Annotated in this window: 62 protein-coding genes and 1 pseudogene (1 of these 63 only partly in view); all 63 read right to left on the minus strand. The window is 39.6% G+C overall.

Translation table 11 applies throughout. From position 1 onward, the window contains the following. On the minus strand, positions 1-1,557 hold the 5' portion of the coding sequence (locus KHA95_RS05895; RefSeq protein WP_213136557.1) for a proline--tRNA ligase. 144 nt of this gene lie to the left of the window's left edge; only the first 1,557 of its 1,701 coding nucleotides appear in the window; it begins with the start codon at positions 1,555-1,557; its stop codon lies off the left edge, out of view. A 35-nt stretch (positions 1,558-1,592) separates the two neighbouring features. Further along, entirely contained in the window at positions 1,593-2,852 is a 1,260-nt protein-coding gene (rseP, locus tag KHA95_RS05900) for an RIP metalloprotease RseP (protein WP_213136558.1), read from the minus strand. A gap of 18 nt (positions 2,853-2,870) precedes the next feature. Continuing rightward, a complete protein-coding gene (locus tag KHA95_RS05905; protein ID WP_213136559.1) occupies positions 2,871-4,016 on the minus strand; it encodes a 1-deoxy-D-xylulose-5-phosphate reductoisomerase in 1,146 nt (381 codons plus the stop codon). A gap of 92 nt (positions 4,017-4,108) precedes the next feature. Then, the gene (locus KHA95_RS05910) at positions 4,109-4,900 is read right to left on the minus strand and encodes a phosphatidate cytidylyltransferase (RefSeq protein ID WP_213136560.1); all 792 of its coding nucleotides are present in this window, start codon (positions 4,898-4,900) and stop codon (positions 4,109-4,111) included. After that, positions 4,897-5,694 carry an isoprenyl transferase gene (locus KHA95_RS05915; RefSeq protein WP_213136561.1) on the minus strand — a complete coding sequence of 266 codons (798 nt, stop codon included), beginning with the start codon at positions 5,692-5,694 and terminating at the stop codon, positions 4,897-4,899. The genes KHA95_RS05910 and KHA95_RS05915 overlap by 4 nt, the downstream gene beginning before the upstream one ends. 212 nt (positions 5,695-5,906) lie before the next feature. Further along, complete coding sequence (gene frr / locus KHA95_RS05920) at positions 5,907-6,464, minus strand: ribosome recycling factor (protein ID WP_213136562.1); 558 nt, start codon at positions 6,462-6,464, stop codon at positions 5,907-5,909. Further along, positions 6,464-7,189: a UMP kinase gene (gene pyrH, locus KHA95_RS05925; protein WP_213136563.1), complete on the minus strand. Its 726-nt coding sequence runs from the start codon at positions 7,187-7,189 to the stop codon at positions 6,464-6,466. Before pyrH ends, frr begins: the two co-directional genes overlap by 1 nt. Positions 7,190-7,354: 165 nt before the next feature. Continuing rightward, positions 7,355-8,236 carry a translation elongation factor Ts gene (tsf, locus tag KHA95_RS05930; RefSeq protein WP_213136564.1) on the minus strand — a complete coding sequence of 294 codons (882 nt, stop codon included), beginning with the start codon at positions 8,234-8,236 and terminating at the stop codon, positions 7,355-7,357. Positions 8,237-8,364: 128 nt separating this feature from the next. Next, positions 8,365-9,093, minus strand: coding sequence for a 30S ribosomal protein S2 (gene rpsB / locus KHA95_RS05935; RefSeq protein WP_213136565.1), 729 nt, complete (start codon positions 9,091-9,093; stop codon positions 8,365-8,367). 920 nt (positions 9,094-10,013) lie between these two features. Continuing rightward, complete coding sequence (locus tag KHA95_RS05940) at positions 10,014-10,541, minus strand: hypothetical protein (RefSeq protein ID WP_213136566.1); 528 nt, start codon at positions 10,539-10,541, stop codon at positions 10,014-10,016. An 8-nt stretch (positions 10,542-10,549) separates the two neighbouring features. Continuing rightward, entirely contained in the window at positions 10,550-10,858 is a 309-nt protein-coding gene (locus KHA95_RS05945) for a hypothetical protein (RefSeq protein WP_213136567.1), read from the minus strand. Continuing rightward, complete coding sequence (locus KHA95_RS05950; protein ID WP_213136568.1) at positions 10,855-11,637, minus strand: FliA/WhiG family RNA polymerase sigma factor; 783 nt, start codon at positions 11,635-11,637, stop codon at positions 10,855-10,857. Before KHA95_RS05950 ends, KHA95_RS05945 begins: the two co-directional genes overlap by 4 nt. Positions 11,638-11,662: 25 nt before the next feature. After that, positions 11,663-12,157, minus strand: a complete 495-nt coding sequence (locus KHA95_RS05955) for a chemotaxis protein CheD (RefSeq protein ID WP_213136569.1) — start codon at positions 12,155-12,157, stop codon at positions 11,663-11,665. Continuing rightward, positions 12,150-12,782 (minus strand): chemotaxis protein CheC, encoded by a 633-nt coding sequence (locus KHA95_RS05960; protein ID WP_213136570.1) that lies wholly within the window; start codon positions 12,780-12,782, stop codon positions 12,150-12,152. The genes KHA95_RS05955 and KHA95_RS05960 overlap by 8 nt, the downstream gene beginning before the upstream one ends. Next, positions 12,772-13,242 carry a chemotaxis protein CheW gene (locus KHA95_RS05965; protein WP_213136571.1) on the minus strand — a complete coding sequence of 157 codons (471 nt, stop codon included), beginning with the start codon at positions 13,240-13,242 and terminating at the stop codon, positions 12,772-12,774. The genes KHA95_RS05960 and KHA95_RS05965 overlap by 11 nt, the downstream gene beginning before the upstream one ends. Before the next feature lie 83 nt (positions 13,243-13,325). After that, positions 13,326-15,335, minus strand: coding sequence for a chemotaxis protein CheA (locus KHA95_RS05970; RefSeq protein ID WP_213136572.1), 2,010 nt, complete (start codon positions 15,333-15,335; stop codon positions 13,326-13,328). A 12-nt stretch (positions 15,336-15,347) separates the two neighbouring features. Further along, positions 15,348-15,917: pseudogene (locus KHA95_RS05975) on the minus strand (chemotaxis protein CheB); the annotation flags it as partial. A gap of 8 nt (positions 15,918-15,925) precedes the next feature. Then, positions 15,926-16,801: a MinD/ParA family protein gene (locus KHA95_RS05980; protein ID WP_213136574.1), complete on the minus strand. Its 876-nt coding sequence runs from the start codon at positions 16,799-16,801 to the stop codon at positions 15,926-15,928. Next, a complete protein-coding gene (gene flhF / locus KHA95_RS05985) occupies positions 16,798-17,931 on the minus strand; it encodes a flagellar biosynthesis GTPase FlhF (RefSeq protein ID WP_213136575.1) in 1,134 nt (377 codons plus the stop codon). The genes KHA95_RS05980 and flhF overlap by 4 nt, the downstream gene beginning before the upstream one ends. After that, positions 17,928-19,958 (minus strand): flagellar biosynthesis protein FlhA, encoded by a 2,031-nt coding sequence (gene flhA, locus KHA95_RS05990; protein WP_213136576.1) that lies wholly within the window; start codon positions 19,956-19,958, stop codon positions 17,928-17,930. The genes flhF and flhA overlap by 4 nt, the downstream gene beginning before the upstream one ends. A gap of 36 nt (positions 19,959-19,994) precedes the next feature. Next, a complete protein-coding gene (gene flhB, locus KHA95_RS05995) occupies positions 19,995-21,077 on the minus strand; it encodes a flagellar biosynthesis protein FlhB (RefSeq protein WP_213136577.1) in 1,083 nt (360 codons plus the stop codon). Continuing rightward, positions 21,074-21,853 (minus strand): flagellar biosynthetic protein FliR, encoded by a 780-nt coding sequence (gene fliR, locus KHA95_RS06000; RefSeq protein ID WP_213136578.1) that lies wholly within the window; start codon positions 21,851-21,853, stop codon positions 21,074-21,076. Before fliR ends, flhB begins: the two co-directional genes overlap by 4 nt. A gap of 4 nt (positions 21,854-21,857) precedes the next feature. Further along, complete coding sequence (gene fliQ / locus KHA95_RS06005; RefSeq protein ID WP_213136579.1) at positions 21,858-22,127, minus strand: flagellar biosynthesis protein FliQ; 270 nt, start codon at positions 22,125-22,127, stop codon at positions 21,858-21,860. Between the two features lie 30 nt (positions 22,128-22,157). Next, positions 22,158-22,826, minus strand: a complete 669-nt coding sequence (fliP, locus tag KHA95_RS06010; protein WP_213136580.1) for a flagellar type III secretion system pore protein FliP — start codon at positions 22,824-22,826, stop codon at positions 22,158-22,160. Further along, positions 22,819-23,496, minus strand: coding sequence for a flagellar biosynthetic protein FliO (locus KHA95_RS06015; RefSeq protein WP_213136581.1), 678 nt, complete (start codon positions 23,494-23,496; stop codon positions 22,819-22,821). The genes fliP and KHA95_RS06015 overlap by 8 nt, the downstream gene beginning before the upstream one ends. 7 nt (positions 23,497-23,503) lie before the next feature. After that, positions 23,504-23,866, minus strand: a complete 363-nt coding sequence (locus tag KHA95_RS06020) for a response regulator (RefSeq protein ID WP_213136582.1) — start codon at positions 23,864-23,866, stop codon at positions 23,504-23,506. A gap of 21 nt (positions 23,867-23,887) precedes the next feature. After that, positions 23,888-25,054, minus strand: a complete 1,167-nt coding sequence (gene fliY, locus KHA95_RS06025; protein ID WP_213136583.1) for a flagellar motor switch phosphatase FliY — start codon at positions 25,052-25,054, stop codon at positions 23,888-23,890. Then, positions 25,044-26,045, minus strand: a complete 1,002-nt coding sequence (gene fliM, locus KHA95_RS06030) for a flagellar motor switch protein FliM (protein WP_213136584.1) — start codon at positions 26,043-26,045, stop codon at positions 25,044-25,046. Before fliM ends, fliY begins: the two co-directional genes overlap by 11 nt. Positions 26,046-26,076: 31 nt before the next feature. Further along, on the minus strand, positions 26,077-26,502 hold the full coding sequence (gene fliL, locus KHA95_RS06035; protein WP_213136585.1) for a flagellar basal body-associated protein FliL: 426 nt from the start codon (positions 26,500-26,502) through the stop codon (positions 26,077-26,079). After that, on the minus strand, positions 26,495-26,713 hold the full coding sequence (locus KHA95_RS06040) for a flagellar FlbD family protein (protein ID WP_213136586.1): 219 nt from the start codon (positions 26,711-26,713) through the stop codon (positions 26,495-26,497). The genes fliL and KHA95_RS06040 overlap by 8 nt, the downstream gene beginning before the upstream one ends. Positions 26,714-26,738: 25 nt before the next feature. Continuing rightward, entirely contained in the window at positions 26,739-27,575 is an 837-nt protein-coding gene (gene flgG, locus KHA95_RS06045; protein WP_213136587.1) for a flagellar basal body rod protein FlgG, read from the minus strand. A gap of 91 nt (positions 27,576-27,666) precedes the next feature. Then, positions 27,667-28,053, minus strand: a complete 387-nt coding sequence (locus tag KHA95_RS06050) for a TIGR02530 family flagellar biosynthesis protein (protein ID WP_213136588.1) — start codon at positions 28,051-28,053, stop codon at positions 27,667-27,669. Positions 28,054-28,067: 14 nt separating this feature from the next. Then, positions 28,068-28,697 carry a flagellar hook assembly protein FlgD gene (flgD, locus tag KHA95_RS06055; RefSeq protein WP_213136589.1) on the minus strand — a complete coding sequence of 210 codons (630 nt, stop codon included), beginning with the start codon at positions 28,695-28,697 and terminating at the stop codon, positions 28,068-28,070. A 7-nt stretch (positions 28,698-28,704) separates the two neighbouring features. Beyond that, positions 28,705-29,853 carry a flagellar hook-length control protein FliK gene (locus KHA95_RS06060; RefSeq protein WP_213136590.1) on the minus strand — a complete coding sequence of 383 codons (1,149 nt, stop codon included), beginning with the start codon at positions 29,851-29,853 and terminating at the stop codon, positions 28,705-28,707. A 233-nt stretch (positions 29,854-30,086) separates the two neighbouring features. Beyond that, a complete protein-coding gene (locus KHA95_RS06065; protein ID WP_249316609.1) occupies positions 30,087-30,665 on the minus strand; it encodes a MotE family protein in 579 nt (192 codons plus the stop codon). A gap of 20 nt (positions 30,666-30,685) precedes the next feature. Beyond that, on the minus strand, positions 30,686-31,132 hold the full coding sequence (gene fliJ, locus KHA95_RS06070; RefSeq protein ID WP_213136591.1) for a flagellar export protein FliJ: 447 nt from the start codon (positions 31,130-31,132) through the stop codon (positions 30,686-30,688). Positions 31,133-31,134: 2 nt separating this feature from the next. Then, a complete protein-coding gene (gene fliI, locus KHA95_RS06075) occupies positions 31,135-32,454 on the minus strand; it encodes a flagellar protein export ATPase FliI (protein WP_213136592.1) in 1,320 nt (439 codons plus the stop codon). Beyond that, positions 32,451-33,224 (minus strand): flagellar assembly protein FliH, encoded by a 774-nt coding sequence (gene fliH, locus KHA95_RS06080; RefSeq protein ID WP_213136593.1) that lies wholly within the window; start codon positions 33,222-33,224, stop codon positions 32,451-32,453. The genes fliI and fliH overlap by 4 nt, the downstream gene beginning before the upstream one ends. After that, positions 33,217-34,230 carry a flagellar motor switch protein FliG gene (gene fliG, locus KHA95_RS06085; RefSeq protein ID WP_213136594.1) on the minus strand — a complete coding sequence of 338 codons (1,014 nt, stop codon included), beginning with the start codon at positions 34,228-34,230 and terminating at the stop codon, positions 33,217-33,219. Before fliG ends, fliH begins: the two co-directional genes overlap by 8 nt. A 13-nt stretch (positions 34,231-34,243) precedes the next feature. Next, the gene (gene fliF, locus KHA95_RS06090) at positions 34,244-35,830 is read right to left on the minus strand and encodes a flagellar basal-body MS-ring/collar protein FliF (RefSeq protein ID WP_213136595.1); all 1,587 of its coding nucleotides are present in this window, start codon (positions 35,828-35,830) and stop codon (positions 34,244-34,246) included. 61 nt (positions 35,831-35,891) lie between these two features. Next, the gene (gene fliE, locus KHA95_RS06095; RefSeq protein ID WP_249316677.1) at positions 35,892-36,137 is read right to left on the minus strand and encodes a flagellar hook-basal body complex protein FliE; all 246 of its coding nucleotides are present in this window, start codon (positions 36,135-36,137) and stop codon (positions 35,892-35,894) included. A gap of 87 nt (positions 36,138-36,224) precedes the next feature. Further along, positions 36,225-36,683, minus strand: a complete 459-nt coding sequence (flgC, locus tag KHA95_RS06100; protein WP_213136597.1) for a flagellar basal body rod protein FlgC — start codon at positions 36,681-36,683, stop codon at positions 36,225-36,227. After that, entirely contained in the window at positions 36,684-37,076 is a 393-nt protein-coding gene (gene flgB / locus KHA95_RS06105; protein ID WP_213136598.1) for a flagellar basal body rod protein FlgB, read from the minus strand. A 1,033-nt stretch (positions 37,077-38,109) separates the two neighbouring features. After that, a complete protein-coding gene (codY, locus tag KHA95_RS06110) occupies positions 38,110-38,889 on the minus strand; it encodes a GTP-sensing pleiotropic transcriptional regulator CodY (protein WP_213136599.1) in 780 nt (259 codons plus the stop codon). A 133-nt stretch (positions 38,890-39,022) separates the two neighbouring features. After that, positions 39,023-40,411 carry an HslU--HslV peptidase ATPase subunit gene (gene hslU, locus KHA95_RS06115; RefSeq protein WP_213136922.1) on the minus strand — a complete coding sequence of 463 codons (1,389 nt, stop codon included), beginning with the start codon at positions 40,409-40,411 and terminating at the stop codon, positions 39,023-39,025. Between the two features lie 102 nt (positions 40,412-40,513). Next, a complete protein-coding gene (gene hslV / locus KHA95_RS06120) occupies positions 40,514-41,056 on the minus strand; it encodes an ATP-dependent protease subunit HslV (RefSeq protein ID WP_213136600.1) in 543 nt (180 codons plus the stop codon). Between the two features lie 25 nt (positions 41,057-41,081). Next, on the minus strand, positions 41,082-41,981 hold the full coding sequence (gene xerC, locus KHA95_RS06125; protein WP_213136601.1) for a tyrosine recombinase XerC: 900 nt from the start codon (positions 41,979-41,981) through the stop codon (positions 41,082-41,084). A gap of 60 nt (positions 41,982-42,041) precedes the next feature. Continuing rightward, positions 42,042-43,346 carry an FADH(2)-oxidizing methylenetetrahydrofolate--tRNA-(uracil(54)-C(5))-methyltransferase TrmFO gene (trmFO, locus tag KHA95_RS06130; RefSeq protein ID WP_213136602.1) on the minus strand — a complete coding sequence of 435 codons (1,305 nt, stop codon included), beginning with the start codon at positions 43,344-43,346 and terminating at the stop codon, positions 42,042-42,044. 673 nt (positions 43,347-44,019) lie between these two features. Continuing rightward, positions 44,020-46,092: a type I DNA topoisomerase gene (topA, locus tag KHA95_RS06135; RefSeq protein WP_213136603.1), complete on the minus strand. Its 2,073-nt coding sequence runs from the start codon at positions 46,090-46,092 to the stop codon at positions 44,020-44,022. Positions 46,093-46,295: 203 nt separating this feature from the next. After that, positions 46,296-47,174 (minus strand): DNA-processing protein DprA, encoded by an 879-nt coding sequence (gene dprA / locus KHA95_RS06140; RefSeq protein ID WP_249316611.1) that lies wholly within the window; start codon positions 47,172-47,174, stop codon positions 46,296-46,298. 62 nt (positions 47,175-47,236) lie between these two features. Next, entirely contained in the window at positions 47,237-48,139 is a 903-nt protein-coding gene (sucD, locus tag KHA95_RS06145) for a succinate--CoA ligase subunit alpha (protein WP_213136604.1), read from the minus strand. A 78-nt stretch (positions 48,140-48,217) separates the two neighbouring features. Next, positions 48,218-49,378 (minus strand): ADP-forming succinate--CoA ligase subunit beta, encoded by a 1,161-nt coding sequence (sucC, locus tag KHA95_RS06150; protein ID WP_213136605.1) that lies wholly within the window; start codon positions 49,376-49,378, stop codon positions 48,218-48,220. A 97-nt stretch (positions 49,379-49,475) separates the two neighbouring features. Beyond that, on the minus strand, positions 49,476-49,760 hold the full coding sequence (locus KHA95_RS06155; protein ID WP_213136606.1) for an EscU/YscU/HrcU family type III secretion system export apparatus switch protein: 285 nt from the start codon (positions 49,758-49,760) through the stop codon (positions 49,476-49,478). Beyond that, a complete protein-coding gene (locus KHA95_RS06160; RefSeq protein ID WP_213136607.1) occupies positions 49,757-51,031 on the minus strand; it encodes a hypothetical protein in 1,275 nt (424 codons plus the stop codon). Before KHA95_RS06160 ends, KHA95_RS06155 begins: the two co-directional genes overlap by 4 nt. Positions 51,032-51,049: 18 nt before the next feature. Next, the gene (locus tag KHA95_RS06165; protein WP_213136608.1) at positions 51,050-51,817 is read right to left on the minus strand and encodes a ribonuclease HII; all 768 of its coding nucleotides are present in this window, start codon (positions 51,815-51,817) and stop codon (positions 51,050-51,052) included. Between the two features lie 610 nt (positions 51,818-52,427). Then, a complete protein-coding gene (ylqF, locus tag KHA95_RS06170) occupies positions 52,428-53,285 on the minus strand; it encodes a ribosome biogenesis GTPase YlqF (RefSeq protein ID WP_213136609.1) in 858 nt (285 codons plus the stop codon). A 12-nt stretch (positions 53,286-53,297) separates the two neighbouring features. Next, positions 53,298-53,840, minus strand: a complete 543-nt coding sequence (lepB, locus tag KHA95_RS06175; RefSeq protein ID WP_213136924.1) for a signal peptidase I — start codon at positions 53,838-53,840, stop codon at positions 53,298-53,300. Between the two features lie 246 nt (positions 53,841-54,086). Next, on the minus strand, positions 54,087-54,431 hold the full coding sequence (rplS, locus tag KHA95_RS06180) for a 50S ribosomal protein L19 (protein WP_213136610.1): 345 nt from the start codon (positions 54,429-54,431) through the stop codon (positions 54,087-54,089). Between the two features lie 952 nt (positions 54,432-55,383). Continuing rightward, the gene (trmD, locus tag KHA95_RS06185) at positions 55,384-56,103 is read right to left on the minus strand and encodes a tRNA (guanosine(37)-N1)-methyltransferase TrmD (RefSeq protein ID WP_213136925.1); all 720 of its coding nucleotides are present in this window, start codon (positions 56,101-56,103) and stop codon (positions 55,384-55,386) included. Then, positions 56,103-56,621 carry a ribosome maturation factor RimM gene (gene rimM / locus KHA95_RS06190; RefSeq protein ID WP_213136611.1) on the minus strand — a complete coding sequence of 173 codons (519 nt, stop codon included), beginning with the start codon at positions 56,619-56,621 and terminating at the stop codon, positions 56,103-56,105. Before rimM ends, trmD begins: the two co-directional genes overlap by 1 nt. A 6-nt stretch (positions 56,622-56,627) precedes the next feature. Continuing rightward, positions 56,628-57,020 carry a YlqD family protein gene (locus tag KHA95_RS06195; RefSeq protein WP_213136612.1) on the minus strand — a complete coding sequence of 131 codons (393 nt, stop codon included), beginning with the start codon at positions 57,018-57,020 and terminating at the stop codon, positions 56,628-56,630. A 72-nt stretch (positions 57,021-57,092) separates the two neighbouring features. Further along, the gene (locus tag KHA95_RS06200; protein WP_213136613.1) at positions 57,093-57,326 is read right to left on the minus strand and encodes a KH domain-containing protein; all 234 of its coding nucleotides are present in this window, start codon (positions 57,324-57,326) and stop codon (positions 57,093-57,095) included. 11 nt (positions 57,327-57,337) lie between these two features. Next, positions 57,338-57,610: a 30S ribosomal protein S16 gene (gene rpsP, locus KHA95_RS06205; protein WP_213136614.1), complete on the minus strand. Its 273-nt coding sequence runs from the start codon at positions 57,608-57,610 to the stop codon at positions 57,338-57,340. Between the last annotated feature and the right edge of the window lie 61 nt (positions 57,611-57,671).

Below are 57,671 nucleotides of genomic sequence, written 5' to 3' on the forward strand. Positions count from 1 at the left end.
GGAATCTTTAAATTTAACACCTGGTCGTTCCGCACGATCATCAAGCAGCACATCATAGCGCTGAGCTTGCAATAGATCGTATAATTCATTTGCTAATGCAACTTGCTCTTCATCTTTCATATTAACTGGAACGATATGCACATCATATGGAGCGATATGCGCAGGCCAGACAAGTCCTTGTTCATCGTTAAATTGCTCAGCAATCGCAGACAATGTTCGAGAAACACCAATTCCATAGCAACCCATAATATACGGCTTTGATTTTCCGTTTTCATCTAAGTAATGAGCTTCCATTGCCTCACTATATTTTGTTCCAAGTTTAAAAATATGCCCAACTTCAATCCCTCTTGCAAAACGGATTGTTCCTTTTCCGTCTGGAGAAGGGTCACCTTCTTGAATAAAGCGGAAATCAGCATATTTTTCTACTTGGAAATCACGTCCTGGAACAACATTGATCAGATGATTTCCATCTTCATTTGCTCCGCAAACGGCGTTTATCATCGCTTCAACAGCGTGATCCGCATAGATTTTGATGCTTGCTGGAACTTTTACTGGACCGAGTGAGCCAATTTCACAACGAAGAATGTTTGCTGTTTCTCCGTGTTCGGCAAGTTCGACCGAAGTAGCGCCAAGCACATTTTTCACTTTAATATCATTTACTTCATGATCGCCGCGCACGAGAATCATAACGAACTCATCATCGACCTTAAATACGAGTGATTTAATGATCTTGTCCGCTTCGACTTGTAAAAACGCGGATACTTCAGCAATTGTTTTTTGATTAGGCGTTGCAATTTTTTCAAGTGACTTTTCTTGTTCCACCGATTTTTCATATGTTTCCGTTACTTCTGCCATCTCGATATTCGCGGCATAATCAGAAGCGTCTGAATAAGCTATCGTATCTTCGCCAATTTCGGAAAGGACCATAAATTCTTGGGTATCATCTCCACCAATCGCTCCTGAATCGGCTAATACCGCACGAAAATCAAGACCGCATCTCGTGAAGATATTCGTATAAGCTGTATACATTTTCTGATATGCATCGTCTAAGCTTTCTTCAGATGTATGGAAGGAGTATGCATCTTTCATAATAAACTCACGTCCACGCATAAGACCAAATCTTGGACGCTGTTCGTCACGGTATTTTGTCTGAATTTGATAGAGCGTAATCGGCAGACGCTTGTACGATTGTACATCAAGGTTAACAAGGCTTGTAATCACTTCTTCATGTGTTGCACCAAGGGCAAACTCACGTCCATGACGATCATGAAGCCGCATTAATTCATCCCCATAATCAAACCAGCGACCAGATTCCTTCCATAATTCTGCTGGCTGAATCGCTGGCATTAACATTTCTGCCGCTCCAGCCTTTTCCATTTCTTCTCGAATAATCGCTTCAATCTTTGTGAGTGTTTTCTTAGCAAGCGGCATATAGGAATAGATCCCACTGGCTACTTGTCTTATGAACCCCGCTCTTAGTAAAAGCTGGTGGCTTTTAATTTCCGCATCTGCTGGAAGCTCACGGAGAGTAGGAATTAACGTCATACTTTGTTTCATTCACTGCACCTCATCTTTATCAAATCTCTATTCTATTAGTTCATAAAAAATCTTTGAATATCGTTCCATGTGACAACGATCATTAATACCATTAATAGCGCAAATCCGATAAAATGGACCAATCCTTCTTTATGTCGATCAATTGGCTTTCCTCTTACCGCTTCAACTCCAAAGAAGAGTAGTCTTCCACCATCAAGAGCCGGAATCGGCAATAGGTTCATAATCCCGAGATTAATGCTTAAGAGCCCCGTCCATTTCATTAAATTAAGAATCCCAGCTTGGGCAACAACTTCTGTTGATTTATAAATACCAACAGGTCCAGACAACATATCAATCGAAAACTGCCCTGTAACAAGCTTTCCTAGCAATTCAATAATTCTCACAGTCCAATGGTATGTTTCAGTAAATCCATTGACAGCTACTTTAAGCACTGATTTATCCATTTGCGATTGTACGCCAATTAATCCGAATTCCTCTTCTTCTGCTACGATTCTCTCCGGTGTAACAGGAACTTCTACCGTTTGTCCTCCGCGATCAACGATAAAAATTAATTCATCATCGGGATGCGCCCGAACAACATCCGTTAATTGTTCAAAGTCTTCGATTTTTGACCCCTCAATGCTTAATACAAGATCATTCTCCATTAATCCCGCTTGTTGCGCTGGACTATCTGGAGAAATCAAACCAAGCTTCGCCTCTTTCACTGGAACACCGACAATCGCTCCGATAATCGTGAAGACAACAATCGCTAAAATGAAATTCATCATCGGTCCAGCAAAAATCGTCATAGCTCGTGAGCTTAATTTTTTCGAAGCAAATTGACGATCCCAAGGAGCAATTTGTGATTCAATTTGATCTTCCACAATGACGGCTTCACGTGCAATCGAAAACGTTTGAAGCTCCTCGTCAGCTTCCTCATACCCTTTAATAAATAATTTATGTTCTAAATCGGCTGATGCAACTTCGATATTTTTTGCTTGGGCATAGCGGTCTTTCCCATTTAAAATAATTTTTTCTACTTTTTCTTGGTCGTTAAATAAAAGAGCGACACGGTGCCCTGGTTTAATTTCAGTCATTTCCGGATCATCGCCAGCCATTCGTACGAACCCGCCGATTGGAAGAAGACGAATCGTATATGTTGTTTCATCTTTTTTATACGAGAAAATTTTTGGTCCAAAACCAATCGCAAACTCACGCACGAGTATTCCTGCTCTTTTCGCAAAAATAAAATGGCCTAATTCATGGAAAAATACGAGTGCACCGAAAATAATGATAAACGAAATGACTGTGTTCAAAATATAATCCCACCTTTATTAGAAGAGTGAACGCACATATTTTCTCGTTTCCGCATCAACTGTTTGAATATGTGAAAAGTCAGGATCACCGCTAGGCTTATGCCAGTTCAGTGCTTTTTCGATCAAATGCTCAATTTCAAGAAAAGATATGTTTCCTCGTAAAAATGCGTCAACAGCCTCTTCATTTGCCGCATTTAAAACCGTTGGCATTGTTCCCCCGATTTTCCCTGCATCATAAGCATATTTCAAACAAAGAAATCGCTCAAAATCCATTTGTTCAAAATGGAGTTTCCCCATTTCAGCAAGATTAAACGGGGCATCATTTGGAAGCGGAAGTCGATTTGGGTATGTTAATGCATATTGAATTGGAACCCTCATATCCGGACTTCCTAATTGGGCAATCACACTATTGTCATGGTATTCCACCATGGAATGAATGATACTCTCCCGATGTAAAAGTACATCAATTTGTTCATAAGCGATATCAAATAACCAATGTGCTTCAATGACTTCCAATCCTTTGTTCATCATCGTCGCTGAATCAATTGTAATTTTTGATCCCATTGACCAGTTTGGATGGTCGAGCGCTTGCTCCAAGGTCACATCTTTTAATTGTTCGCGGGATAAATCACGAAAACTTCCGCCTGAAGCGGTTAAAATTAAGCGGCGAATTGCGGATTGCTTCTCTCCTTGCAAGCATTGAAAAATAGCCGAATGCTCGCTATCAACTGGAAGAATGTCAACCTGATGCTTTTTCGCAGCCTCCATTACGATATGTCCAGCCGTTACAAGTGTTTCTTTATTAGCGAGGGCAATCGTCTTTTTCGCTTTAATCGCTTGTAATGTTGGATAAAGACCAACACTGCCCATTACGGAATTTAAGACGATATCCGTTTTTTCATGTATGGCTACTTCCACTAATCCGTCTGCACCATATAAAAATTTGGGCGTGAATGGGAATTCTGCTTTTAACGATTCATAATCCGCTTTTTCTTGGACGGACACCAATTCTGGTTTAAATTCTTCAATGATTTTTCTCGTTAATTCAATGTTTTTTCCAGCTGTGATCGCAACTAATGTAAATTGATCTGGATGTTTTCGTATGACATCAAGTGCTTGTGTACCAATGGAACCGGTAGCTCCAAGCAAGCTAATATACTTCATTATACCACTCCCTATAAAAGGTTGCTCAAAAGGAAAAAGATCCTTTATGCTTCTTTTTCCTTTCGAACAACTATACTATGATTGCAGCTTCATTAGCTAATGACATGTAAATAATGAAGCAATGGTAAAACAAATAGCCAGCTGTCACAACGATCAAGAATCCCGCCGTGTCCCGGCATAATATTGCCTGAATCCTTTACATTGTAATGCCGCTTTAATGCGGATTCAGCTAAATCACCAAGTTGTCCAAATATCGATAAAATAACCGTCATAATAAGTAATTTAACTGTCGGTATTTGAATATCGGAGAAGAAGATAAACAAGACCGCAACAATTAATGCGGAAATCACTCCGCCGAAAAATCCTTCGATTGTTTTATTCGGACTAATATCGGGCCATAGTTTTCGTTTCCCGATCGCGCGACCGATAAAATATGCTCCGGAATCTGTCACCCATACAACGAAAAGTGCATAAAAAAGGTAAACAAGTCCTGCTTCACGCGTCGCGATAAAATAATAAAATCCAAGTCCAACATAGATGACCGATAACAGAGAAAAGCCAGCATCATCAAAATTAAATTTATTTTTTAAGATGACGGTATATGCTAAAAATAGCAAACCTGCCGCTGAAAGTATTTCCATTTTAGAACGACCAGCAATCGTAATCAACTCAAAATACGAATCAGGGATTAGGACGATCCAAAGCAATAGTAAAGAAATGATTCCTTGGCCGGATAAAAGCGAGTATCCTCGCATTTTAAAAAGCTCATATAAACCAATTGTCGCCATCGCATACGCTAATAAAATAAATGGCAGCCCACCGATCATGACAATCGGAACAAAGATTGCAATCGCTACAACTGCTGATATAATCCTTTGCTTCATTTTCCAATCTCCTCATTATGTATTCCACCATATCTTCTGGATCGACTTTGATAGTCTTCTACCGCCTCCAGAAAATGCTCTTCTGAAAAATCGGGCCATAATACATTCGTAAACCATAATTCTGTATAGGCCAATTGCCATAACATGAAATTACTAATCCGCAACTCCCCACTCGTTCGGATTAATAGATCAGGATCTGGAAGCTCCTTTGTCATTAAATAGCTTGAAAACGTAGCTTCATCAATCTCCTCTACGTCTACATTCCCTTGTTTTACATCAATAGTAAGCTGTTTAATCGCTTCAAGCATTTCGGCACGGCTACCATAATTTAATGCAAAGTTTAATTTTAACCCTGTATTTTCCGCTGTTTCTTCCATCGCCTTCGCAACAGCTCCTCTTGTAGAGGCTGGAAGCTGGTTTTCGTAGCCCATCATCTTCACTTGGACGTTTTCTTCAATCAGCTCCGGTAAAAAGCTATCAAGAAATTCTTCTGGTAACTTCATTAAATAATCGACCTCATGTTTTGGCCGTTTCCAGTTTTCTGTCGAAAATGCATATAGTGTCAACGTTTTAACTCCAAGTCGATTCGCTAGTTTCGTCATTTTTTTGACGACTTTCATCCCTTCATGATGCCCGGCGATTCGAGGGAGTGCACGTTTCTTTGCCCATCGCCCGTTTCCATCCATGATGATGGCAACATGGTCTGGTATTGGCTGTTTTTTTATGGCGGTCATTCGATCTTTTTCAGCCATTTTTGCTTTGGAAGTTTTCCATAACTTCATTTTATTCCACATGAAAAGAGTCCTCCGTCAGAAATACTTCCTGTTTATATACGTCAAAGCATATCTTAACATATAATGCTTGCAATGCGTTATTGATTTATTGTTTATTTAACTAATAAACCATTTTATATCGGCTGCTTCGATAGATACATTTGTCTGTAAAACTCAAAATGATCCCTTCTAAACGAAGGGATCATTTTTCAGTACAATAGTCATTTTTGTGATTAAACTTCCATTATTTCTTGTTCTTTACCTTTGGTGATCTCATCGATTTTTTTAATATAATCATCCGTTAATTTTTGAACATCATCTGAATAACTGCGAAGTTCGTCTTCTGTAATTGCACTATCTTTTTCAAGTTTTTTCAATTCATCATTTCCGTCTCTGCGAATGTTTCGAATCCCTACTTTCGCTTCTTCCGCTTCTTTTTTCACAAGCTTGACAAGCTCTTTTCGACGCTCCTCTGTTAAAGCTGGAATCGAAATACGGATTAATGAACCATCATTGGATGGGGTTAATCCAAGATCAGATCGCAAAATTGCTTTTTCGATATCGGAAATAATTGTCTTATCATATGGTTGGATCACGAGTAATCTTGCTTCTGGTACAGAAATAGATGCCATCTGATTAATTGGTGTCGGTGCACCATAATAATCAACTGTCAGTTTATCTAATAGAGAGGCGTTCGCTCTTCCAGCTCGAACACTTGCAAGCTCTCTACTATAAGCTTGAATTGCCTTTTCCATTTTATCCTTTGTATTGGAAATCACTTCGGATGCCATTATTCTTTCCCCCTCACTAATGTTCCAATTTGTTCTCCCATTACTGCTCGCTTTACATTTCCTTGTTCAGTAAATGAAAATACGATTAACGGAATATCATTATCCATACATAATGAAGAAGCAGTAGAGTCCATGACTCCTAATCCCTCTTTCAATACGTCTAAATAGGATAATTGATCGTATTTTACCGCGTTTTTATCTAGTTTTGGATCAGCAGTGTACACGCCATCGACATTGTTTTTTGCCATTAAAATGACTTCAGCTTCAATCTCCGCTGCACGTAATGCTGCCGTCGTATCCGTTGAAAAATACGGATTTCCTGTTCCAGCAGCGAAAATAACGACACGTTTCTTTTCTAAATGGCGAATCGCTCTGCGGCGAATATAAGGTTCCGCTACTTGGCGCATATCGATCGACGTTTGTACTCGTGTTTCGATTCCAAGTTGCTCTAAACTATCTTGAAGTGCAAGAGAATTCATCACCGTTGCAAGCATGCCCATATAATCGGCTGATGCACGGTCCATCCCCATATCACTGCCGACTTTTCCGCGCCATATATTGCCGCCGCCAACAACAACCGCAACTTCTACGCCTAGCTCTGCAACTTCTTTTACTTGCTCAGCAATCGATTTAATTACTGTTGGGTTAATCCCAAAACCATCTGCTCCGGCTAAGGCTTCCCCACTTAATTTCAATACAACTCTTTTAAATTTTGGATTGGTCATTTGAACCTCCAAGGTCTTTATTATGTAATCTTGAGGTGAAGATATCGGCGAAAAACCGATTTCCGAGATCAAATTCATCGGAAGCAAGGCCCTCTTCCCTTATAAAAAAGGGAACACGCAATGTGCTCCCTATTTCATTGTCAAAGTTAGATCATTTGTGAAAACTTATTTTTTCACTTGGCTCATAACTTCGTCTGCAAAGTTTTCTTCGCGCTTTTCAATTCCTTCTCCGACTTCGTAGCGAATGAATTCAACCACTTTCGCACCATTTGCTTCTACAAATTGAGAAACTTTTTGATCTGGGTTTTTAACGAAGCTTTGGTCTAAAAGGCAAATTTCTTCAAAGAATTTGCCAAGACGGCCTTCAACCATTTTCGCAACGATTTTTTCTGGTTTTCCTTCGTTTAATGCTTGTTGAGTAAGAACTTGACGCTCACGCTCTGTTTCTTCTGCCGATACTTGATCGCGAGAAACATATTTCGGATTGATTGCAGCGATATGCATAGCAACATCTTTTGCAATATTTGCATCCGTTGTTCCTTCAAGCACTGTTAAAACAGAGATACGTCCGCCCATATGAAGGTATTCACCAAATGCACCATTATCTGATTTCGTTTTGATTTCAAAACGACGCAACGTGATTTTCTCACCAATTGTTGCAATTGCACTGTTGATGTATTCACTTACTTTTTGACCATTTTCCATTGTTTGCTCAAGCGCAGCTTCAACAGATTCTGGTTTTTGTGCTAATAAATGTTCAGCTAATTCTTTTACAAGGTTTTGGAAGTTTTCGTTCTTCGCAACGAAGTCTGTTTCTGCATTCACTTCAAGAATGATTGCTGAATTACCTTCTGATAGCATGAAAGTAGTACCTTCTGCTGCAATACGGTCAGCTTTTTTCGCAGCTGATGCAATTCCTTTTTCACGAAGGAAATCGATTGCTTCCTCCATGTTTCCGTTTGTTGCAGTTAATGCTTTTTTACAATCCATCATACCTGCGCCTGTTTTTTCACGTAATTCTTTTACCATTTGTGCAGTAATAGCCATTCAAAATTCCTCCTTAAGCATGTGTGCAAAATCATTGTTTGAAAAAAGGTGATAAGTATACTCTCCCTCATCACCTTTCCCCTTAACCATACGGTTTTAAAACCATATCATTGCAGTTTATATATCGATTATGCGTTCGCAGTTTCTGTTTCTTCTGCCGCTACTTCTGCTTCTTCTTCATGCTTTGCTTCTAAAAGAGCGTCAGCCATTTTTGAAGTTAATAATTTCACAGCGCGAATTGCATCATCATTTGCTGGAATCACTACATCGATTTCATCCGGATCACAGTTAGTATCAACAATACCTACGATTGGAATATTTAATTTACGTGCTTCTGCAACAGCAATGCGTTCTTTACGTGGGTCGATAATGAACATAGCGTCTGGAAGGCGCTTCATGTCTTTAATTCCACCTAAGAACTTAACAAGACGGTCATACTCTTTATTAAGCATAACTACTTCTTTTTTAGGAAGGACATCAAATGTACCGTCTTCTTCCATTTTCTCGATTGCTTTTAGACGGTCAATTCTCTTTTGAATTGTTTCAAAGTTTGTTAATGTACCACCTAACCAACGATGGTTTACATAGTAATGACCTGCGCGCTCTGCTTCTTCTTTTACAGATTCTTGCGCTTGTTTTTTCGTACCTACGAATAGAACCTTACCGTTATTTTCAGCAAGCTCTCTCATGAAATTATAAGCCTCTTCAACCTTTTTCACTGTTTTTTGTAGGTCGATAATGTAGATGCCGTTACGCTCCGTAAAAATATATTTTTTCATTTTCGGGTTCCAGCGGCGTGTTTGGTGTCCGAAATGTACACCTGCTTCTAGCAATTGCTTCATTGAAATTACTGACATTGTGTTTTCCTCCTTGGTTTTTGAATTCCTCCGCCCTACTCATATTTTGTACAGACTGTTTTACAGCACCTTGTTACAAAATCATAGGACGTGTGTATTAACACCGTCATTGAATATACCATATCTTTCTACTACAATCAAGAGTTTTCACTTTTAAAGTTTATCAAGGCCAAAATATTTCTTTCGGAATGAAAATCATACTTGCTTAGGCATGAAAAAACAAACGTATTTTGTGTCGTTTTTGAAAAAGGTTAGTGTGTGATAAGGGCGTTGGTTTCCATTCTGACTGGACACTTTCTACCTCTAGTCAAGTGTTTTTTATGAATTCTTTTTTGGGGGCTGTCCAAAAAGGTCGGAAAAAATCGACTTTTTTTGGAAGCTCTCTTCAATTTTACTTACGTTGAACTTGGATGTTGATTTGCGCTCCAGACACTTCGCTTTCCGCGGGACGAGCGGTGAGCTGCTTCGGGCCAACAGGATGTTGGTCACAAAGCCGTTGCCACACGATGTGCCGAATTTGGGCTTCGTTCCTTAATAGCTCATTGCAGGGCCTCACCTGCCTCGCAACAACCCGCAGGACATTGAAAATACTTCTCCGAACCTGCACCGCACGAAGGAAATGCAAAGCATTTTCCAGGTTCCTCTGATTGTAGTGGAAGGCGGCGACTCCTGCGGGATCAGTGGTCTATGTGAGATCCCGCAGGAGCGTAGCTCACGAAACCACCCCGCGGAAAGCGTTCGCCTGGAAATCAGCAGTTTACCACTAGTCACTTAAAGGAACTTTTTCAGTCCTCTAGATTCTTTCGGGTTTTATATCATAAAAAAATAAGCATTCGAAAAAAGAGTTTATCGCTCATTATTTCGAATGCCTATTTCGTTTAATAGACGAAGTTTATTTTTGGTTAAACTGAAATATATTATTATTTTCGTCGAAACTTTAACATTAATGCGATTTCTGTCTTGCCTTTATGTAATTTTTTCGCGATTTCGTCAATCGAAACCCCTGTGCTTTGTAATTGATACGCTTGATCGATTAGCGATGTTTGCATCGTTTCGGCCTTTTCTGCTTTGGCATCAGATTCAGCTGATTGATTTATATTTTCATCTGGATAAGTAAGCAATGTAGCATATGTTTCCGCTGTAATTGGCTGCTCTTGATTGAGCATCGTTGGTTGCGGCGAGTCCTTCGTTTCCTTATACGTTTCCGCTATCGGCTTTTTCTGATCCTTATTTTGTTTTTGTAACTGTTGAATAATTGAAAGAAATTGTTCATTTTCTTCCTTTAATTCAAGCAAAAAAGCTGACAATAGCTCTGCCGATTCCTCTTGATTTTTCCGCTGTGCTTCTTCAATTTCTTTCAATCGATTTTGCCGTAAATATAAAAGAACGACTGCAAAGATCGTTACTCCGTTTAACATAAATAAAAGAAAAATGAATGTTCCTGTCAATATGATCACTACCCATTATAATCGATCGTTTTACCTTTGTAAGGATGCAGCTTTTTCCGCTTACTTTTTTGCTTATTAGAGGAATGTTGATGATCATTTGTATCTCTTTGTTCTTTTGAATGGCCGTCTTTTAAAGACATTTTCTCTTTTTGTTCCATCTTATTTACCGAATTTCGATCCTTTATAAGCTTTTCTTCCATTTCACTTGCTGCCTGCTGAAATGTTTGCTGTCCCCTCTGTTGTAGCTGTTCCGATAGCTTCCCGGCCTCAACGGTTCTAGGTATAGCAACTTGAAGTTCAATCGACTTTAAGCTCATAGACGTTCCCCTTCGCCTGATTTTTTTTGAAGGATCGTTCTTAATTTCAATAGTGCTTTTGAATGAATCTGTGAAATTCGTGATGTCGATAAACTAAGAACTTGTCCAATTTCTGTAAATGTTAACTCCTCTTTATAAAAGAGACTTAGTACAATTTGTTCATTTTTAGTTAAAGTTTCAATGACATCTGCTAAATCTTCCAGCCATTCATTTTTGATTAGTTGTTCTTCTGGACTTAGAGAATCTTCATCTTTGATCACATGGGTTTGTTTATCTTGATCTTCTTGCTCTTGAATTTGGTCATCGATAGATAGAATATTCGCGAATAAATATTCATTCAACGCCCGATACACTTCATCTTCTGAGTATCCACTTTCCTTGGCGATTTCTGCCGGTGAAGCATGCCGGAAAAGCCGTTGTTCAAGCCTCTCGATCGCTTGTTCGATTTTTTTCACTTTTTCTCTTGTGCTTCTCGGCATCCAGTCCTCTTTCCTAAGCCCATCAATAATCGCTCCACGAATCCGGAAAGAGGCGTATGTATCAAACTTAAGATCCCGGGTAAAATCAAATTTATTCAACGCGTCCATTAATCCCATTAATCCAAGACTTTTTAGTTCTTCCCTGCTAATGTTTCTCGGTAAACCAACCGCAATTCGCTGAACGTGATATGTGACGAGCGGCATATATCTCCCTACTAAAACATTTCCTGCATCAGCATCGCGGCAACGACTCCAACGTTCCCAATATATTTGTTCTTCTATCGGTGGTGAGTTTGACATCCTATCTCCTCCTCACACTGCTGATTCAGATTGTAATCGTATCTTCGTATGTTGATCGTATATCAAGTAAGCTGGTTTCAGGATCAAATTCAATTGTTCTACCACGATTTCCTCCCGTATCTTCAGCTATAAGTTCGATACGCAAGCGCTGCAGCATCGTTTTTACTGCCTCCACATTACGGTGGCCAATCCTCATTCCATCACTTTGTGAACTAAATTGAAACATTTGTGCTCCACCAGCAATTTTCGCTTTTAGTTGATGGGGACTTGCCCCGCGTTTGATCAGTGAATCGACAAGCTCTTGAAGACCAGTATCGGCGAATTTCGCTTTGTTTAGCAACTGCTTTCCTCGTGCCAATGAGGAATCAGGAAGCATAATATGGACCATTCCTGCCAACTTTTTATGCGAATCATAAATGACTACTCCAACACATGAACCGAGACCAAGCGTTCTAATTTTGTCAGGCGCTCTAACGATGTCCATTTCGGCGATCCCCACTCTTACAACCGTTTCAATCATATAAATGGACTCCTAAAGCATGGAAGATCGTTGAAAAAGAACCGGGATCAGGCAGTAAAAAGAAATGCCCTTTTACATGCTCCACCTGGTCATCCTCATTTAGCGCCGTATCAATGACAATTGCATAATCCTCGGTTTGTGATAACTCTATCAATCCATAGCTAATAATCGCTCCAGCCATATCGATGCTAATTGATGGCACGGATGGATATAGATTTAGTCCAGTGAAATCAGATAATGACGTTAAATACGATCCTGATAAAATATTTCCTAATTCTTGCATGGCAGATAATCCGAGTTCAGAATATGGCGGATGCTCTAATGAAATAGAATGATCGCCTGTTAATTGTTGAATATAATTTGATCCTTGATCCAACGGTAAAACAAAAAACATACTGCCTGAAGCATCACCTTCGATCCGTAGAAAAACGGCTGCAACAATATTATCATACCCACCAGCAAGTTCTAGCATTTCATCGAACGTAATAACCTTCACATTCGGAACTTTCATATCAATTTTTTTCCCGAGTAATACCGATAGAGCTGTCGCCGCATTTCCAGCTCCAATATTCCCAATTTCCTTTAATACATCAAGCTGAATTGATGTCATTTTCTCAATACTCATTATGCAATTCCCTTTGATTCGCCTTATCAAGGACATACTCTAAATTGAGTAAGATAAGCAGCCTTTTCTCAAGCTTGGCTACACCATTTATAAACTCGGCTGCAACCGTACCAACGACATCCGGCTGTGGCTCAATGACATGCTCGGGAATATCTAATACATCGTTCGCTGCATCAACGATGAAGCCGACTTCTAAATCCTGATACGAAACGATAATAATCCTTGTGCTATCTGTATTCTCAAAATCACCGAGTCCGAAACGTCTTTTTAAATCAATGATCGGAATGATGACTCCCCTTAAGTTAATAACCCCTTTAATATAGACGGGTAATTTCGGTACTCTCGTAATATGCTGCATTTTTTCAATTGCTGTTACATGGTCAACTGAAATGGAATATTCATTACCGTTTAATTGAAAAACAATGACTTTGCGTTCGGAAGCTATATTTGCCTCATGCACGAGCGCTCACTCCCCCATATTTCTAATTTTGTTCCGCATAATATCACGGTTTTAACTTTACAAAAATCTCGATGATTGAGGTTTTATTTAATAAATGCATTGCAGTCAATGATTAGTGCTACTTGTCCATCTCCTAGTATTGTCGCACCAGAAATCGCAAAAACTTCATTTAAATAATTTCCTAATGATTTTAAGACGATTTCTTGTTGACCGATAAATGAGTCAACGATTAATCCAGCCATTTGATCCGCTTTTTTCACGATGACGATCGAAACGAATGGATCTTCCGACTCTTCCATGTCTACTTCAAATATTTCTTTTAAAGAAACGAGTGGGACAACTTTTCCTCGATAATCAATCACTTGTTGATTATGAGCAATTAAAATATCTGATTTGCGAATAATTGCTGTTTCAATAATCGATGATAACGGGATCGCATATTTTTCTATACCTACTTCGATGAGCATTGCTGAAATAATCGATAGTGTAAGCGGAAGCTGAATCGAAAACTTCGAACCAATCCCTTCTTCAGAATCGATAGAAATAATTCCACCAAGCGATTGTATCGTTGCTTTTACAACATCCAATCCTACTCCACGACCAGATACATCTGATATCGATTGTGCGGTAGAAAATCCTGATGTCATAATTAAGTCAAAGACTTCGCGATCAGTCATATGGACAGCTTCCCCAGCAGTAATTACCCCATTTGCTACCGCTTTATCAATGACTTTCTGGCGGTTAATTCCAGCCCCGTCATCTTCGATTTCTATAAATACATGGTTGCCGCTGTGATACGCTTTTAATTGAATCGTCCCTTTTTCTGGTTTTCCGTTCGCTTTACGGACGTCCGGACTTTCAATTCCATGGTCAATCGCATTTCTTAAAAGATGGACAATCGGATCGCCAATCTCATCAATAACCGTACGATCAAGCTCTGTTTCCGCTCCAATGATTTCCAATTCTAGCTGTTTGTTTAAATCTCTTGCAAGCTGTCTAACCATGCGCGGGAAACGATTAAAGACAGTATCGACCGGAACCATTCTCATGTTCAAAATAATATTCTGTAAATCCCCTGATATTCTTGTCATTCTTTCAACGGTTTCTGCTAATTCAGCATGTTGAATCTCTTGGGAAATTTGCTCCAGTCTTCCCCGATCAATGACGAGCTCCTCAAATAAATTCATTAAAATATCAAGACGTTCAATATTCACTCGAATTGTTTTGCCGCCAGCTCTCGTCTGCTGTTTTTCAGATTCTTCATTAGTGAGCGGTTTTTTTATTTTTTCTTCACTTATCGGTTCGGTAACTTTTTGTTCTTCATTAATCATCTTATTAGAATCAATCGCAATCGCTTCAATCGACTCGATTTCGGAGATCTTCATAATTTTACTTTTTATATCTTCTAACGGCTCCTTCGTAATGAGTGTAACCGTAAAGCTTGAATCAAATTGTTCCTCCTCAAGCTGATCAACCGTTGGAACAGATTTGATCACTTCACCACATTGCTCCAACACTTCAAATACCATATACACTCTAGCTGTTTTCAATAAGCAATCAGGCCGTAAGGAAATCGTCATCTCTAAGCATGAAAATCCTTGTTCCTCAGACTGTTCGATGATCGTTCGCTCATATTCATCATATTTCGTTTGTGGATGATCGATTTCAATCGTAGCCGCTAGCTCAGAAACCGCTGATTCAACCGGGACATTCTCTCCCTTTTCCAGTTGTTCGAGCTTTGCAATTGAGCTGCTTACGTCCCGTTGTCCATCACCGCCTGAAGCGATAGAATCAACGATCACTTCTAAATCATCAACTGCCTGAAATACGACATCAAATATATCTGCTGTAACCGTAATTCGTTGCTGGCGAATTCCATCAAGAATATTTTCCATCACATGTGTTAAATTGGCTAAATCGGTATAACCCATCGTTGCTGACATACCTTTTAATGTATGTGCCGCTCTAAATATTTCGTCGACAATGCCTAGATCTGTTGGATTTTTTTCTAAATGTAAAAGCTGTTCATTCAAAACTTGTAAATGTTCTTTGCTTTCATCGATAAAAATTTCTAAATATTGATTCATATCCATGCGCCCACACCCTTATCCGATATATTTCAAAATATGACTCGCAATTTGATCTAACTCAACAATGGTGTCAACCATCCCGGTGTTGACAGCCGCCCGCGGCATTCCAAAAACGATACAACTTGCTTCTGCTTCAGCGATGGCATGCGTTTCGCCTCTTTGTTTCATCTCAATTAAACCTGCTGCTCCATCTGCTCCCATCCCTGTCATAATGACAGCAATTTTATCGTACGGATCTAGAAGACTAGCTGAATGGAATAAAACATCTACGGAAGGACGATGCCCATTGACCGTCGGTTCTTCTGTTATATTCGCGACTAATCGGAGGCCTGCTTCAACGACCTTTAAATGCTTGCCTCCTGGAGCGATATACGCTACCCCATTTTGTAATTCTTCGCCATCCTCTGCCTCTTTGACCGCAATCTCACATATTGCATCTAGTCGATTGGCTAATGATTTTGTAAATGTAGGTGGCATATGTTGAACAATAACAATTGGAGCGGGAAGGTTTTCCGGCAATTGTGTTAAAACCGTTTGCAATGCCCTCGGTCCACCCGTAGATGTGCCAATGCAGATGATTTTCTTATTTATTTTCATTTCCGCCTCCCCTTATCACTGAAAAGGCGCCGCAATGTCAGTAAAAATGAATCTTTTTCCCGCTTTTTCTCAAAATCGTCTTCTACGTATATATCGACGATTTTTTTTAGTTTATTAGTAATTGCAGCTTTAGGAAACTTTTTTGAAAAAGCGACCTGACTAATGACTGCTTGCCTTACATGTTTATCTTCCGGAAGAACACCAAGCATAATTGCGTCGCGATTTAAAAACGTACGTGCCGTCGTTTGTAAGCGCCGCAATGTTTCTTGACCTTGCTCTTCATAATCGGCGCGATTACAAATGAGTAAAAATCGGCTATTCACTTCTTCCATACTTATAAACTTCATCATTGAGTATGCGTCGGTCATTGCTGTCGGTTCTGGTGTACTAATGACAAAAATATCATCTGCAGATAGCAAAAGATTTAAAGCAGGTGAGTTCGCACCAGCTGCCATATCAAAAATAATATAATCGTATGTCTCTTGCAGCTCTTTCAATCCTTGTAATAATCGCTCTAATGTGATTGGATTGATCTCGATGATTTCGTTTAATCCATTGCCTGCTGAAATATAAGAAACGCCATCATCGGAAGTATGAATAATCGATGACAAACTTACCTCATTACGCAAAAAATGGGATAGATCATTGGATGTCGTTCGTCCAAGTAGAATGTTTACATTTCCCATCCCAATATCTAGATCAAACAGTAAGACGCGATTGCCTCTATCTGCTAATGTGAATGCTAAGTTTAAGGAAATATTCGATTTACCGACTCCACCTTTTCCGCTCACAACCGCGATTGTTTTCGCCATTTTTTTCGATTCCGATTGTGCCTGAAGCATACTCCGTAATTTCTCTGCCTGATCTTTCATATCGTTTCATCCTCAAGTACATAGTGAGCAATCCGTTCAGGACTTGCCGCGATCATATCATCTGGGACCTCTTGTCCCGTTGTGATATAAGTGACCCCGCGTTGATTATCGACGATTAAATTGTACATTGCTCCGTACGATCGTGTTTCATCAGCCTTTGTAAACAGAAAATAGTTAAACGGTAATTGCTGAAAATGATTAACGATGATTTCTAGATCCTTTTCTTTCATAGAAATTGGCAATGCTAATAACGTTTCCATCTCTGTTTCCCCAAACATACCTTTTAGGTCGTGGACAAACTCAAGTTCGCGATAGTTTCTACCTGCTGTATCGATTAACACGAGATCATAGTCTGCAAACTTTTTAATTGCTTCCGAAAAATCATGCTGATCATAAGCAATTTCAAGCGGAAGCTGTAATAATTCCGCGTAAGTTTTTAATTGATCAATGGCAGCAATTCGATATGTATCAACTGTAATCAATGCAACCCTTTTTTTATGCTCAAGCACGGCCACAGCCGCAAGCTTAGCAAGTGTCGTCGTTTTACCGGCTCCTGTTGGTCCAACGACATTAATATATTTTTTCATTTCGTTTATTTCTTTGTATTGAAAAGGGCCTAGGCGCTCTATCATGATGTTTTTACACCAAGAAAAAACATCGGCCTGCTCAGGTGGAGTAGGTGATTGACGCCATTTTTCCAATAATTGCTGACCAATTTCTTCGATATGCTGATCAGCAACATCTGCTTTTTGTAAATGAAGCAAGCACGCTTGGATTGGTTCGGGAAAATGACGAATGAAAAACGGCTCGCGCTTCACTGTCTTTAATTCCTTTTTCAATGTCGCGAGCTCCGCTAAAACATTGTCAGCAACACCCGTTTGAGCTTGTCTCACCTCTACGTTGGCTTGCTGCGGAATTTTTCTTTGCTTGTTTTTGACCGTCGGCTTTGGAATGACAGGATTCTCATCAAGCGCAGCGATCACTTCATACTTTTTCTTTTTAAACAGTCCTAAAAATCCCCCGTCATAAATCATCTTCGAGTGTAAAATGACTGCTTGATCACCTAATTCGTCCTTTACTTTCGCCAGCGCCGCCTGCATCGTAGGTGCTATAATTTTTTTTACATTCATTCGACATTCACCACCCCAATGCTTTGTACTTCAACATTTGCTTCTAATTCATTGTAGGAGAGAATCGGAACTTGCGGAAAGTATCGCTCCAACATTTGCCGGACATACATACGAACCGCCGGTGAACAGAGCAAGATCGGTGAGTATTGCATTAATGATAATTCTTCCACTTGTCCAGCAACAGCCTCGAGAATTTGCTGTGAGTTCGTAGGGTCCATCGATAAATAATTACCGTGCTCCGTTTGTTGTATACTATCCGCAATCATTTTTTCAATTTTACCAGATACGGTAATCACCTTTAATGTCGAACCGTCGCTCGCATATTGACTCGTAATTTGCCTTGCTAATGATTGGCGTACATATTCGGTTAATAATTCTGTATCGGAACTTAACTTTCCATAGTCGGCCAATGTTTCGAATATAATTGGCAAATTCCGGATCGATACATTTTCTTTCAATAGTTTCGCTAACACCTTTTGTACTTCTCCAATCGACAATGGGTTCGGTGTTACTTCCTCTACTAATATTGGATATGATTCCTGAAGATGATCGATTAATTGCTTTGTTTCTTGCCGCCCTAGTAAATCGTAGGCGTTCACTTTTAGCACTTCTGTAATATGCGTTGATACAACGGAAGCAGGGTCAACGACCGTATACCCCATCAATTCAGCATGTTCTTTTACTTCATCGGTAATCCACTTAGCTGGAAGCCCAAACGCCGGCTCAACCGTCTCGATTCCCTCGACCGTATCTTCTCCACCGGGGCTCATGGCTAAATAATGATCGAGCAGCAGTTCACCGCGCGCCATTTCGTTTCCTTTAATTTTCAAACGATATTCATTCGGTTCCAGTTGGATATTGTCGCGGATCCGGACGACTGGAATGACGATCCCCAATTCCAAGGCGAGCTGCCTGCGAATCATTACAATCCGATCAAGTAAATCTCCACCTTGATTCACATCAGCCAACGGAATCAATCCATAGCCAAATTCAAATTCGATCGCATCCACATTTAATAAATTAATAACACTATCGGGACTTTTCATTTCATCAACTTCCGTCTGTTCGACCGATTCTAATAGATCGTCTTCCGAAGCTGGTGATACACGTGAAAGCATATAACCACCAATCGCTAATGAGGCCGCAATCGGAATCGTAAGCACGTCATTGATTGGAGTCGTAATCCCTAGGAGGAAAATCGTCCCTGCCGCAATATAAAGCATTTTCGCATTGGCAAATAATTGTTCTAAAATATCTGTACCGATATTTCCTTCTGATGCTGCACGTGTGACGACGATCCCAGTCGCCGTTGAAATGAGCAAGGCGGGAATCTGACTGACAATTCCATCACCAACCGTAAGCATCGAATATTTCGTCGAAGCTTCCCCAAGTGGTAAGCCGTCCATCATCCCGATGATGATCCCAAATAGAAGATTTATAAATACGATAATAATCCCTGCAATGGCGTCACCTTTAACAAACTTACTTGCTCCATCCATCGCTCCGTAAAAATCGGATTCCCTTGATACTTTTTCTCTGCGTTCCCTTGCTTCATGTTCGGAAATGACACCCGCATTTAAATCAGCATCAATACTCATTTGCTTTCCTGGCATCGCATCAAGCGTAAATCTCGCTGCGACTTCTGAAACACGTTCGGCTCCTTTTGTAATAACGATAAATTGAATAATAATTAAAATGAAGAAGACGACAATCCCAACAAGGACGTTGCCACCAACAACAAATGTCCCGAACGTTTCTACCACACCACCGGCATCCCCTTTTGAAAGGATCGATCTTGTCGTAGATACGTTCAAGCCAAGCCGAAACAAAGTTAATAATAATATTAATGAAGGAAAGATCGAAAATTGTAGAGCTTCCTTCATATTCATCGCTGTTAAAAGAACAAGCAATGCAAGGGAAATATTCGTTATGATGAGCAAACTTAATAACCATGTCGGAAAAGGGATGACCAGCATGGCAACAATTAAAATAACCCCTAATAATACTGCAATATCTTTGACCTTCATAACGACCTCTCCTTGCCAAAACCAAGCGAATGCAATCTAGATTTTATTCTTAATTCTATATACGTAAGCTAAAATTTCCGCTACTGCTTTAAAAAAGTCATCGGGTATTGCTTGACCAACTTCCACCTGATCGTACAATGATCGAGCTAAAGGGCGATTTTCAACCATCACGACTTTATGTTCATTCGCGATTAGCTTGATTTTTTGCGCGATAAAATCGACACCCTTTGCAATGACAATCGGCGCATCCGCATTTTCTTCATCATATTTTAAAGCAATTGCATAATGAGTCGGATTCGTAATGATGACGTCTGCTTTTGGAACTTCTTGCATCATCCGTGACATCGCCATTTCCTTTTGCTTTTGCTTAATTTTTGATTTAATAAGCGGATCCCCTTCGGTATTTTTATATTCATCTTTAATATCTTGTTTGGACATACGGATGTTTTTCTCAAAATCATATTTTTGATATAAAAAATCAAAAAGCGATAAAAATAATAGTGCCAATGAAGCAGCAATGCCCATTTGCAATGTCAAACCGCCAACCGTTTGTAAAGCAGTCCCAATCGGTTTATATGCTAAAACTAGCACTTCATCGATCCGGCTCCAAAGAACGGTTACCGTAATTGCGCCAACAAAGCTAATTTTTAGGATCGACTTCAGGAGCTCGACAATTGCCCGAATTGAAAAAATGCGCTTTAAACCTTTAATCGGATCAAGCTTCTCCAATTTTGGCTGCAACGGTTCTGCTGAAAACATAAATCCTACTTGTAAAACATTCGCTGCTATTCCAGCCAAAAGAGCGACTAACATAATCGGGCCAAGCAAAAAAGCAACTTCCTTGAGCACATCAAGCATGATCAGCTGCATATTCGCTTCTGTTATATCCATTAACAAGAACGTCGTAAAGGAATGTCGAAAAACATCAAGTGCAACCGGACCGAGCTGTGCGGAAAAGAAAATGAGAAAGCCAAAAACAGCTAATAAACCGATCGCTGTATTTACATCTTGACTTTTCGCCGTTTGACCTTTTCGTTTTGATTCTAGCCGCTTTTTCGGCGTTGCTTTTTCTGTTTTTTCCCCTGCGAAAAATTGAAGATCAAGAGAAAGCTGCTTCATCTTAATCCCCCCATAAACTCCATTACCGTTCTCATCACATGTAGCATCGTTTCGAAAATATGTTGAATGACGCCAAACATGACAGCTAGTACGATAAAAATAATGAGAAAGCTAACAGCAATTTTTATCGGAAAGCCCACAACAAAAATATTTAATTGCGGAACGGTGCGAGCAACGATTCCGAGTGCAACATCAACAAGAAATAACGATGCGATCACTGGTATCGCCATTTGAAAAGCGATCATAAACATTAAGCTAAATGATTGGATGACATATTCAATCATATTGCTATCACCAAATGGGAGAAATAGCTGATCAATCGGAATGAACTGATAACTGTAATACACCCCATCTAGAATAAGATGATGACCATTTACCGCTAACAAAAACAATAAAGCGAACATATATAAATATTGTCCAATGAGTGGGCTTTGTGCACCCGTTTGCGGATCAATGACGTTCGCTATCGCAAACCCCATTTGAAAATCAATAAATCCTCCGGCAATTTGCACCGCCGATAACATCATATATGCGATAAACCCAAGTAAAAGCCCGACACTTGCTTCTTTGAAAATTAACAATAAATAATTTCCAGTTATCTCCATTGTCTCAATCGAAATCGTACTGTACATAATGAAAGAAAGAAAAAAAGCAAAACCAATTCGATATGATGCAGGTAATGTTCGATATGAAAGCAACGGCATTGTCACAAAAAAGGCCGAGACTCTCGTAAAAACAAGCAAGAAAACAGGAAAGCTATTAAGTACGTTTTCCATGACCTTAACCTACAAATCGAGTTAAATTTTGAAATATTTCTGTTGCGTATGATAATAATCGGCTTAACATCCACGGTCCCATAAACACAATACCAACAAGAACGGCAACGATCTTTGGGATGAATGCTAGCGTTTGTTCTTGTATTTGTGTTGTCGCCTGAAAAATACTTACCGCTAACCCAACGATCAGGGCGAGCAGCAATATTGGACCGGCAACAATCAATGTTGTAAACACGCCTTTTTCAGCAAGAGCGATAACTGCCTCTGCATTCATTCAATCACCTCGTTCATGTTTGTGTTTTTATTATCCAAAGCTTTGCAACAACGATCTAACAACTAAATACCAGCCATCTACAAGCACAAAAAGTAAAATTTTAAAAGGAAGTGAAATCATCACCGGTGGAAGCATCATCATCCCCATCGACATTAATATACTAGCGACAACCATATCGATCACTAAAAAGGGAATGAAAATCATAAAGCCAATTTGAAAGGCAGTCTTCAATTCACTTAATGCATATGCTGGCACAAGTGCAGTTAAAGGTATGTCTTGAATTGTTTCCGGTCGCTCAAGCTGCGCATAGTTTAAAAATAAATCCAGATCCTTCTGCCTCGTATGTTTACTCATAAAGTCTTTAAATGGTACCGCCGCTCGTTCATACGCCTCTTCCAATTGAATTTCATCATTGAATAATGGCTGTAATGCCTCTTGATTCACTTCTGAAAAAACAGGAGTCATAATAAAAAACGTTAAAAACAAAGCAAGTCCAACGAGCACCTGATTCGGTGGCATTTGTTGTGTCGCAAGTGATGTACGAACAAATGAAAGGACGATAATGATTCTCGTAAAGGATGTCATTAAGATTAAAATACTTGGAGCGAGCGATAAAACCGTTAATAACAGGAACAGCTTCACAGAAGTAGAAACAGCTTCACCCGAACTGTTATTAAAAAATGCCATAAACTCATCCATCTGAATGTTGCTCCTTCTCTCCAAGCTTTTCTAACGCTTTTTTTCTACTTTTTTTCATGTCATCTAATTGCTCTTTTAAATGAAGATGAAATGGCTTTTCTGCTTCTGCCTGAGATGGTTTTGCCGCTTCGTTTTTGCGTTTCAGCCATTTTGAAATGATATCTGCTGGCTGAAGATTACGTTCAAGCTGTTCCTCGTACTGACGAATATACTCATTATATTCGGCTTCATCCGTAATTTCTTTCAGCAAACGCACTTCTTCCCCCACACCGAGAACGAGCAATTGATTGCCCATCTTCACGACTTGGATTGAGCGGTTCCCTCCGAGTGATGTTCCACCCATATTTTGCACAAGCCTATTTTGCTGAAAGGCTGCACTTTTCTTATTCACAAATTTTAATAAGAAATAAAGAAGGGCAATGACAAATAGCAAAGACCCGATCATTTTCGCCACTTCAGAAAATCCGATATTTACTTTGCTATTTGTCGACGTAATCGCTTCTTTTCCCTTTGAACCTTCTGCTTCTGGCTCATCACATTTTGCCGCTTCACCAATGCAATCAGCCACATTATCATGAACTTGTGCAAACACATGCAGTTGCGAACCCGCTAAGTTAGAAAATAAAAGAATGATTGCGATGACCGTTACTGCTTTCTGAAAAAATTTCATCTGACCCTTATCCTAACGTTTTTTGAATAGCTTCAATGACTCGATCTGCTTGGAATGGTTTTACAATAAAGTCTTTCGCACCTGCTTGAATTGCATCAATGACCATTGCTTGCTGTCCCATCGCAGAGCACATAATAATTTTCGCTGCTGGATCAAATCCTTTAATTTCTTTTAATGCAGAAATTCCATCCATTTCAGGCATTGTAATATCCATTGTAACGAGATCAGGCTTTAATTCTTTAAATTTTTCAACTGCCTCAGCCCCATCTGCCGCTTCTCCAACCACTTCAAAACCATTTTTCGTTAAAATATCTTTAATCATCATTCTCATAAAAGCTGCATCATCAACAATTAAAATTCTATTAGCCATTGTAATTCCTCCAATATCTATCTACTTTAATCTTTTTAATCGATCCTTTTGACTGACGATATCCGTTACACGCACACCGAAATTCTCGTCAATAACCACTACTTCGCCTTGGGCAATTAAACGATTATTGACAAGGATATCTACGGGTTCTCCCGCCAATTTATCAAGCTCGATAATCGAACCAGAGCCAAGCTCCAATATATCTTTCACTGAACGATTCGTTCTCCCTAGCTCAACCGTCACTTGTAAAGGTATATCCAGAAGCATATCTAAATTTTTAATTTCCGGTGTTGTCGGTGTTTCCGTAAATTCAGCAAAACTGGCCGTCTGAATATGCGGCATCTCTTCTTTTTTCCGTTCAGATTGCGGATCATTTGATTGATTGTGTTCATTTACCATTGATGGTGTTGGCTGTACATTTATCTCTGCCATTGTTGCCATTTGTGACTCCGGCTCTTTCTGGATAGAAGCGGATGCTTCAGGTACAGCTGTCGTTTCTTGTGTTTGTGAAAATAGATCTTCCACAAGACTTTTAGCAAAGTCAACTGGCAACACTTGCATAATATTGGAATCTATTAATTCTCCGATTTTCAGGCGGAACGATATTTTCACAAGTAAATTTTGCTGTGGAATCGTCTCTGTTCCTTCGCCTGCTTCTAAGTTTAAAAGCTCGATCGTCGGTGGAGAAATGTCGACTCGTTTATTAAAAACGGACGACATCGATGTAGCCGCTGAGCCCATCATTTGATTCATCGCTTCTTGAACTGCGCTTAAATGAATGTCACCCATCTCGTTTGCTGGCGATGTGCCATCTCCACCCAGCATTAAATCAGCGATAATCGCAGCATCGGTTTGTTTAATGACTAAAATATTTACCCCTGAAAACCCGTCTGTGTACTTCACTTGAATCGCTACATATGGATGTGGAAATTCTTCTTCCAACTTTGCATGATCAATAATTGATACTTCAGGTGTTGTAATTTCAACTTTTTGATTTAATAGAGTTGAAAGAGCTGTGGCTGAGCTGCCGAAAGAGATATTCCCTATTTCGCCTAAAGCATCTTGCTCCATTTCAGTTAAATAATCAGTAACCTTCAAAGAAATGTCCTCTGTCATTGATTCTGGATCAGAAAGACCTCCGTTTAATAACGCGTCAATCTCATCTTGAGAGAGCATATCACCATTCATCTTTCTCATCTCCCTCCTCAAACACATCTAAAATTTGTACGGCTAATTTTTTATTTTGCTTGCCTGCCTGTCCAATAAACTTAGAGATCCCGCCAATCTTTACAATTAGCGGCGCATCAATCCGCGTATTTAATTCAATTACATCTCCACGATCAAGTGCTAAAAAGTCCTCGATTGCCAGTTTTGAAGTACCAAGCTGTGCTGTTAGTTGAACGTTCGCATCCTTCACTTTTTCTTCAAGCAAGAAAATTTCATCTGGCTTTCTTTCCTTACTTATTGTCTGCATCCAATAATGTGCAGAAAGTCGTGGAATGATTGGTTCAAGCAGCACATGTGGAATGCAAATATTAATCATCCCTGTTGTCTCACCAACACTTGCATTCATTGAAATGACGACGACCGTTTCATTCGGTGAAACAATTTGTAAAAACTGCGGATTCACTTCAATTTCCGTAAGAATCGGGTCGATGTCAGCAAGTCCATCCCACGCTTCTTGTAAATGCTCAAGCGTACGTTCAAATAAGTTCGTCAATAACCTCATTTCAATTTCCGTGAAATTATTTGATCGATTGATGGTTGCCCCTTTTCCCCCTAAAATGCGATCAATCATCGCATAAGCAACACTCGGATTCACTTCCATAATCATTCGTCCATCAAGCGGCGGGGCCTCAAATACATTTAAAAGCGTCATGTTCGGAACCGAACGGATATATTCCTCATATGGAATTTGGTCCGCCGATGCAACTGTAATATTAATATATGTGCGAAGCTGTGCGGAAAAAAATGTCGTCAGTAAGCGAGCATAGTTTTCGTAAATTCTCGTTATACTTCTAACCTGTTCCTTCGAAAATCTTAGTGCTCGTTTAAAATCATAAGGCTTAACCCGATTTGTTTCTTCTTCTTTTTTTAATTCCTCTGCTGTCATTTCACCGGTAGAAATAGCAGATAATAACGCATCAATTTCACTCTGTGTCAACACATCTCCCGGCATGGCGACACCTCCGATTCAATTTGTTTTCACTTTACGAAATAATATAGGAGGTGATGTACACTTCAACGACTTTACCATCTTGCATTAATTCATTGATTCTTTCTCTCATGGATTCTTCTAATATTTTCTTGCCTTCTTTTCCGTGTAAATCAGCTGGCTCCATTTCTGAGAGCTCTCCAATGATTACATTTTGAATTTGAAAATCACGTTTTTCAAATTCTTCTTTTGCCTTTTTTCCATCCGTCTGAACTTTGAAAGAAATTTTCACATATTGATTGTTTCTTAAATTCGTTGTTATTTCCGGTACATCAACGGAAACCTTTAATATTTCATCAATCGTCGGCTCTTTCGCCACATCTTTTTGATCGATTTTTATGAGATACATATAGGCAAGCACACCTAATAGTAAAATCATTGTTAATAGGACGATCATAATGTTGATCAGTTTTTTACTCATCTTCTTGGTCCCCCCATCCTGGCCGCCCTAATAATTGGATTGACTTATAAAAGGAGAGGATTCGCTTTTTCACCTGCTCCTCAGATTCAGCCACAATGTACTTACGGCCATTCGTTAACGTAATCGTCGTATCTGGAAAGGACTCAATTTTTTCAATCAAGAGTGCATTCAAGTGAAATGAATGGCCATTTAATTTTGTAATCATAATCACCCTAGTTCGACCCTCTTCCTCTCACTTACCGTTTCAAATTCATTAATTCTTGTAAAATTTCATCTGATGTTGTAATGATTCTCGTATTCGCTTGGAAGCCACGTTGTGCAACGATCATTTCTGTAAATTCCTCTGAAAGATCGACGTTTGACATTTCAAGTACGCCTGAAACGAGTGTACCTGCTCCATTTGTTGCTGGCGTCATAATTGTACGTACTCCTGAATTAGCTGTTTCTTGGTACATGTTTTCGCCAACCTTTTCAAGCCCACCTGTATTCGTAAAGCGTGCTAAACCAATGATCGGTTCAGACCCTTCATTTAATACACCACCAGCAATAAAGGAAATTTTCCCATCCTCTGAAATACTTAAGTTTTGAATTTCATCAATGTTTCCACCATTCAATTGAATTGGAGCAGGATTGGCATCATTATTCAATACATAATGGCCGGATGAAGTAACGAGATACCCTTGGTTATTTAAATATAAATTTCCCGCCCGCGTATAAAGTGTTACATCTGGAAATCCAGCTGCACCAGGCGTTCCTTCAGCCACGATTAAATAGCCATCTCCTTGAATGGCAAGATCAAGCACTCGCCCCGTCGGCTGCAGTGATCCTTGAGTATCAATCGTATCAATTGCAGCTAGCTGTGCTCCCAGTCCAACCTGCTTCGGGTTGATTCCACCTTTACCTTGGGATGGACCACTTGCACCTGATATCGTTTGGCTTACCATATCTTTAAAGGTAATCCGCCCTTTTTTAAACCCATATGTGTTTACATTTGCGATATTATTTCCGATCACATCTAATTTTGTTTGAAAGTTTTTCATCCCGCTAATGCCTGAATACATTGAACGAATCATTGATTACATTCCCCTTTCATGTTAACCGCGTCAATCTGTCAGCGGTTCTCGGCCTCCTCATAAGGTCCAGCCGTTTCCGTAAGAAATTGTATTATTCATCGATAATAATTGTCCCATCAATCTTTGTGAAAATTTGGCTCCCTGCTTCTTGGCGATCCATTACCGTTACGACAGTACTGTTTTTGGCACTTACAATTAATGCCGCGTTTTGTAAGAGTACGAGTGAATTTTTCACACCTTTTTGTTTTGCTTCGTCTACTTTCGCTCCGATTTCCTTCCAAACATGTGGCTGTATATTAATTTGCCTTTGTTCCATTCTCATCTCCGCATGTTTACTAATTGCCAAGTTGGTTTCCGCGCGTTGCAAATGAGTGGAGAAAGCTTCGCTGGTGGAGCTGTTTTTAGCCACATTTTTTTTAGTAATGGGGTGGTTGATCATCGGCTGCGATTGAAGTTGATGAATAAGACTATTGCCCATGACACCCATCCTCTTTAACTAATTTTTATTAATTGACTTGTTTTTACTTCCTGCCCATCATTTGTCATAAGTGTTACAAAGCCATCTTTCATGGAAACAGACTGAACAATGCTGCTAAATTCTTGATCATCATTTAGCCACGAGATTTGCTTTCCGATCATTAAACTTGCTTGAATAAGTGGGGTTTCCACCGCTGTATCTGTTAGCTCTGATACATTTGCTGGTGCAAGTTCTTTCCCATCAGTTAAAATAATTTTTACGGTGTCTCCCATAAATTGAACGGTTTTTACAATTCCTTTTCCTTCATTAATGGATATTTCTCCAGACTCTGCATGATCGTCTATTGTATGCCAAGTCACTTCTTTTCCAATTAATTGTTGGTATGCAATTAAACTCGTTTGTGTTTGAAGCTCAACTAATTTCTCCATTGACTGACTCATATTCGTCATTTGCTCTAAGCTAGAAAAAGTCGCCATCTGCGCTATGAATTCCTTATCTTCCATCGGATTCATCGGATCTTGATTTTGTAACTGTACCATCAATATTTTCAAAAAATCATCTTTTCCTAAAATATCATTACCCGTCTTCACTTCTCGCTTTTGCACGGAAGATAATAGTAAATCTGAGTGAATGGAATTAACCATCGCTAACCTACACCTCCATTTCAAACAAAAGATCATTCAATGTATCACTAAAGTTTGCTTGACCCTCTTCGTGATCTTTCTCATTCTGATGATTTGCTTGTCCATCTTTCCCTTCTTGTTGCCCTTGTCCATTTGGATACTTTTGCAAGTCATGTTGGTTGTTATATGTAATTTCGACTTTATCCAAAGGAATATTTTGATGCGCAAATGCTTGCTTCAATTGATGAATTTGTTTGTCAAGTAGCTCCTTCGCAGAGCTCGTCGATGCGATCATTCTCGCAATCATCGCCCCATCTTTTTGTATAAGCTCAACATTTAACGTCCCTAAATGTTCAGGATAAAGCTTTATGAACAAGCGGGAGCTCGTACGCGTTTGCGAGAATTGTGATTGGGCTAATATGTTTGAGAATTGTTTCACGAATTCATTCATAAGCGGCTGTTCGTTCGATCGATTACCAAGGTGAAGAACAAATTGTTCAATCTTCGTCATCGGTTGCTGCATCGATACAGGAAAATCGGCACCATTTGTCTGGCTCGCCTGGCTAGTCTGGATGAACGGCTGCAACGAATCTTTGCGATTCATGAAAACCGTTGCTAACAGACCAGGAAAAGGAGTAGAGCGTGTTTCTGATTGAGCATGCTTTAGTTTTTCTACGAATTTTTGCAACTCGCTATTCAATTGCTCTAGCTTCGTTGTTTCATGGTACTCAAATGGCTGAATTTGCTTAGTCATTTTTACGAGTTCCGCAATTTCCTGCACGGGCAGCCGCTGTTGCTCACGAAAGTCGATGATGTTTAGCTGTTGAAAAATAAAGAGCAACTCATCAATCAATTCCCTTTCATCAGCGTCATCCTCAGTTGGTGACAAATGTAATTCAGCTTTTACATGATCAATAATGTCTGTCGATATAAAAAATAAATCACGGTCGAGCGGACGATCGTTGAGCTCTATTTCCGGCGATAAAGCTTCCATGATAGCCGAATATAATTCATCTAGTAATGAGGCTGTTTGTTCCTCACTCCCACTCTCGCTCTCTTTTGAAGTAATCGGCATAAGTGCGTTTTCTAATATTGCTTGAAATTCAGTAGTCGGCTTCAATTCATGGGAGGCTATTTGGCTTTTTAAAGACCCTAGCAAAAGATTGTCAATTCTCAAATCTTTTCACCACCTTTCGATTATCTAGTCAATCCGCCAAGGCGTAATTGCGTCCAATTTTTTTGACCTCGTGCCCGCAAGATACAGGTTACAACTGTTGCCGCAGTTCGCGGCGAACTTAGATCGCTTTCTTGAGCTTCATAAAGCTGTGACTTCCGCCGAAGGCCTGATGTGAATCAGCAAGGCTGTTTGTTCCGAAAAAATTCTTCTTACTTAGAAAAGAGCAACTTCTGTTAGTTCGTTATTGCGGAAAGCTTTTCGGAATATGCCGCTGCATCCTTTGCTGGCATATTTTCCATCACTTTAGCAAGTGATTCTGTGCTTAAATTCGCTAAAATTTTAAGCGCTTCTTCCTCTTTCATTTCCATAATAATCGGTGCAGATTTTTTGGCTGTCATTGCTTCAAAAGTCATAATCATTTCTTTAAAAGCTCGTTTGTTTTCATCCTGAATCTGCCTTAGTTCGGCAATCGTTTCTTCCAATCTTTGCTGCTCCAACAAAAGTCGATCTTGCTCTGCCTCTTTGCTTTCAATTTGGCTTTTCAATTGGGAAATCTCAGCATCTTTATCTTGAATTTCCGCATCTAAGTGAATAATTTTCTCTTCAAGCTGGACAATGTTTTCATTCTCCACCTTCATATTCGAGATGGCAGTGAGTTTTCCACTTATTTCTTTCGCTTTCTCAAAGACATTTATCCCCATTAAAGAAGTAATAAGCAGTCCGATAAAAAGAGCGAATAAAAGTGGAATAATGCCCCAAAATATGAATCTTTGCAAAAGACTCGCTTCTTTTACTTCCTTTTGTTTTTTCAAGGATTTTTCCACTTCATCACCTAGCTTCCTTCCCGATGAAAATATTGGATGGAAGAAATTTCATCGAGTTGCATGTTTTCAATCTCGTTTACCATTCGTACATACGATTGGTAACTTTTTTCTTTCATTTTTTCGTATTTTTTCATTTCAATATTGCTTTCAAGCAGTTTTTCTTCACACCAATTCATTTTATTGCGAGCATTCATCACGACGAGTTGGTAATGTTCAATCGACTTTTCTAAATTAGTAATGAAATTTTGATAATGCCTAATTTCACTAATAGGCAATCCTTGAGATAGCTTGTCGGATTGAAAATGCTCAAGGCCTTCTTTTTTCTTTAATAACCCGAATAAATGCTCCGCCGCATCTTCAAACTTTTTAACCGAATCTTGATAAATGCCCATTGCTTCATCTTTTTCTCGCTCTTTTAAATGAAGGATCTTTTGAAATTTAAATTGGTACTTCATGTTCATTCACCCGCTTCTGCCAACTCAATCAAACGTTGGATGCTTTGTTCACTTGATATTTGCTCATCGGTTTCCTGCTTCAAAAATGAAATAATATGTGGATACAATTTGATCGCTTCATCAATTTCCTTTGATGCACCCTTTTTATACGCTCCAATATTTATGAGATCTTCCGAGTTCATGTACGTGCTTAATAAGTCTCTAATTTTTTCTGAAGCCGTCCGATGCTCTTTCGTTGTTAAATGGTTCATAAGCCTACTTACACTTCTTAATACATTTAACGCAGGGTATTGCCCTTTATTTGCAAGCGTACGGTCGAGTACAATATGGCCGTCGAGAATCCCCCGCACTGCATCTGCAATCGGTTCATTCATATCATCGCCATCAACTAAAACCGTATAAAAAGCAGTAATCGTTCCTTTATCACTCGTTCCTGTTCTTTCGAGCAGTCTTGGTAAAATCGAAAATACAGACGGCGTATATCCCTTCGTCGCTGGTGGCTCACCAACCGCTAAGCCTACCTCACGTTGCCCCATCGCAACACGGGTTACGGAGTCCATCATAAACATGACATCATAGCCTTTATCACGGAAATATTCAGCAATGGCAGTGGCGGCAAATGCCCCTTTAATTCTCATTAATGGCGGTTGATCAGAAGTCGCTGCGATTACAATTGACTTTTTTAAGCCTTCTGGCCCTAAGTCACGCTCAATAAACTCCCTTACTTCACGCCCCCGTTCACCGATCAGTGCAATCACATTAATATCCGCTTTTGTATTTCTTGCAATCATCCCAAGTAAAGTACTTTTCCCCACTCCACTTCCGGCAAAAATGCCGAGCCTTTGCCCCTTTCCCACGGTTAAAAGACTATCAATTGCCTTCACCCCAACTTCTAAAACATCAGAAATCGGTGGTCTACTTAGTGGATTTGGCGGTGTACGATCGGTTGCGACGGTTTCCATATTAAGTGACATCGATGAGCCGTCAAGCGGACGACCTAATGAGTCAATCACTTTGCCGATTAACTCATGGCCTACTTTGATTTCCAGAGGTTTCCCCGTCGCCTCTACAAGGCTTCCTGGTGCAATATCCTGGATATCCGAATAAGGCATTAAGATGATGTTTTGTTCTTTAAAACCAACAACTTCTGCAATGATTTTTCTGCGTTTCGCTTTTCCGCCCACATGAATCATACATACATCTCCGATCGAACTTTCTGGACCTTGTGATTCAATCATCAGGCCGATCACACGGATTACCTTTCCGTAATGCTTATATGTATGTATGTCTTTTATGAAAGGAATCAAATCCTTCGCGTTCATTCAGCTTCACCTTCAAGCAACAGTTGTTTTAACTTTCCCCTTAACTCAACAAGCTGTGTGGAAATCGTCGCATCGATTTTCCCATTTTCCGATTCAATCACACACGAATATTCCGCTAGCTGAGCATCAGGATAAATAAAGCATTTGATTCCATTTGGAAAAATAGCGTCAAGCCCAGCCTTTTCTGCTAATAATTGTTCGTAGTTGGCTGGATGAACATGGATTTGGACTTCTTTATATTCTCGCGCTTCTTTCAACGCATGTTGGACGAGTGGGATAAATTTATCCTTGTCTTCATCTAAGCTACTGTGTAAAATTCGCTCGGCAACTGCAACTGCAAGCTCTAAAATCGTTTCTTCGGCTTTTTCTACATATTCTGTAAAAGCAGTCTTTGAATCATCTGTCACACGTTTCGCTAAATCGATCAAACTTTCGTATTCAAGAAAGCCACTTTCTTTTCCATCGCGTACGCCTTTTTGAAACCCATCCTCGTATGCTTTTTCCAGAACTGACTTTTTCTCATCTTCGATCGCAAGCCGCTCACGATCGATTTCTTGAAGCATATGGTGTTTCTGTCTTTCCGCATTAGTGATGATTGCTTTCGCCTCTTGCTCGGCATGTTCAATGATTCGTTGACGTTCTTCATAAGCGGATGAGTCAACTAGATCTTCGGCATTACTTACAGAATTTGTCCACGTTCTTACTTGAATGACTTTCGTTTTTTCTTGGTCTTTATGGAGCTCCGGTTGATATTTAATCAATCTAGACAATGATATCGTCTCCTCCACCACGAGCTACAATGATTTCTCCAATTTCCTCCAGTCGACGGACATTGCTAACTATTCTTGTCTGAGCTTCCTCGACATCACGAAGTCTAACAGGTCCCATAAATTCCATTTCCTCTTTAAACGTTTCAACCATCCGCGTGGACATATTGCGGAAAATAACGGCTTTTACGTCATCACTCGAAATTTTAAGAGCAAGCAATAGGTCTTCATTTTCACATTCACGGATAACACGTTGAATCGAGCGATTATCCAATGTAACGATATCCTCAAATACAAACATCCGCTTTTTAATCTCATCGGCAAGCTCTGGATCTTGGATCGCCAACGAATCTAGAATCGTTTTCTCTGTCGCACGATCGACGCCATTTAACACCTCGACAACCGCTTCGATTCCGCCCGTTTGTGTATAGTCTTGCGTCACCGTTGCGGAAAGCTTCCTTTCGAGGATCGCCTCTACTTCACTAATTACTTCTGGCGAAGTGCTATCCATGATCGCAATTCTTTTTGCAATATCTGCTTGAACTTCTTGCGGAAGCTCCGATAAAATTTGCCCCGCTTTTTCAGGGTCAAGATAAGATAAGATAAGTGCAATAGTTTGCGGATGCTCGTTTTGAATAAAATTTAAAATTTGGCTTGCATCCGCCTTTCGAGCAAAGTCGAAAGGCCTCACTTGCAAAGAAGATGTTAAACGATTTATGATTTCTATCGCTTGCTCTGCTCCAAGCGCTTTTTCCAACACGGTTTTTGCATAGCCAATACCACCTTGAGAAATATAGTCTTGAGCCATTGCAATATTATGAAACTCGTCCATCACTTCTTCTTTAGCTGAAGAGTCTACTTTTCTAACACCTGATATTTCAAGCGTCAACTTCTCCATTTCTTCTTCTGTCAAATGTTTATATACAGATGAGGCAACATCTGGACCGAGAGAGATGAGAAGGATGGCCGCTTTTTGTTTTCCTGTTAATTTACCATCTCTTCTAGACATAGCTTGACCTCCCCTAATCTTCGGTTATCCAAGTCCGCAATAACTTGGCAAACTCATCCGGTTTTTCCTTAGCAAGTTTTTCCAGTTGTTTTTTACGGACTCCTGCCTCTGTCACGACTTCCTCATTGACATCAGGAATATCAATTGGCGGAGAGTAGGTTTCCTCAATAGCCACTTCTTCATCCTGCTTTCCTTTTCGTCCTTTAATAACTAGGAAGACTAACAACGCAATCACTACAACTAATAAGCCGCCTACAACATACACCCACCATGGCAAAGCGATTGCCGGCACATTTGTGACTTCAGGTTTTCCGCTAAACGGCTGAACAGAAACGACGACTTTATTACGAATTGCTTCATCTGATATATCTGTCTCATAATCTTTATTAATGGATGTTCTTACAATCGTTGCAAGCATTTGTTGGATGTCTGCTCGTCTTTCTTCTGGGAATGTGTTCATATTTGTTGGATCTGGTGGTTCTACTAAAACTTGAATGCCTAGATCACGTATTTTATAAGGACTTTCGACAATTTCCTTTCGAATCCGATTGACCTCGTGATTCAAAGTTTCTTCCGTCTTTTCGTAATCGCCTGTCCCTTCAGTCATAGCCGGGTAATTTGTATTTCCACCTTCAGCAGGATCCGCCCCCTCCGGAATTCCTCCTTCTGGATCAGCCGTCCCCGTATAAGTTTCCGTAATTCTTTGGGCACTAATTGTTATGCCACGCATGTTTTCCTCATCTACTGGGGATACGAGGTTTTCTTCTCTATTTTCCTGTGTGAAATCAATATCTGCAGTGACAGAAGTCACAACTTTATCAAACCCGATCAATGTTCCTAGCATATTTTGAACTTGTCTCTGTATATCGCGTTCGATTTGCGCCTTTATTTGCATTTGCTGCGTATAACCATTTCCGGATTGATCATTATCCAGATCGAAATAATCCAAGTATTGGTTGCGAATCACAATATTTTCAGGCGGTAAATTAGGAATACTTTTTGATACGAGATGATATAAAGACTTGATTTGCTTTTCACTAAATTCGTGACCAGGCTTTGTGTTTAATACGATCGACGCAGATGCAAATTCATTGACATCACTAACGAAGATTCCTTTTTCGGGCATGTTAATCATGACCGTCGCATCATTGACTCCGTCGATTGTTTTTATTAATCCGGCAAGCTCTGTTTGCGTCGCGTCTAACTTCAAAATATTAAATTCATTATCAGTCATACCAAAACTTGCATTTTGACCAAAAAATGAGTAGTCAATATTGCCGGACTTCGGAATACCTTCCGCGGCAAGCTCAACCATTAATGTTTCTACATTTTCCTTAGGAACTTTGATCGTTGTTCCACCATTAGCAATCTCTGATTTAATCCCTTTTTCATCTAGACTTTCCTTAATCGAACCTGTTTCTGACGGTTTTAAATTTGTATATAAAGGTACTAACGTCGTCCTTGTTGCAAAATAGGATATCCCAATAATAAAAATAAGTGCAGTAATGACTGACCCAATTAATAATACCCTTTGATTGCCCGTCCTACTCGTCCAAAATTCTTTCATTATCGTTATGTACCTTTTTATTATCTCTTTCATTTAAAGGCCCCTTAGCTTACATACATTTATTCAATTTAAAAATGATTTTAGTAAGAAACTATTATACTTGCATTCTCATTATTTCTTGATATGCTTCGACTGCTTTATTACGAATTTCAAGTGCAGCCTGTAAAGTAATCGTTGCTTTTTGCGCCGCAATCATTACATCATGCAGTTCAATCTGCTCACCCATCGCAAGCTTTGTCGTCGCCGCATCAGATTGAAGCTGCGCCTCATTTACGTCATTGATCGCTGACTTCAATAATGTCGCAAAATTTTGTTTTGGTTCACCTTCGACACGATTCATATTAGCCTGAACTGAATTGATTTGATTACTAGATACAGCTTGAATTAGATTCAATTGATTCATGATATAAACGACTCCTTTAAATCACTACTTGCCAATTTCCATTGCCTTCATATACATCGACTTCGAAGCATTTAAAACTGTTACATTCGCTTCATACGAGCGAGTTGCACTGATTAAGTCAACCATCTCTCGCAACGGATCCACATTTGGCATTTGTACATACCCTTCTTCATTTGCATCTGGATGATCCGGATCATAAACGAGACGATACGGCGTTTCATCTTCAATGATTCTACTAACCTTTACCCCTTGTAAGTTGTTTGTACTCGTGTTAGTGCTTAGTGCAGATTGAAAGATTGATGAAAAAGACGACTCTTTCGGTTGCATGACGACCATTTTTCTCGTATACGGCTGCCATTCACCATTTACATAACTCCCTCTTGTCGTATCGACATTTGCCATATTTGAGGAAATAACATCCATTCTTAAACGATTTGCTGTTAATGCAGAAGAAGTAATATTCATACTATGAAAGATAGACATCTATTTTCCTCCTCTAATGACGTTTTGCAGCGTCGAAAATTTCCCATTTATTCTTTCAACTAATGCCTGGTAATAAATTTGATTCGCAGCCAAATCCGACATCTCTTTATCGATATCAACGTTATTACCATTATGGTGATAGGTTTGCTGTTTTACTTCATACATTGAGGTATGTTCGGAATTAGCTTGAATATGAAAATGTCGAGGATCACTTCGATAAGCATTTAGTGGTTTACCAGAGGCCTCACTTAGCATTTGCTTAAAAGAAACTTCTTTTCTTTTATAGTTTGGAACATCGACATTCGCGATATTTTGGGCTATTGCTTTTTGATTTAGCGACGAATACCCTAATGCATTTTCCAACAGATGTATATTCCCGGAGAATAACTTCAAATTTCGACACCCTCACTGAAAATCTCTAATTTTATTACGTAATCTCCTACCATTGTAATATTAATGCAATAAAACGTCCATACATCTCTAGTGAAATATGTGACAATATCCGACATTCCCTTAAAATTGGGTCTTTGAGCCTATTCTGATATTAGTAATAAATACCCTATTTTTATAAATTTGTTGACTATTTTTACCTATTAACTGATAAAATCGTAAAAATACGACAATCGAAAGTAGCATAGTTTTCCATAAATTAGATCATTTTCTATAAACCAGAAACAAAAAGTGGAACTACTTTTAAGAAGACGATAGAAAAATCGTTCATTACATTCGTTTAACAAATCGAAACAAAATAAACGAGGTACATGGACTTTCATTTGACGATTAATATGTAATAAAATGAATGACGTGTTAAATTAACGAAATTGTGGGAACGCGCGGAAAGAATCGTTTAGAGAGGAAATGAAAAATGCTATATGAATCGAATGAAGATCTTCCATTCATCATCTAAGTAAATATTTTTTTGAATAGAGGCATACACGCAATGTGGCGACTACAGCGGAAAAAGCACGTCAACGTGAGCTTCCTCTGGAACTTTTACAGGAACGAATCCCCAAATCGTCACAGCTTGTAGCAACGTCTTCATGAACAACATCCCGCTGACTTAAAGCGACTTGCCACTCAACCCTGTCGAAAGCGAAGTGCGGAGATTAAAAATCAACATCCGAGTTTAACGCAGAGTGAGTATCGAAAGAGGGCTCCAAGAGATCAGTTCCTCCGATCTTTTTAGCCAGCTCCATAAAATAGTTTATTGAAAACGCTTGACTAGAGGTAAAAATGCGCCTCAACGACTTTTACTTCTCACGTTGTATGTATATTACTAATTTCAACTAAAAAGAAAACAACTAAATGCTTACATTAAATAGTACTCAAAAATTAACATATTAAAAATCCAAAACATAAAAACAGGTGAAGAAACAACGTTCCTTCACCTGTTTATTTTAACCTACTGGAAAGATCTTTCTCCCAATTAGTTAGATTTAATTTTATCCAATTCTTTTAGGAATTTAGAATTCAATACTTTAATATACGTTCCTTTCATACCTAAAGAACGTGATTCAATAACACCAGCACTTTCAAGTTTTCTTAGTGCATTAACGATAACAGAACGAGTAATACCTACCCGATCAGCAATTTTCGATGCAACAAGCAAACCTTCACTGCCATTTAATTCTTCGAAAATATGTTCAATTGCTTCAAGTTCACTATATGATAATGAACTAATCGCCATTTGAACGACCGCTTTGCTTCTTGCTTCTTCTTCAATTTCTTCCGATTTCTCACGCAAGATTTCCATACCAACAACAGTAGCACCGTATTCAGCTAAAATAAGATCTGCATCTTGGAATTCTTGCTCAAGTCGAGCTAGAATCAATGTTCCTAAACGCTCACCGCCGCCAATAATCGGAACGATCGTTGTTAAACCTTTCGCAAATAAATCTTTGTTTTCAATTGGAAATGCTGTATATTCACTTTCAATATCTAAGTTCGGAGATGTTTCTAGCACATTGAATAGATTTCTTGTATATTCTTCAGGAAATTGACGATCTTCAAACATTTGTTTCATTCTTTCATTCTCAATTTGTTGATTTACAGCTAAACCGAGTAATTTCCCACGACGGCTCACGACAAACACGTTTGCACCGATCACATCACTTAATGTTTCCGCCATTTCTTTAAAATTAACTGGTTTTCCTGCGGCCTTTTGTAACATTGCGTTAATCTTTCTTGTTCTCGTTAATAAATCCATATGTTTTCCTCCTAATAATTCCAATATTCTTCATCGTTCTAAGTAATGCGACATATTTCGCCATTTCGATTAAAGTTTGAGAATGATATACGAATGGTAGTATCATTCCCGCACTCTGACCTATTCAAACTTTTTACAATATAAACTCACTTAAGTCTTTATTTGTTGCAATTGCACCTAATTTTTCATCAACATATTGTTTCGTAATTGTAATTTTCTCTAACGTCACTTCCGGCGCTTCAAATGATAAATCTTCGAGCAATTTTTCCATAATTGTGTGAAGCCTTCTCGCCCCGATATTATCTGTTTCCTGATTTACATTAAATGCGATTTCTGCAAGTCTATTGATAGCATCGTCAGAAAATTCGATTTGTATACCTTCCGTCTCCAATAATGCCGTATATTGTTTCAATAAAGCGTTGTCCGGCTCCGTTAAAATACTAACGAAATCTTCGACAGACAATTTATTTAACTCAACTCGAATCGGAAAACGCCCTTGAAGCTCTGGTATTAAATCAGATGGTTTCGCAATATGAAATGCCCCTGCTGCGATGAATAAAATATGATCGGTTTTCACAGGACCGTGCTTCGTAACAACGGTTGATCCTTCAACAATCGGTAAAATATCGCGTTGAACCCCTTCTCTCGAAACATCAGCTGAAGAAGATTGGTTGCCTTTGCTAGCGATTTTATCGATTTCATCAATAAAGATGATACCTGTTTGTTCAGCACGTGCAATCGCCGTTTGAGAGACTTCATCCATATCAATTAATTTTTGCGCCTCATCGTTCGTTAAAACAACACGCGCATCTTTGACAGGCAATGTCCGTTTTTTCATTTTCTTCGGCATGAGGCTGCCTAAGGCATCTTGCATATTCATGCCCATCTGTTCCATCCCTGATCCTTGTAACATATCGAACATCGATGGCTGCTGTTCTTCTACTTCAACTTGCACCATTTCGTTTTCAAGCTCGCCCGCAGCTAGTTTTTCTGAAATAACTTTCCTTTGTTCACGGATTGTATATTCCTGTTGTTTCTCTTGCTCACTATCATCATCTTGCTGCTGTCCACCAAAAATCATTTCAAATGGATTTTTAAACCCTTCTGCTTTCTTTTTTGATGGAACGAGTAACTCGACAAGACGGCGGTTCGCTTGTTTTTCTGCCCGCTCTCGGACCTCGAGCATTTTTTCTTCCTTAACGATTCTGACCGATGTTTCCATTAAATCGCGGACCATCGATTCAACATCACGACCAACATATCCTACTTCAGTAAATTTTGTCGCTTCCACTTTAATAAACGGAGCGCCAACTAGCTTCGCCATTCTTCTAGCAATTTCTGTTTTACCGACACCTGTTGGACCGATCATTAAAATGTTTTTCGGAATGATTTCATCGCGAATGGCAGGATCTAATAAACTGCGACGATAGCGATTGCGCAATGCGACTGCGACCGCTCTTTTCGCTTCTTTTTGACCAATGATATATTGATCCAGTTTTTCTACAATTTGTTTTGGAGTCATAGATGACCCTTTTTTATTAGCTCCCAAACTGGTCCCTCCTTACGCAATATAAGAAATCTCAATCGTCGATTCGATATTCGCCGGATGTTTATAAAAGAGACGTTACAATTCTTCCAAAATAATGTTCCGGTTCGTATACACACAAATATCAGCCGCGATTTCCAATGCAGCTTGCGCCATTTCCTTTGCGGTTAAATGATCGGATGCATAGTTTTTTAATGCTCTACCAGCAGCTAATGCATAATTGCCTCCAGAGCCAATCGCAAGAATTCCATCATCAGGTTCAATGACCTCACCAGTTCCTGAAACGAGCAAGAGGTGATCCTTATCCATCACGATCAACATCGCTTCTAATTTACGTAATACTTTATCGCTTCTCCACTCTTTTGCGAGCTCTACCGCAGCACGCTGCAAATTCCCATTAAACTCTTGTAATTTGCCTTCGAATTTCTCAAACAACGTAAAAGCATCCGCAACGGATCCTGCAAACCCTGCCAAAATCTTCCCATTAAATAACTTTCTCACCTTTTTTGCTGTATGCTTCATAACAACCGCATTTCCAAATGTCACTTGTCCGTCACCAGCCATCGCGCATTGTCCTTTATGCTGAACCGCAAAAATTGTTGTCGCATGGAATTGCCCCATCTTTTTTTCCTCCTAGCTTATATTGCTATGCCCGGGGATGATGATTCATATATGTTTTGCGCAAGTGTTCTTTTGTCACATGAGTATAAACCTGCGTTGAAGATAAATTTTCATGCCCGAGTAATTCCTGTACCGTACGCATATCTGCTCCGTTATTTAACATATGAGTTGCGAAGCTATGACGAAGCATATGCGGATGAATCTTTCCTGTTAACGAAGCTTCATCAATCACTTTCGTCAAAATATAGCGTACTCCACGAGCTGTTAATGGACCGCCCCGAGAATTAACGAAAAGATACTGATGATCTTCTCCTTGAATTAGATTGTTTCTCGCCTCTTCGATGTATGTAAGAAGGGCATCAAATGCAAAGCTTCCAAATGGAATATAGCGTTCTTTTCTTCCTTTTCCTTTTACTAAAATCGTGGAAAAATCAAAATCAACATCTTTTAATTGAATGTTCGTGCATTCACTTACACGAATTCCAGTTGCATATAATAATTCAATAAGCGCTAAATTACGTTTCCCTAATAAAGTAGGTATTGAGCATGCTGCAAATAAATGCTCCATTTCCTCTTCATAAAAAAAGTTAGGCAGCCTCGTTCCCGATTTTGGGTGAATTACTAATGCAAACGGATTTTCTTCAATGATTTTTTCCTTTAATAAAAATTTATAAAAGCTTCGCAAGCTTGAGATTTTCCTCGCTGCGCTTGAACGAGTATATTTTTTATTATACAGATCTGTTACGTATAATCGTGCGTCCAAATACTCAACATCCGAATAACGTTCGATCCCTTGTTCAGCCATGAACATAGAAAAATGCTCGATATCCTTCTTGTAAAAATCAATCGTATAATGTGAGTAATTTCGTTCAATCTGCAAATACTCAACAAAGGAGAAGACTGACTGATCAGAAAATTCTTTCACAGGCTCACCTCACAAAGACTTCTAAATTTTATCATAATTTAGTGGTCGTTGCAACGAATGTTACAAACTCTTCACAAAGTTTTGAATTGTTCGTAATGCTCTTTCGCCATACTGTTCATTTCTTGCTTTTTTATCTCTGATTTTCTCCGGCAGTTCAGGCAATAATCCGAAGTTGATATTCATCGGTTGAAAATTTTTCGAATTCGTCGCTGTAATATAGTGTGCAAGACTTCCCATTGTTGTTTCGTTCGGGAAAACGACCGGTTCCTCTCCATTCGCTAATCTTGCTGCATTAATTCCTGCCATTAATCCACTTGCAGCTGACTCAACATACCCTTCCACACCTGTCATTTGCCCAGCAAAAAATAATGTCGGACGAGCTTTAAATTGATATGTCGGCGCAAGCACTTTCGGAGAATTAATGAATGTGTTCCTATGCATGACTCCATAGCGAACGATTTCGACGTTTTCCAAACCTGGGATGAGTTGCAATACTTCTTTTTGTGGTCCCCATTTTAAATGTGTTTGAAAGCCAACAATATTATACAATGTTCCTGCTGCATCGTCCTGTCTAAGCTGAACAACTGCATACGGTCGTTTACCTGTTTTCGGATCTTCGAGTCCAACTGGCTTCAATGGGCCAAAAAGCATCGTTTTTCGCCCTCTTGCAGCCATGACTTCGATTGGCATGCACCCTTCAAAAAAGATTTCTTTTTCAAATTCTTTTAGCGGTACGGTTTCGGCTTCAATTAAAGCATCATAAAAGCGATTAAATTCTTCCTCTGTCATTGGACAGTTTAAGTATGCCGCTTCCCCTTTATCGTATCTTGATTTTAAATATACTTTATCCATATCAATGCTGTCTTTTTCGATAATTGGCGCAGCTGCATCATAAAAGTATAAATAATCTTCGCCTGTAAGTTCAAGTAATTGCTTTGAAAGCGCTGGACTTGTAAGCGGTCCAGTAGCAATGATTGTAATCCCTTCAGGTATTTCCGTTATTTCTTCATTATATACAGTAATAAGTGGATGATTCCTTACTTGTTCAGTAACATAGCCAGCAAACTCGTGGCGATCTACTGCAAGTGCACCACCTGCTGGTACAGATGACCGATCGGCAGCATTGATAATTACCGAATCAAGCATACGCATTTCTTCTTTTAACACACCAACTGCGTTTGCTAAAGTATTGGCCCGCAGTGAGTTTGAACATACAAGTTCAGCAAATTTATCCGTATGGTGGGCAGGTGTTTGCTTAACCGGTCTCATTTCGTACAGATTTACCGGAACTCCCCGTTTAGCAAGTTGCCATGCAGCTTCACTACCCGCAAGGCCTGCACCCACGATATTAACAGTTTGAACCATTTATTTACCTCCTGAAATTACCCAATGCGAGTAATAATTGAGTATTACTATTGCATTTTACACTATTGGCGGTCGAAATAAAAATGTTGCGCCTTTTTATTAACTTGAATATATAAGTTAAAATAACTAACATACATAAAAGTAGAAAATAAACACCGTTGATTTCCGTTCTAGGCGGGCGTTTTCTGAAGGTGGACAGGTAAGCCTCGGGCCATCAGGTTGTTGGTCACAGAGTCGCCGCCTTCCACTCCAAACAACTCTTTTAAAAAACGGTTAAATGATACTCTTACTTACAACTTATATAGCTTGCAAGTCCATATATTTTTGCGTTCTAGGAAGCTAGTTTAAATTACATACGTGATATGATTAAACATGAAAATCCACCAAAAGAACAAATCATTCTCCTTGGTGGATGCTAATAAGTTGAAATAAATCATTCAGCTAACCGCTGATTTCCGTTCCGCGCGGATGTTTTCCGCAGGCTCGGCTTTAGCCTTGGGCCCCAGGTTGTTGGTCACGAAGCCGTTGCCACAAGATGTGGTAACGGCTTCGTGACCTTAAACTGCGATCCAGCAGGGTCTTCAGCTTACGCTAGCCCCGCTAGTGTCACCGCCCCCCCGCTCCAATCAGCTGGAAAGTGTAAAATCATAAATTCAACATATATAATAAATCATTATTGCTGGGTATCTTCTTTGTAATCACATGCTGTACATTGAACTTGAATGCCTTTTTTCAGTTTCTTTTCAACCATCAAGCTATCACATTTTGGACATGGTCGTTCAATCGGTTTATCCCATGATACAAACTCACATTCTGGATAACGATCACAGCCATAAAAGATCCGATTTTTCTTGCTCTTTCTTTCAATCACTTGCCCTTCTTTACAAGCTGGACATGTAACACCGATTTGTTTTACGATCGCTTTTGTGTTTCGACAATCAGGGAAATTGCTACATGCCATAAATTTACCGAAACGCCCCATTTTGATTACCATTGGACTTCCGCATTTTTCACAATCTTCCCCAGCATACTCATCTTCTATTTCTACTTCTTTCATTTCTTCTTCGGCCTTTTTCAGATTGACTTCAAATGACTGATAGAACTCATCAATGATCGAAACCCATTTAATACTTCCTTCTTCAATGTGGTCAAGATCGTTTTCCATCTTCGCTGTAAACGCCACATCGATAATTTCCGGGAAGAATTCCATGATTAACTCTAGTACAATCTCACCAAGCTCGGTCGGAACAAAGCGCTTATTTTCAAGCGCAACATATCCACGTCTTTGAATTGTATCCAATGTTGGCGCATATGTTGATGGGCGTCCAATTCCTGACTCCTCTAATGTTTTTACGAGCCTAGCTTCTGTATATCTTGGAGGCGGTTGCGTAAAATGCTGCTTCGGATTAATATTCTCGGCAACTACTTCGTCACCTTCACTTAAATCTGGCAGTAAATTTTCTTTTTCCTCATGCTGATCGTCGGAGCCTTCCACATACACTTTCATAAATCCGGAAAACTTTACTTTTGAACCATTTGCTCGGAATGTTACCGGTCCATTTTGTAAATCAACAGACATCGTATCCATCACAGCTGGCGCCATTTGACTAGCAACAAAACGTTCCCAAATTAATTTATAAAGACGAAGCTGATCTCTGCTTAAATAAGCTTTTAAGGCGCTTGGTTCACGCATTGTGCTTGTCGGACGCACCGCCTCGTGCGCATCCTGAGATTTTCCTTTGTTTTTTGTCTTTTGTTTTTCGATCGTATACTCTTTCCCATATTTCGTCATGATATAATCAAGAGCCTCTGCTTGTGCCACTTCAGAAATTCGCGTTGAATCAGTTCTCATATACGTAATTAATCCAACAGTACCCTCTTTTCCAAGATCGATTCCTTCATATAATTGCTGGGCGAGCATCATCGTTTTCTTCGCTCGAAAATTTAGTTTCCGTGCTGCCTCTTGTTGTAAAGATGAAGTTGTAAAAGGCGGAGCCGGATTTCTCTTTCTTTCTTTTTTGACAACCGATTTTACTTTGAATGTATCTCCCGTTAGCTGATCAAGCACCGCATTTACGTCGGATTCCGAGCCTAACTTTAACTTTTTTCCGTCCATGCCATAAAATGCAGCTTGGAACGGTTTTTTTCCTTTAAGGAATGCTCCTTCGATCGACCAATACTCTTCTGGAATGAAATTTTTTATTTCGTTTTCACGATCAATAATAAGACGGACAGCCACTGATTGAACACGGCCAGCACTCAATCCTTTTTTCACTTTTTTCCAAAGCAATGGACTAATATTGTAACCGACAAGTCGATCTAAAATCCGCCGAGCTTGTTGGGCATCAACGAGGTCCATATTAATTGGACGCGGATGCTTAAACGACTCTTTAATAGCATCCTTTGTAATTTCATTAAATACGACTCGGCAATCCGAATCAATATCGACATCGAGACTATGGGCTAAATGCCAAGCGATTGCCTCACCTTCTCGATCCGGGTCAGCCGCGAGATAAATTTTCTTCGCTTTTTTTGCGGCCGTTCGCAATTCTTTCATAATCGGCCCTTTTCCACGAATCGTAATATATTTCGGCTCAAAGTTTTTTTCAACATCGACACCCATTTGGCTTTTTGGCAAATCACGCACATGCCCCATTGATGCCTTTACTTTATATTTTTTCCCTAAATATCGTTCTATCGTTTTCGCCTTCGCCGGCGATTCAACAATTACTAAGTAATCCGACATGCAAAATCCTCCCTAGAGGTATTCATTATTTCTTTATATTGTTCAAAAAACATACTCATATATAAATCAGAGTAAATACTATACGGATATCTAATTTTTGTCAATAAAGGAATGATGCGCCTTTACCGTCACATCTTTTGAAAAATTTATCCTACTCTCGAGGGAATTGCAAGTTTTTATGTTTTTATAAGTAAAAAAATCAATTAATCTACTATGATTTCATCTAAAATATCTTGAGCATTTAAGACGAGCTTCGCGCCTTGTTGAATCAGATGATTCGTGCCCGCGGAAAGAGGATGGTGTATTGGGCCAGGAACTGCAAATACCTCTCTCCCAGACTCAAGAGCGAAATCAGCGGTAATTAACGAACCACTTCGGCTTTTTGCCTGTACGACTAATGTTCCTTTCGCAAGGCCACTAATGATTCTGTTTCTCATTGGAAAATGCCATTTTTCTGGCTTTTGAATAGGTGGGTATTCCGAAACGAGTAAATGATCTTGCTTCATTTCATTTGCAAGCCGAAGATTTTCGCGGGGATATAAATGAAAAAATCCACCTCCTAATACAGCAATCGTCTTCCCTCCATGTTCAATTGTGCGCGCATGTGCCAACGTATCTGTTCCTTTCGCGAGCCCACTTACAATAACGAATCCGCGCTTTATTAGGGGAGGAATTAACAGGTCTAACGTTTCTTTTGCATATAAATTGGCGTCGCGTGCACCGACAACAGCAAACATATTCTTCTGTAAGAGCTGTTTATTTCCAATCGTAAATAAGACGAATGGCGGATCATGAATTTCCTTTAATATGGAGGGATATTCTTGATCTTCGAGATGTATGATTGAAATGCCTTTTGTTTCATACAACTTGAGTAATGCCTTTATTTTTAGCGACTGAAATTCATTTAAAAACGCTTTGATTTTAGGTGGTTCTAACTGCAATATTTGTTGAAATGTATCGATTGAGTAGGAATACAGATGTGTTAATCGAGGATCGTATGTGAGAAGTTTTTTTAGTGATCGATGTGTCAATGTGCGGCAATGAATCAGATGCAATAATTTTTCTCGAAAAATAGCAATCAACCTCATCTCATTTTTATCATCATGAAATAACCCCTCACCACGAGGGGTTATTTCACATGGTTTTAATGCGTTTTACACTTTTCGTATAATCCTTTTTCTTTCAATAATGTGATCATCGTTTCGCCAATTACTGCAGGTGTTTCAGCCACTTTAATGCCGCATTCTGTCATGACGCGCATTTTCTCAGCTGCTGTACCTTGTCCTCCGGAAATAATTGCACCAGCATGTCCCATACGCTTTCCTGGAGGTGCCGTTTGCCCGCCGATGAAGCCTACGACCGGCTTTTTCATGTTCACTCTTACCCATTCTGCTGCTTCTTCCTCAGCCGTACCGCCAATTTCCCCAAGCATAATAACCGCTTCCGTTTCGGGATCTTCATTAAACGCTTTTAGTACGTCAATAAAGTTCGTACCATTTACAGGGTCTCCACCGATTCCAACTGCTGTTGACTGCCCTACACCTGCTTGTGAAAGCTGATGAACGGCTTCATATGTCAACGTTCCGGAACGGGAAACAACCCCAACATGACCTTTCGTATGAATATACCCTGGCATGATGCCGATTTTACATTCCTCAGGCGTAATAACCCCAGGACAGTTTGGACCGACAAGACGCGTTTTCTTTCCTTCCATATAGCGCTTTACTTTTACCATATCAAGAACCGGAATATGCTCCGTGATACAGATCGCTAAATCAAGCTCTGCATCCACCGCTTCCATAATTGCATCCGCCGCAAATGGCGCTGGCACATAAATAACCGAAGCAGTTGCTCCAGTTGCTTTCACAGCTTCTGATACTGTATTAAACACCGGCACTCCAGCAGCTTCTGTCCCACCTTTACCAGGTGTTACCCCGCCGACAATTTTCGTGCCATATTCTAGCATTTGTTCTGTATGGAAAAGGGCTGTTGAGCCGGTAATTCCTTGAACAATGACTTTCGTATCTTTATTTACAAACACGCTCATGATTTTCCCTGCCTTTCAAATTTCTGGCTGCTTGATAAATTAGGAATTCCCTAAACAATAAGAAAACAATTGTGACATTTATCCAACAAGTTCAACGATTTTTTGTGCTCCGTCTGCCATTGATTCAGCAGCAATAATATTTAATCCTGATTCGTTCAAGATTTTCTTGCCAAGATCAACATTTGTTCCTTCTAAACGAACAACAAGTGGTACATCGAGGCTTACTTGCTTCGCAGCTTCGACAACACCTGTCGCAATGATGTCACATTTCATAATTCCACCGAAAATATTGACAAAAATTCCTTTCACATTATCATCGGAAAGAATAATTTTAAACGCTTCCGTTACCTTTTCAGCCGTAGCACCGCCACCAACATCAAGGAAATTCGCCGGATCGCCGCCGTAATGCTTAATGATATCCATTGTTGCCATCGCAAGCCCGGCACCATTTACCATACAGCCGATATTTCCATCAAGAGAAATATAGCTTAAGTCATATTTAGATGCTTCGATTTCTTTCTGATCTTCTTCATCAAGATCACGATACTCTAAAATATCTTTATGCTTGAATAAAGCGTTCGCATCAAAGTTTAGCTTTGCATCAAGTGCCATTACATTTCCGTCACCTGTTACAACGAGTGGATTGATTTCTGCAATCGAACAATCCTTTTCTTCGAACGCTTTGTAAAGGCTTAACATAAATTTAGCCGCTTTTCCGACTAATTCTTTTGGAATATTAATATTAAAAGCGATTCTGCGCGCTTGGAATCCAGTTAATCCAACAACTGGGTCAATCACTTCGTAAAAGATTTTTTCGGGTGTTGCCGCTGCAACTTCCTCAATTTCTGTTCCACCTTCTTCAGATGCCATTAAAACGATGCGATCGGTTGCACGGTCTACAACGATTCCAACATAATACTCTTTTTTAATATCGCATCCTTCTTCAATAAGAAGGCGCTTAACTTCCTTGCCTTCAGGACCCGTTTGCGGAGTTACTAGCGTTTTCCCTAGTATTTCATTCGCATATGTACGTACTTCTTCTAAATTTTTCGCGACTTTGACCCCGCCAGCTTTCCCTCTTCCACCGGCATGGATTTGCGCTTTCACTACACAAACATCACTTCCTAGTTCTTTCGCCGCCTCGACTGCCTCATCAACGGTGAAAGCAACTTTACCTGAAGGTACAGTTACCCCATACTTTCTGAGGATTTCTTTACCTTGATACTCATGGATATTCATTTCCCATCCTCCTGTCAAACTCTTAGAAAAAATAGATTGCTATTTAATTGTATTAAAAGCAAAGAAAGATGTCCACCTTTATCGACTGAAAGCAATATTATTCGGAGTGTTTCTTATCTAATTGATAGACAAACGTGAACACCTCTGCGACCGCTTTATATAATTCCTCTGGAATCGCTTCATTTACGTGTAGCTGCCCTAATAATTCAACAAGTGAAGCATCTTCTTGAACAGGGATATGATGCTCCTTTGCTTTTTCTAATATATTTTCTGCAATCATTCCTTTTCCTTTAGCAACGACAATAGGGGCCAATTCTGTTTCCTGCTCATACTTTAAAGCGATTGCTTCTTTTCTGTTTATTTTCCGATCATCCTTTTTCATATGCGTATATCCACTCCATGATAGGCGGAATTGCCTCGCTCATATGTTTTCTTCATTGGATTGTTTGCGTTGTTTGCAAATGGTTTAAAATGAACCGCTGATAATTGATAATTTAATTGCAATAATCGATCTTTCAATGCCGGTATAAATGACTGAGCCGCTTCTTTTAACATAGGTGAATGGTTCATCACATTTACGATAACGACCCGATTTTGCACTTGCATTTCAACAACCGTTTCTTTTAATGATTCAAGCTCCAAATAAAAAAGAATTCGGCAAAAATCCGGATCGATTTGACCACTCTCATTTCGCTTTCCTTCCCATTGGATCGTTAGCTCTGTGTTATATCCGGCAAATTGGATTGGTACTTCATAAACAATATGCTGGATTGGTCCATTTTCATAGGATAATAATTGTTGACCATTCATACGCATTAATAATTGCTCGGCTACATGTTTTGATGTGGTAGATGGGGTAGCTTCTTGGATATATTTGATGAGAAGCGGCTTTAGCGATTGATTTATTTCATGCTTATTAATCGATGGATCAGTGATGTCCCTTTCATAAAATAACCCAAGCCGGCTAACCGCTTGTTTCATTTGCCGCAAAGCATCTTCCGCATTTTGTTGCTTATTCGTATTGATTCCATTCTCCTGATCCCATTTTTGTAAAAATGAGCTTAATTCCCGTGCCGCGCCACTCATTTGTTGTTCCCTAGTAAATTCCGCTTGCAATGACTGCAATAAGGTTCCTGTCGTTACATCATTACGGGCAGTGAGCAGGGAAGTAAAAACGGCTTCTGTAAGCGGCATTCCCCTTTGAACGATATGCTTCAATGTTTGCAATCCTAATGGGGTGTTTTTCGTTTGCTTTATAAGCTCTCCAGCTCGCATAATTTCCTCCTTGGAAAGCAAGAGAGGATTACTCATTAAAAATTGAGCGAGCATGCGATTTTGTTTATCATTTGGAATCGACAGTTGTTGAAGCAATGCCGTCGGGCTATTATCTTTCACTCCACTTTCTCGGGTTGCTAGCAGTTTTAATCGTTGTTCTCCATCATCGGAATTAACTTGAAGCCAGTACCCTTCTCCTTGCTTGAGAGCTACTTCAAGCTTGGCAATGATTGTCTGTCCACCGATTTGTATTTTCGCGAGTTGGTTGGGGAATAGTTGCTGTACCTTCCCATAAAAAATTTGTCCTGGCTTAAAGCTTATATTCCCAGCCGGCAGCATATCAGGAAAGAATGTTTTTAACGCTGTTTCGATCTTCATCTCTTCACCTCTAGGCGATCATTTCATTGATTTGATTGGTTCAAAACTTTTTCGATGAATCGGACATGCGCCAAATGCGTCGATTGCAGCTAGATGTGCTTTCGTTCCGTAACCCATATGTTGAGCAAATCCATATCCAGGGTATTGCTTGTCATATTCGGCCATCATTCGGTCACGAGTAACCTTTGCAATGATCGAGGCTGCCGCAATCGATATGCTATTTGCATCTCCCTTTACGATACTTTGTTCTGTATATGGAGTGTTTAGATGAAGAGCATCGATCAATAACAGATCCGGCTCTTGTGATAGCTGTTTAATCGCTTGAAGCATTGATTTTTTCGTTGCCTCAAAAATGTTGATCTGGTCAATTTCGTCCGAATAAATGACACCAATTCCAATTGCAACTGCCTCTTCTTTAATTTGTTCATAGAGTTTATTGCGGTTTTTTCCACTCATTTTCTTTGAATCATCTAATCCTTCTATGTATTGATCTGGTCTTAATATGACCGCAGCTGAAACGACTGGGCCAGCAAGAGGACCGCGCCCCACTTCATCAATGCCTGCGATCCATTCAAATCCTTCTTTTCTTGCTGCTATTTCATACTGGGACATATGAATGAACCGTTGCTTTTTTTCCTCACGAATTTGGTGTTCACGCTGCCATTTTTTTAGGAGAGATTGAACACCTTTCCTTGAATCTTCGGCAAGCTCAACGAAAATTGGATCATTTTCATCAGTTATGTTTGCTATTATATCTTTTATTTCCTGAATTGCGATTGATTTCATTTCTTACACCAGCTTTTTATTGATTTGAAAAAATAAGATCCCGAAATGGGTCACTGAAATGCTTTTAAATTGGGTGTTGATTTGCGCTTCAGGCACTTCGCCTTCCGCTCCAATCAACGTTTAAAAATTCGTTAAAACTTCCAACAGAACCAAAATAAAGATAAATTGTTAAATCATTTTTTTGCAACATAAGGCTGTCGCAACAAGAAGTTGATTTTTAAATTCAATTAGCACCCTAAATGTGCAGTGTAAAACGTATATTAAAACCATTGAATGAAAAAGATGCATAAAAAAATGACTCTAAATTCAAAATTTCGAACTTTTAAAGTCACTTTTAAGTTACCAATTCTTTTTATTGATTTAAAGCAAGTTCCGTTGATTGTACGACTCCAGCGGGTATTAGCGGTAAACGCGAGACCCCACAGGAGCACAATTTAAGGAACGAAGCCTAAAGTCGCCACATCGTGTGGCAACGGCTTCATGACTAACATCCTGTTGGCCCGGGGCTCACGCCCCCCGGAAAGCATCCGCCTGGAGCGGAAATCAACAGCATTCCACATGACCCCTATATATATCGCAGGACCTTTAATACCTTCCGTTAGTGTGATCTTTAAATCGGGCTTTGTTCAGGCAAATCAAACGTAATCGGTCCAAATTTTTGTGACCTTAAATCTCTGACGATTAGCTCCGCTGTTTTATCATAATCAACTTCACCTGCCGAGGCTAAGCAGCCGCGCAGTATGGCGATTTGATCAAAGAGCTCGACGATCTCATCCGGGATCTTTGAAAGCTGATAGCGCTCCTTTAAGCGCTCTGGATGAAATTCCTCTAGATAGCGTAAACCAAAGACAGCAATATCTTGCATGCTTAATAATTGATCTTTTATTGCTCCTGTTAAAGCAAGCTTATACCCAACTTCCGGGTCTTCGAATTTTGGCCATAAAATCCCGGGTGTATCTAGTAATTCTAGCTCTTTTCCGACCTTGATCCACTGCTGCGCTCTTGTCACACCAGGGGTATTTCCTGTTTTAGCGATGTTTCTTTTCGCTAGGCGGTTAATAAGTGTTGATTTTCCCACATTAGGAATCCCAATAATCATCGCTCGAATCGCTCGCGGTTTAATCCCTCGTGCTTTTTGGCGATTCCGCTTTTCTTCAAGAAGCGATTGGGCCGCCTTCACGATTTCCTTCATACCGGTGCCCGCTTGGGAATTAATCGCTAAAGCTGTTATTTGATGTTCTGCGAAATGAGCAATCCATTTGCGCGTTTTTTCTTGATCGGCCATATCTGCTTTATTTAATAAGACGAGACGTGGCTTTTGCTGAATGATTTCGCCTAACATCGGGTTTGACGATGATATCGGAATTCGAGCATCAACAAGCTCAAACACAATATCTACTAATTTTAGCTTTTCCGTTACTTCCCGGCGGGCTTTTGCCATATGCCCAGGAAACCATTGAATCGTCATATTTATTCTCTCCTACTTCACAAGTCTAATATCTTTTACCGGCCAATAGACAATTTTCGTATCACCAATGATGGCGCTCATATCAATCGTTCCGATATGTCTGCTATCTTTACTAAAGCGGCGATTGTCACCCATGACGAATACTTGCCCTTCTGGGACCGTTACATGTCCTCCTGGGAGCTCTTCTAGCTTAAAGTCAGGAGTTAACAACCCTTCCGTAATTTGGCTTTTATACACATCCAAATATGGTTCTTCAAATGGCTCGCCATTAATATATAAAACATCGTTTCGATACTCGACGGTATCACCAGGCAAACCAATTACGCGTTTAATATAATCTTTTTGTTCTGGAGCATGAAACACAACAATATCAAATCGATCGGGCTTCCCTAATTTATTGACGATCATCCGATCTCCGTTATGAAGGGTCGGCATCATCGATGAGCCATCAACCACGATCGGAGCAAATAGGAAATAGCGAATCACTACCGCCAAACCAATTGCAATTAATAATGCCTTTGTCCATTCCCAAATCTCATTTTTCTCTTTTGTCATCATTTCACCGTCCAATTCAATACTAGAAACCGACATATGTATCATTTCTTACATGTATTCCCTATTGTACAGGAAAACGAACCTTATTTCCAAAAGGAATGTTTAGGAAGCACAAGGTCCATTTAGTGATGGAATCATTTGATCTATAAATATGAAAAGGAGCTTGTCAATAAGCTCCTTTTCTTGAATCTCTTCATTTCATCCAGCGGGCAGTATACTGATCTATACGGCATCCATGCTGTATTATTATCGAATTTCTTTGATACGAGCTGCTTTACCACGTAATTTACGTAAGTAGTAAAGTTTAGCACGGCGAACCTTACCGCGACGCACGACATCAATTTTCGCAATTCGTGGAGTGTGTACAGGGAAAGTACGCTCAACTCCTACACCGTAAGAGATTTTGCGGACTGTGAATGTTTCACTGATCCCGCCTCCGCGACGCTTAATCACAACACCTTCAAACAACTGGATTCTTTCGCGTGTTCCCTCAACAACTTTAACGTGAACACGAACAGTATCTCCAGGACGGAAAGATGGTAGATCATTGCGAAGTTGGTCTTTTGTAATTTCTTCAATAATTTTGTGCATCGAATTCATCTCCTTCCAACCGAAGCTCTTGCATACGTAAAAACATGCAGCGGAACAACGTTGTTTCGAACTAGAATGGGTCAACCCTCCCTAGCCACTCAATTATAATAGCATATGAGCAAAGTGAATGCAATTGCTATTTTGTAAAGTTTACGCTATTCATTAAGGGCAAAGGTTTTTTCGGAATAAAGATTGTTAGATTTATTTTTTGGTACTCATGCACGATTCAGGCATGGCAAGACAAACGTGCTATTAAGTAATTTTTTATTAAGGTTGGTACGGTGGGATAGGGGTGCTGATTTCCGTTTTGGTTGGACGCTTTCCGGGGGCGTGTCTTGAGCCTCCTCGTCGCGGCAAGCGCTCCTGTGGGGTCTCAAGCTGCACGCACATCCCGCCGGAGTCGACAGCCGTCACTCCAATCAACGCGTTTCAAACTTGAATGCAATCCAATAAGGTTACCTAGAATCTGGAATTTCAACTCTTTCATTTGACGGAATAGATGATTCTGGTACGCCATCATCATTGGCTATAAAAGGGCTTAAATTAAACGTTTCCTTTGTCAAATTCATTAGGGGCAACACGATTATTTTCTCTTATAAACAAAAAAGTGTAATTGGATGATTAAATGGTCCAATTACACACGAAGGGATTGTTTTTTCATAGGCACTGTTTAGCTTTCATCAGCTCTGTTGATTGGGCAGCTATTGGGGGAAAAACGTATCTACGCAAGATTCCACAGGAGCCGTTTATAGGATCGAAGCCTGAAGCCGCCACATTGTGTGGCAACTGCTTCGTGACCGATATCTCCTTGGCGTGAGGAAGCTCACGGACCGCCCGCGAAAAGCGGCCATCTGGATCGGAAATCAACAATACGAATAATCTCTGCATTAAGAGAACTGTTTCAGTTCCCTTATTTTTTAACGGGTCTTTTTAATGACTATTTTTGTTCAATTTATTCTTCTAGCCATTTTCTTTGTTCCTCTGTGAGAGGATAGTTTTCTAATAGATCTGGTCTGCGGTTTTTTGTCCGTTTCAATGATTCTTTTTCTCGCCATTCTTGGATTTTACGATGATCGCCAGATAGCAATACATCAGGGACTTTCATCCCTCTGAAATCGGCAGGTCTTGTATAATGAGGATGTTCCAATAAGCCAGACGAGAAAGAATCAAGCACAGCAGATTCGTCATTTCCGAGCACTCCTGGTAGGAGACGGACGACCGAATCAATGATTACCATGGCTCCAAGCTCTCCACCCGTCAGTACATAATCGCCGATCGAAATTTCATCAGTAACGATATGCTCACGCACACGTTCATCATACCCCTCATAATGACCACAAATGAAAACGAGATGGGATTCTTTTGCTAGCTCTTCTGCCTTTTGTTGATTGTAGCGTTCACCTTGGGGACATAACAGAATGACCCGTGGTTTCGTATCATTCGTTTCCTTGATATGTGCCATAGCATCGAAAATCGGTTGCGGCTTTAGCACCATTCCGGCTCCACCACCATACGGATAATCATCAACAGCCGAATGCTTGTGATCAGAGAAATCTCGAAAATTGGTAAGTTGGAAGGAGACGGCTTCCTTTTCAGTCGCCTTTTTTAAAATCGAAGAACCAAAGACACCGGAAAACATTTCAGGAAAAAGCGTTAAAACATCAATCTTCATCATTCGATCAAACCTACCATTGGTTCAATGATAATTTTCTTTTCATTAATTGAAATGTCAATAACAACATCCGCAATGTATGGAATGAGAATCTCTTTACCACTTTCACTTTTAACGACCCAAACATCGTTCGCGCCTGGTGTAAGGATTTCTTTTACAACACCAATATATCGATTGTCATTCGTAATGACATCACACCCGATGATTTCGTGAAAATAATACTCACCTGATGGTAATTCCCCTAATTGTTCAGCACTCACTTTTAAAATGCTGTTTTTCCAGCTTTCGACCATATTAATGTTTGTATATCCTTCAAACATTAATAAATCAAAATTTTTATGTCTACGATAGCTTCTCACTGTTAACGCAATTGGTTCTTGTTTCCCTTGCAGAAAAAGCATGAGCTGATTGCCGACCGCATATCTTTCTTCTGGAAAATCAGTTTTGGAAATCACCCTTACCTCACCATGAATGCCATGAGTATTAACGATTTTCCCAACATTAAACCAGTTTGCCATTCTTTCTCACCTCTCGCGAATCTCTTTCACAATTCCGTCTTCGATAATAATGATTTTGCCCTTCATCATATCATCCCAATTATCGCCGACATTTATTTCAACAATTGCTTCAACGTCATCGTCTTTTAATTCCGCCCCTAGTGGAAGCAATTCGAGTTGTTCAATTTGAAATTCTATTAATTTAATCTTTTCCTTCCGCATCTCAATTTCTTTATTGAACTGCTGTTTTAGATGGGATGTCGAATATTTTTTTGTTCTTTGCAGTTTTTTTAATTCAAATAATAGCTGATCACATTCTTTATGTAATTGTTGCTTATTTTTCTCGTATTTTTCAAGCAATTGTTGCTTACTTACCTTTGTGAGTACCCTTTTCACTGTTACCTTTTGGAGAATTTTCATTGTATCATCCTCCGATTTGGATTATGTATACTTTATTTTTTTAAGTCAAAAAAAGGGAGGTGTTCCCCCTCCCTATTCGTCGATTTCCATGTATACCCTCTTATGTTGTTTTGACCCTGCTGCCGCATATACAACGGTTCTAATTGCTTTTGCAATCCGACCATGTCTACCGATTACTTTGCCGATATCATTTTCATGAACAGCAAGACGGTAGGTGATGCGTTGTTCTTCCTCATTCACATGTACCCGAACGTCATCGGGATAATCAACAATTGGTTTTACAATCGACAAAATGAGCTTTTCCATACGTATCACAATTACTTGCTATTCTTAGCGTTATGGAATTTTTCCATGATACCTTGCTTAGAGAACAAGTTGCGCACTGTGTCAGATGGCTTTGCTCCATCTTTCAACCATTTAATAGCTGTTTCTTCATTGATTGTCAGCTGTGCTGGCTCAGTAACCGGGTTATATGTTCCGATTTCTTCAATGATACGTCCATCACGTGGTGAACGAGAATCTGCTACTACAATACGATAGAATGGAGCTTTCTTTGCTCCTATACGTTTTAAACGAATTTTTACTGCCATTTTACTAGCACCTCCGAATAGTTTCACACAAGATAATATAATACCGATTTGTGTTTTGTTT

This window comes from Bacillus sp. FJAT-50079 (genome assembly GCF_018343515.1).
GTDB lineage: Bacteria > Bacillota > Bacilli > Bacillales > Bacillaceae_C > Lederbergia.

What these genes read in the sequence shown, in the direction of transcription:
- sucC (WP_213136605.1), bottom strand. Translation starts at nt 49,378, where the DNA reads ATGAATATCCATGAGTATCAAGGTAAAGAAATCCTCAGAAAGTATGGG.
- KHA95_RS06050 (WP_213136588.1), bottom strand. Translation starts at nt 28,053, where the DNA reads ATGGGCAATAGTCTTATTCATCAACTTCAATCGCAGCCGATGATCAAC.
- KHA95_RS05980 (WP_213136574.1), bottom strand. Translation starts at nt 16,801, where the DNA reads ATGAAAGATCAGGCAGAGAAATTACGGAGTATGCTTCAGGCACAATCG.
- KHA95_RS06160 (WP_213136607.1), bottom strand. Translation starts at nt 51,031, where the DNA reads ATGAAGATCGAAACAGCGTTAAAAACATTCTTTCCTGATATGCTGCCG.
- fliL (WP_213136585.1), bottom strand. Translation starts at nt 26,502, where the DNA reads ATGAGTAAAAAACTGATCAACATTATGATCGTCCTATTAACAATGATT.
- KHA95_RS05905 (WP_213136559.1), bottom strand. Translation starts at nt 4,016, where the DNA reads ATGAAGTATATTAGCTTGCTTGGAGCTACCGGTTCCATTGGTACACAA.
- fliM (WP_213136584.1), bottom strand. Translation starts at nt 26,045, where the DNA reads ATGCCGGGAGATGTGTTGACACAGAGTGAAATTGATGCGTTATTATCT.
- hslU (WP_213136922.1), bottom strand. Translation starts at nt 40,411, where the DNA reads ATGACTCCAAAACAAATTGTAGAAAAACTGGATCAATATATCATTGGT.
- fliF (WP_213136595.1), bottom strand. Translation starts at nt 35,830, where the DNA reads ATGAAAGAGATAATAAAAAGGTACATAACGATAATGAAAGAATTTTGG.
- trmFO (WP_213136602.1), bottom strand. Translation starts at nt 43,346, where the DNA reads ATGGTTCAAACTGTTAATATCGTGGGTGCAGGCCTTGCGGGTAGTGAA.
- flgD (WP_213136589.1), bottom strand. Translation starts at nt 28,697, where the DNA reads ATGGTTAATTCCATTCACTCAGATTTACTATTATCTTCCGTGCAAAAG.
- tsf (WP_213136564.1), bottom strand. Translation starts at nt 8,236, where the DNA reads ATGGCTATTACTGCACAAATGGTAAAAGAATTACGTGAAAAAACAGGC.
- rplS (WP_213136610.1), bottom strand. Translation starts at nt 54,431, where the DNA reads ATGCACAAAATTATTGAAGAAATTACAAAAGACCAACTTCGCAATGAT.
- fliR (WP_213136578.1), bottom strand. Translation starts at nt 21,853, where the DNA reads ATGGAAAACGTACTTAATAGCTTTCCTGTTTTCTTGCTTGTTTTTACG.
- rpsP (WP_213136614.1), bottom strand. Translation starts at nt 57,610, where the DNA reads ATGGCAGTAAAAATTCGTTTAAAACGTATAGGAGCAAAGAAAGCTCCA.
- frr (WP_213136562.1), bottom strand. Translation starts at nt 6,464, where the DNA reads ATGGCATCCGAAGTGATTTCCAATACAAAGGATAAAATGGAAAAGGCA.
- fliJ (WP_213136591.1), bottom strand. Translation starts at nt 31,132, where the DNA reads ATGAAGTACCAATTTAAATTTCAAAAGATCCTTCATTTAAAAGAGCGA.
- KHA95_RS06200 (WP_213136613.1), bottom strand. Translation starts at nt 57,326, where the DNA reads ATGGAAAAGCTCATTTTGTCGATTGTAAAACCAATTGTTGATTATCCC.
- KHA95_RS05955 (WP_213136569.1), bottom strand. Translation starts at nt 12,157, where the DNA reads ATGATTGAAACGGTTGTAAGAGTGGGGATCGCCGAAATGGACATCGTT.
- ylqF (WP_213136609.1), bottom strand. Translation starts at nt 53,285, where the DNA reads ATGACGATTCAATGGTTTCCTGGGCATATGGCAAAAGCCCGCCGGGAA.
- KHA95_RS06015 (WP_213136581.1), bottom strand. Translation starts at nt 23,496, where the DNA reads ATGAAATTTTTTCAGAAAGCAGTAACGGTCATCGCAATCATTCTTTTA.
- fliQ (WP_213136579.1), bottom strand. Translation starts at nt 22,127, where the DNA reads ATGAATGCAGAGGCAGTTATCGCTCTTGCTGAAAAAGGCGTGTTTACA.
- KHA95_RS06195 (WP_213136612.1), bottom strand. Translation starts at nt 57,020, where the DNA reads ATGAAAATTCTCCAAAAGGTAACAGTGAAAAGGGTACTCACAAAGGTA.
- codY (WP_213136599.1), bottom strand. Translation starts at nt 38,889, where the DNA reads ATGGATTTATTAACGAGAACAAGAAAGATTAACGCAATGTTACAAAAG.
- KHA95_RS05945 (WP_213136567.1), bottom strand. Translation starts at nt 10,858, where the DNA reads ATGAGCTTAAAGTCGATTGAACTTCAAGTTGCTATACCTAGAACCGTT.
- topA (WP_213136603.1), bottom strand. Translation starts at nt 46,092, where the DNA reads ATGTCGGATTACTTAGTAATTGTTGAATCGCCGGCGAAGGCGAAAACG.
- KHA95_RS05970 (WP_213136572.1), bottom strand. Translation starts at nt 15,335, where the DNA reads ATGGATATGAATCAATATTTAGAAATTTTTATCGATGAAAGCAAAGAA.
- KHA95_RS05915 (WP_213136561.1), bottom strand. Translation starts at nt 5,694, where the DNA reads ATGTGGAATAAAATGAAGTTATGGAAAACTTCCAAAGCAAAAATGGCT.
- trmD (WP_213136925.1), bottom strand. Translation starts at nt 56,103, where the DNA reads ATGAAGATTGATGTTTTAACGCTTTTTCCTGAAATGTTTTCCGGTGTC.
- KHA95_RS05910 (WP_213136560.1), bottom strand. Translation starts at nt 4,900, where the DNA reads ATGAAGCAAAGGATTATATCAGCAGTTGTAGCGATTGCAATCTTTGTT.
- fliY (WP_213136583.1), bottom strand. Translation starts at nt 25,054, where the DNA reads ATGAATGGTGATATGCTCTCTCAAGATGAGATTGACGCGTTATTAAAC.
- KHA95_RS06165 (WP_213136608.1), bottom strand. Translation starts at nt 51,817, where the DNA reads ATGAAATCAATCGCAATTCAGGAAATAAAAGATATAATAGCAAACATA.
- fliI (WP_213136592.1), bottom strand. Translation starts at nt 32,454, where the DNA reads ATGAACGCGAAGGATTTGATTCCTTTCATAAAAGACATACATACATAT.
- fliP (WP_213136580.1), bottom strand. Translation starts at nt 22,826, where the DNA reads ATGGATGAGTTTATGGCATTTTTTAATAACAGTTCGGGTGAAGCTGTT.
- fliG (WP_213136594.1), bottom strand. Translation starts at nt 34,230, where the DNA reads ATGTCTAGAAGAGATGGTAAATTAACAGGAAAACAAAAAGCGGCCATC.
- hslV (WP_213136600.1), bottom strand. Translation starts at nt 41,056, where the DNA reads ATGGGGCAATTCCATGCGACAACAATTTTTGCGGTTCAGCATAAAGGA.
- flgC (WP_213136597.1), bottom strand. Translation starts at nt 36,683, where the DNA reads ATGTCTATCTTTCATAGTATGAATATTACTTCTTCTGCATTAACAGCA.
- KHA95_RS05960 (WP_213136570.1), bottom strand. Translation starts at nt 12,782, where the DNA reads ATGAGTATTGAGAAAATGACATCAATTCAGCTTGATGTATTAAAGGAA.
- flhB (WP_213136577.1), bottom strand. Translation starts at nt 21,077, where the DNA reads ATGAAGCAGCTTTCTCTTGATCTTCAATTTTTCGCAGGGGAAAAAACA.
- flgG (WP_213136587.1), bottom strand. Translation starts at nt 27,575, where the DNA reads ATGATTCGTTCAATGTATTCAGGCATTAGCGGGATGAAAAACTTTCAA.
- KHA95_RS06155 (WP_213136606.1), bottom strand. Translation starts at nt 49,760, where the DNA reads ATGAAAAAGGATGATCGGAAAATAAACAGAAAAGAAGCAATCGCTTTA.
- pyrH (WP_213136563.1), bottom strand. Translation starts at nt 7,189, where the DNA reads ATGACCAATCCAAAATTTAAAAGAGTTGTATTGAAATTAAGTGGGGAA.
- lepB (WP_213136924.1), bottom strand. Translation starts at nt 53,840, where the DNA reads ATGACAAAAGAGAAAAATGAGATTTGGGAATGGACAAAGGCATTATTA.
- KHA95_RS05950 (WP_213136568.1), bottom strand. Translation starts at nt 11,637, where the DNA reads ATGTCAAACTCACCACCGATAGAAGAACAAATATATTGGGAACGTTGG.
- flhF (WP_213136575.1), bottom strand. Translation starts at nt 17,931, where the DNA reads ATGAATGTAAAAAAAATTATAGCACCTACGATGCAGGCGGCGCTGGCG.
- fliE (WP_249316677.1), bottom strand. Translation starts at nt 36,137, where the DNA reads ATGAATCGTGTCGAAGGTGAACCAAAACAAAATTTTGCGACATTATTG.
- sucD (WP_213136604.1), bottom strand. Translation starts at nt 48,139, where the DNA reads ATGAGCGTGTTTGTAAATAAAGATACGAAAGTCATTGTTCAAGGAATT.
- KHA95_RS06020 (WP_213136582.1), bottom strand. Translation starts at nt 23,866, where the DNA reads ATGGCTAATAGAATTTTAATTGTTGATGATGCAGCTTTTATGAGAATG.
- flhA (WP_213136576.1), bottom strand. Translation starts at nt 19,958, where the DNA reads ATGAAGGTCAAAGATATTGCAGTATTATTAGGGGTTATTTTAATTGTT.
- rpsB (WP_213136565.1), bottom strand. Translation starts at nt 9,093, where the DNA reads ATGTCAGTAATTTCAATGAAGCAATTGCTAGAAGCAGGTGTACATTTC.
- rimM (WP_213136611.1), bottom strand. Translation starts at nt 56,621, where the DNA reads ATGGCAAACTGGTTTAATGTTGGGAAAATCGTTAATACTCATGGCATT.